At 71.4% G+C, this 55,542-nt stretch carries 49 protein-coding genes, 1 other RNA gene and 5 pseudogenes (2 of these 55 running past the window's edge); 27 read left to right on the top strand and 28 right to left on the bottom strand.

The window, feature by feature from the left end:
- Positions 1 to 1,447 carry the 5' portion of a hypothetical protein gene (locus SGFS_RS40045; RefSeq protein ID WP_286257152.1) on the bottom strand. The gene continues 41 nt to the left of window position 1, outside the view, so the window shows 1,447 of its 1,488 coding nt (coding positions 1-1,447); it begins with the start codon at positions 1,445 to 1,447; its stop codon lies beyond the left edge, outside the window.
- 222 nt (positions 1,448 to 1,669) lie between these two features.
- Between SGFS_RS40045 and SGFS_RS40040 the strand changes: the two genes are divergently transcribed.
- Entirely contained in the window at positions 1,670 to 2,461 is a 792-nt protein-coding gene (locus SGFS_RS40040; RefSeq protein ID WP_067252569.1) for a COG4705 family protein, read from the top strand.
- Between the two features lie 115 nt (positions 2,462 to 2,576).
- On the opposite strand, the gene SGFS_RS40035 is transcribed toward SGFS_RS40040, so the two are convergent.
- The 4 genes from SGFS_RS40035 to SGFS_RS40020 all read right to left on the bottom strand — a co-directional run bounded on the left by SGFS_RS40035 (position 2,577) and on the right by SGFS_RS40020 (position 6,479).
- On the bottom strand, positions 2,577 to 3,848 hold the full coding sequence (locus tag SGFS_RS40035; protein WP_286257150.1) for a hypothetical protein: 1,272 nt from the start codon (positions 3,846 to 3,848) through the stop codon (positions 2,577 to 2,579).
- Between the two features lie 39 nt (positions 3,849 to 3,887).
- On the bottom strand, positions 3,888 to 5,156 hold the full coding sequence (locus SGFS_RS40030; RefSeq protein WP_286257149.1) for a sensor histidine kinase: 1,269 nt from the start codon (positions 5,154 to 5,156) through the stop codon (positions 3,888 to 3,890).
- A complete protein-coding gene (locus tag SGFS_RS40025; RefSeq protein ID WP_286257148.1) occupies positions 5,147 to 5,800 on the bottom strand; it encodes a response regulator transcription factor in 654 nt (217 codons plus the stop codon). The genes SGFS_RS40030 and SGFS_RS40025 overlap by 10 nt, the downstream gene beginning before the upstream one ends.
- 388 nt (positions 5,801 to 6,188) lie before the next feature.
- Positions 6,189 to 6,479 carry an ATP-binding cassette domain-containing protein gene (locus SGFS_RS40020; protein ID WP_286260474.1) on the bottom strand — a complete coding sequence of 97 codons (291 nt, stop codon included), beginning with the start codon at positions 6,477 to 6,479 and terminating at the stop codon, positions 6,189 to 6,191.
- Here SGFS_RS40020 and SGFS_RS40015 point away from each other — a divergent pair.
- From SGFS_RS40015 to SGFS_RS39990, 6 genes and pseudogenes are all read left to right on the top strand, one after another.
- On the top strand, positions 6,469 to 7,413 hold the full coding sequence (locus tag SGFS_RS40015) for an ornithine cyclodeaminase family protein (RefSeq protein WP_434028134.1): 945 nt from the start codon (positions 6,469 to 6,471) through the stop codon (positions 7,411 to 7,413). The genes SGFS_RS40020 and SGFS_RS40015 overlap by 11 nt on opposite strands.
- Positions 7,410 to 8,750, top strand: a pseudogene (locus SGFS_RS40010) (type III PLP-dependent enzyme domain-containing protein). The gene SGFS_RS40015 and the pseudogene SGFS_RS40010 overlap by 4 nt, the downstream one beginning before the upstream one ends.
- 76 nt (positions 8,751 to 8,826) lie before the next feature.
- A complete protein-coding gene (locus SGFS_RS40005; RefSeq protein WP_286260299.1) occupies positions 8,827 to 9,873 on the top strand; it encodes a cysteine synthase family protein in 1,047 nt (348 codons plus the stop codon).
- Positions 9,873 to 11,282, top strand: a complete 1,410-nt coding sequence (locus SGFS_RS40000; RefSeq protein WP_286257146.1) for an MATE family efflux transporter — start codon at positions 9,873 to 9,875, stop codon at positions 11,280 to 11,282. The genes SGFS_RS40005 and SGFS_RS40000 overlap by 1 nt, the downstream gene beginning before the upstream one ends.
- A gap of 98 nt (positions 11,283 to 11,380) precedes the next feature.
- Positions 11,381 to 11,590, top strand: a pseudogene (locus SGFS_RS39995) (ABC transporter ATP-binding protein); the annotation flags it as partial.
- 2 nt (positions 11,591 to 11,592) lie between these two features.
- Entirely contained in the window at positions 11,593 to 12,042 is a 450-nt protein-coding gene (locus SGFS_RS39990; protein ID WP_286257145.1) for a GNAT family N-acetyltransferase, read from the top strand.
- Positions 12,043 to 12,191: 149 nt separating this feature from the next.
- Here SGFS_RS39990 and SGFS_RS39985 read toward each other — a convergent pair whose 3' ends face one another.
- The gene (locus SGFS_RS39985) at positions 12,192 to 12,839 is read right to left on the bottom strand and encodes a superoxide dismutase (protein ID WP_286257144.1); all 648 of its coding nucleotides are present in this window, start codon (positions 12,837 to 12,839) and stop codon (positions 12,192 to 12,194) included.
- Between the two features lie 692 nt (positions 12,840 to 13,531).
- Positions 13,532 to 13,747: pseudogene (locus SGFS_RS39980) on the bottom strand (HoxN/HupN/NixA family nickel/cobalt transporter); the annotation flags it as partial.
- 189 nt (positions 13,748 to 13,936) lie between these two features.
- Here SGFS_RS39980 and tsaD point away from each other — a divergent pair.
- Positions 13,937 to 14,962 (top strand): tRNA (adenosine(37)-N6)-threonylcarbamoyltransferase complex transferase subunit TsaD, encoded by a 1,026-nt coding sequence (tsaD, locus tag SGFS_RS39975; protein WP_286257143.1) that lies wholly within the window; start codon positions 13,937 to 13,939, stop codon positions 14,960 to 14,962.
- On the top strand, positions 14,962 to 15,528 hold the full coding sequence (locus SGFS_RS39970) for a GNAT family N-acetyltransferase (RefSeq protein ID WP_286257142.1): 567 nt from the start codon (positions 14,962 to 14,964) through the stop codon (positions 15,526 to 15,528). Before tsaD ends, SGFS_RS39970 begins: the two co-directional genes overlap by 1 nt.
- Positions 15,529 to 16,002: 474 nt before the next feature.
- On the opposite strand, the gene rnpB is transcribed toward SGFS_RS39970, so the two are convergent.
- The 4 genes and pseudogenes from rnpB to SGFS_RS39950 form a co-directional block, all read right to left on the bottom strand.
- An RNA gene (rnpB, locus tag SGFS_RS39965) (RNase P RNA component class A) lies at positions 16,003 to 16,405 on the bottom strand.
- Positions 16,406 to 16,535: 130 nt separating this feature from the next.
- Positions 16,536 to 17,252: pseudogene (locus tag SGFS_RS51535) on the bottom strand (DMT family transporter); the annotation flags it as partial.
- 115 nt (positions 17,253 to 17,367) lie between these two features.
- On the bottom strand, positions 17,368 to 18,192 hold the full coding sequence (locus SGFS_RS39955) for a helix-turn-helix domain-containing protein (RefSeq protein ID WP_286257140.1): 825 nt from the start codon (positions 18,190 to 18,192) through the stop codon (positions 17,368 to 17,370).
- Between the two features lie 68 nt (positions 18,193 to 18,260).
- Positions 18,261 to 18,839 (bottom strand): Uma2 family endonuclease, encoded by a 579-nt coding sequence (locus SGFS_RS39950; RefSeq protein WP_286257139.1) that lies wholly within the window; start codon positions 18,837 to 18,839, stop codon positions 18,261 to 18,263.
- 163 nt (positions 18,840 to 19,002) lie between these two features.
- Between SGFS_RS39950 and SGFS_RS39945 the strand changes: the two genes are divergently transcribed.
- A complete protein-coding gene (locus tag SGFS_RS39945) occupies positions 19,003 to 19,806 on the top strand; it encodes a MerR family transcriptional regulator (protein ID WP_286257138.1) in 804 nt (267 codons plus the stop codon).
- Entirely contained in the window at positions 19,803 to 20,426 is a 624-nt protein-coding gene (locus SGFS_RS39940) for a hypothetical protein (protein WP_286257137.1), read from the top strand. Before SGFS_RS39945 ends, SGFS_RS39940 begins: the two co-directional genes overlap by 4 nt.
- On the opposite strand, the gene SGFS_RS39935 is transcribed toward SGFS_RS39940, so the two are convergent.
- Positions 20,377 to 21,885: an RNB domain-containing ribonuclease gene (locus SGFS_RS39935; protein WP_286257136.1), complete on the bottom strand. Its 1,509-nt coding sequence runs from the start codon at positions 21,883 to 21,885 to the stop codon at positions 20,377 to 20,379. The genes SGFS_RS39940 and SGFS_RS39935 overlap by 50 nt on opposite strands.
- A 160-nt stretch (positions 21,886 to 22,045) precedes the next feature.
- Between SGFS_RS39935 and yaaA the strand changes: the two genes are divergently transcribed.
- Together yaaA and eda are read left to right on the top strand one after the other, a co-directional pair.
- Complete coding sequence (yaaA, locus tag SGFS_RS39930) at positions 22,046 to 22,828, top strand: peroxide stress protein YaaA (RefSeq protein ID WP_286257135.1); 783 nt, start codon at positions 22,046 to 22,048, stop codon at positions 22,826 to 22,828.
- Between the two features lie 74 nt (positions 22,829 to 22,902).
- Positions 22,903 to 23,535, top strand: a complete 633-nt coding sequence (eda, locus tag SGFS_RS39925; RefSeq protein WP_286257134.1) for a bifunctional 4-hydroxy-2-oxoglutarate aldolase/2-dehydro-3-deoxy-phosphogluconate aldolase — start codon at positions 22,903 to 22,905, stop codon at positions 23,533 to 23,535.
- Positions 23,536 to 23,541: 6 nt separating this feature from the next.
- On the opposite strand, the gene SGFS_RS39920 is transcribed toward eda, so the two are convergent.
- From SGFS_RS39920 to SGFS_RS39910, 3 genes are read right to left on the bottom strand one after another with little or no spacing between them, the layout of a single operon-like run.
- Entirely contained in the window at positions 23,542 to 25,011 is a 1,470-nt protein-coding gene (locus SGFS_RS39920) for a bifunctional RNase H/acid phosphatase (protein ID WP_286257133.1), read from the bottom strand.
- Positions 25,012 to 25,057: 46 nt separating this feature from the next.
- Positions 25,058 to 25,801 carry a zinc ribbon domain-containing protein gene (locus tag SGFS_RS39915; protein ID WP_350284099.1) on the bottom strand — a complete coding sequence of 248 codons (744 nt, stop codon included), beginning with the start codon at positions 25,799 to 25,801 and terminating at the stop codon, positions 25,058 to 25,060.
- Positions 25,798 to 26,655: a Nif3-like dinuclear metal center hexameric protein gene (locus SGFS_RS39910; protein ID WP_286257131.1), complete on the bottom strand. Its 858-nt coding sequence runs from the start codon at positions 26,653 to 26,655 to the stop codon at positions 25,798 to 25,800. Before SGFS_RS39910 ends, SGFS_RS39915 begins: the two co-directional genes overlap by 4 nt.
- Positions 26,656 to 26,887: 232 nt before the next feature.
- On the opposite strand from SGFS_RS39910, the gene SGFS_RS39905 reads away from it, so the two are divergent.
- Both SGFS_RS39905 and SGFS_RS39900 read left to right on the top strand, forming a co-directional pair.
- Complete coding sequence (locus SGFS_RS39905; RefSeq protein WP_286257130.1) at positions 26,888 to 28,213, top strand: hypothetical protein; 1,326 nt, start codon at positions 26,888 to 26,890, stop codon at positions 28,211 to 28,213.
- 137 nt (positions 28,214 to 28,350) lie between these two features.
- A complete protein-coding gene (locus SGFS_RS39900) occupies positions 28,351 to 28,512 on the top strand; it encodes a hypothetical protein (RefSeq protein ID WP_286257129.1) in 162 nt (53 codons plus the stop codon).
- Positions 28,513 to 28,575: 63 nt separating this feature from the next.
- On the opposite strand, the gene SGFS_RS39895 is transcribed toward SGFS_RS39900, so the two are convergent.
- From SGFS_RS39895 to SGFS_RS39885, 3 genes are read right to left on the bottom strand one after another with little or no spacing between them, the layout of a single operon-like run.
- A complete protein-coding gene (locus SGFS_RS39895) occupies positions 28,576 to 29,508 on the bottom strand; it encodes a 3-oxoacyl-ACP reductase (protein ID WP_286257128.1) in 933 nt (310 codons plus the stop codon).
- A gap of 26 nt (positions 29,509 to 29,534) precedes the next feature.
- Positions 29,535 to 30,611, bottom strand: coding sequence for a Zn-dependent alcohol dehydrogenase (locus SGFS_RS39890; RefSeq protein WP_286257127.1), 1,077 nt, complete (start codon positions 30,609 to 30,611; stop codon positions 29,535 to 29,537).
- Positions 30,612 to 30,663: 52 nt separating this feature from the next.
- Positions 30,664 to 31,521 carry a MaoC/PaaZ C-terminal domain-containing protein gene (locus SGFS_RS39885; RefSeq protein WP_286257126.1) on the bottom strand — a complete coding sequence of 286 codons (858 nt, stop codon included), beginning with the start codon at positions 31,519 to 31,521 and terminating at the stop codon, positions 30,664 to 30,666.
- Between the two features lie 328 nt (positions 31,522 to 31,849).
- Between SGFS_RS39885 and SGFS_RS39880 the strand changes: the two genes are divergently transcribed.
- The 4 genes from SGFS_RS39880 to SGFS_RS39865 all read left to right on the top strand — a co-directional run bounded on the left by SGFS_RS39880 (position 31,850) and on the right by SGFS_RS39865 (position 36,312).
- On the top strand, positions 31,850 to 33,190 hold the full coding sequence (locus SGFS_RS39880) for a sensor histidine kinase (RefSeq protein ID WP_434028133.1): 1,341 nt from the start codon (positions 31,850 to 31,852) through the stop codon (positions 33,188 to 33,190).
- Positions 33,191 to 33,230: 40 nt separating this feature from the next.
- Positions 33,231 to 33,863 (top strand): response regulator transcription factor, encoded by a 633-nt coding sequence (locus SGFS_RS39875; RefSeq protein WP_286260295.1) that lies wholly within the window; start codon positions 33,231 to 33,233, stop codon positions 33,861 to 33,863.
- 174 nt (positions 33,864 to 34,037) lie between these two features.
- Positions 34,038 to 35,591: an MFS transporter gene (locus tag SGFS_RS39870; protein WP_286257124.1), complete on the top strand. Its 1,554-nt coding sequence runs from the start codon at positions 34,038 to 34,040 to the stop codon at positions 35,589 to 35,591.
- A 70-nt stretch (positions 35,592 to 35,661) separates the two neighbouring features.
- Positions 35,662 to 36,312 carry a class I SAM-dependent methyltransferase gene (locus SGFS_RS39865; RefSeq protein WP_286257123.1) on the top strand — a complete coding sequence of 217 codons (651 nt, stop codon included), beginning with the start codon at positions 35,662 to 35,664 and terminating at the stop codon, positions 36,310 to 36,312.
- A gap of 99 nt (positions 36,313 to 36,411) precedes the next feature.
- Here the strand turns inward: SGFS_RS39865 and SGFS_RS39860 are convergent.
- The 4 genes and pseudogenes from SGFS_RS39860 to SGFS_RS39845 form a co-directional block, all read right to left on the bottom strand.
- Positions 36,412 to 37,688: pseudogene (locus tag SGFS_RS39860) on the bottom strand (IS701 family transposase).
- 232 nt (positions 37,689 to 37,920) lie between these two features.
- Complete coding sequence (locus SGFS_RS39855) at positions 37,921 to 38,895, bottom strand: NAD-dependent epimerase/dehydratase family protein (RefSeq protein WP_286257122.1); 975 nt, start codon at positions 38,893 to 38,895, stop codon at positions 37,921 to 37,923.
- Positions 38,892 to 40,622 (bottom strand): fatty acid CoA ligase family protein, encoded by a 1,731-nt coding sequence (locus tag SGFS_RS39850; RefSeq protein ID WP_286257119.1) that lies wholly within the window; start codon positions 40,620 to 40,622, stop codon positions 38,892 to 38,894. The genes SGFS_RS39855 and SGFS_RS39850 overlap by 4 nt, the downstream gene beginning before the upstream one ends.
- Before the next feature lie 3 nt (positions 40,623 to 40,625).
- Positions 40,626 to 41,561 (bottom strand): alpha/beta fold hydrolase, encoded by a 936-nt coding sequence (locus tag SGFS_RS39845; protein WP_286257117.1) that lies wholly within the window; start codon positions 41,559 to 41,561, stop codon positions 40,626 to 40,628.
- Positions 41,562 to 41,851: 290 nt separating this feature from the next.
- On the opposite strand from SGFS_RS39845, the gene SGFS_RS39840 reads away from it, so the two are divergent.
- Genes SGFS_RS39840 through SGFS_RS39830 form a run of 3 tightly spaced genes read left to right on the top strand, consistent with a single transcriptional unit; the run spans position 41,852 to position 44,481 of the window.
- Positions 41,852 to 42,880, top strand: a complete 1,029-nt coding sequence (locus SGFS_RS39840) for a 3-oxoacyl-ACP synthase III family protein (RefSeq protein ID WP_286257116.1) — start codon at positions 41,852 to 41,854, stop codon at positions 42,878 to 42,880.
- 48 nt (positions 42,881 to 42,928) lie between these two features.
- Positions 42,929 to 43,246 carry an acyl carrier protein gene (locus tag SGFS_RS39835; protein ID WP_286257114.1) on the top strand — a complete coding sequence of 106 codons (318 nt, stop codon included), beginning with the start codon at positions 42,929 to 42,931 and terminating at the stop codon, positions 43,244 to 43,246.
- Positions 43,243 to 44,481: a beta-ketoacyl-[acyl-carrier-protein] synthase family protein gene (locus SGFS_RS39830; protein ID WP_286257112.1), complete on the top strand. Its 1,239-nt coding sequence runs from the start codon at positions 43,243 to 43,245 to the stop codon at positions 44,479 to 44,481. The genes SGFS_RS39835 and SGFS_RS39830 overlap by 4 nt, the downstream gene beginning before the upstream one ends.
- A gap of 305 nt (positions 44,482 to 44,786) precedes the next feature.
- On the opposite strand, the gene SGFS_RS39825 is transcribed toward SGFS_RS39830, so the two are convergent.
- Positions 44,787 to 46,886 carry a restriction endonuclease gene (locus tag SGFS_RS39825; RefSeq protein ID WP_286257110.1) on the bottom strand — a complete coding sequence of 700 codons (2,100 nt, stop codon included), beginning with the start codon at positions 46,884 to 46,886 and terminating at the stop codon, positions 44,787 to 44,789.
- 242 nt (positions 46,887 to 47,128) lie between these two features.
- Between SGFS_RS39825 and SGFS_RS39820 the strand changes: the two genes are divergently transcribed.
- From SGFS_RS39820 to SGFS_RS39805, 4 genes are all read left to right on the top strand, one after another.
- Positions 47,129 to 48,109, top strand: a complete 981-nt coding sequence (locus tag SGFS_RS39820) for an N-acetylmuramoyl-L-alanine amidase (RefSeq protein ID WP_286257109.1) — start codon at positions 47,129 to 47,131, stop codon at positions 48,107 to 48,109.
- Positions 48,110 to 48,279: 170 nt separating this feature from the next.
- The gene (locus SGFS_RS39815) at positions 48,280 to 49,110 is read left to right on the top strand and encodes a hypothetical protein (RefSeq protein ID WP_286257107.1); all 831 of its coding nucleotides are present in this window, start codon (positions 48,280 to 48,282) and stop codon (positions 49,108 to 49,110) included.
- 109 nt (positions 49,111 to 49,219) lie between these two features.
- Positions 49,220 to 50,230, top strand: coding sequence for an LLM class F420-dependent oxidoreductase (locus tag SGFS_RS39810; RefSeq protein ID WP_286257106.1), 1,011 nt, complete (start codon positions 49,220 to 49,222; stop codon positions 50,228 to 50,230).
- Positions 50,231 to 50,273: 43 nt separating this feature from the next.
- A complete protein-coding gene (locus SGFS_RS39805) occupies positions 50,274 to 50,567 on the top strand; it encodes a hypothetical protein (RefSeq protein WP_286257105.1) in 294 nt (97 codons plus the stop codon).
- 193 nt (positions 50,568 to 50,760) lie between these two features.
- On the opposite strand, the gene SGFS_RS39800 is transcribed toward SGFS_RS39805, so the two are convergent.
- From SGFS_RS39800 to SGFS_RS39790, 3 genes are read right to left on the bottom strand one after another with little or no spacing between them, the layout of a single operon-like run.
- Complete coding sequence (locus SGFS_RS39800) at positions 50,761 to 51,843, bottom strand: prenyltransferase/squalene oxidase repeat-containing protein (RefSeq protein WP_286257104.1); 1,083 nt, start codon at positions 51,841 to 51,843, stop codon at positions 50,761 to 50,763.
- The gene (locus SGFS_RS39795) at positions 51,840 to 52,601 is read right to left on the bottom strand and encodes a class I SAM-dependent methyltransferase (RefSeq protein ID WP_286257103.1); all 762 of its coding nucleotides are present in this window, start codon (positions 52,599 to 52,601) and stop codon (positions 51,840 to 51,842) included. Before SGFS_RS39795 ends, SGFS_RS39800 begins: the two co-directional genes overlap by 4 nt.
- Entirely contained in the window at positions 52,595 to 54,046 is a 1,452-nt protein-coding gene (locus tag SGFS_RS39790; RefSeq protein ID WP_286257102.1) for a glycosyltransferase family 4 protein, read from the bottom strand. Before SGFS_RS39790 ends, SGFS_RS39795 begins: the two co-directional genes overlap by 7 nt.
- A gap of 208 nt (positions 54,047 to 54,254) precedes the next feature.
- Here SGFS_RS39790 and SGFS_RS39785 point away from each other — a divergent pair, with 208 nt between their 5' ends.
- Positions 54,255 to 54,923, top strand: a complete 669-nt coding sequence (locus SGFS_RS39785) for a TetR family transcriptional regulator (protein ID WP_286257101.1) — start codon at positions 54,255 to 54,257, stop codon at positions 54,921 to 54,923.
- A 254-nt stretch (positions 54,924 to 55,177) separates the two neighbouring features.
- Here SGFS_RS39785 and SGFS_RS39780 read toward each other — a convergent pair whose 3' ends face one another.
- Entirely contained in the window at positions 55,178 to 55,417 is a 240-nt protein-coding gene (locus SGFS_RS39780; RefSeq protein ID WP_286257100.1) for a ferredoxin, read from the bottom strand.
- A 2-nt stretch (positions 55,418 to 55,419) separates the two neighbouring features.
- Positions 55,420 to 55,542, bottom strand: partial view of an aldehyde dehydrogenase gene (locus tag SGFS_RS39775; RefSeq protein ID WP_286257099.1) — the 3' end only. The gene runs 1,356 nt beyond the window's last position; 123 of the gene's 1,479 nt are visible here — the last part of the coding sequence; its start codon lies off the right edge, out of view; the stop codon is at positions 55,420 to 55,422.

The raw sequence follows: 55,542 nt of genomic DNA, 5'->3' as shown, positions 1-55,542 counted from the left end.
GAGCGCCGGCCCGCTCCATGGACCAGGTGCGTGCGTAGGCGGGCGGATGGTCGCCGGGCTGGGCGAGGACGGCGACTTTGGTCCGGTGAGCGGCCTGGGCCAGTGCGGCCCCGGTGGTGCTGGTGTCGTGACCGTCGGTCTGTGCCGAGCCGCAACCGGTGTAGAAGGCGATGGGCACGGCCTCATAGCCACTGAGCAGGCACGGCGGCCGTACGCCGAGCGTGTGGAGGGCCGAGGCGGTACGGGACCAGTTGTCGTGGTTGGCGGCGGAACTGCGCACGGTGTGTTCCAGGACGACGTACTGCACGGCCAGATGAGCCGCAAGGCAGGCCGCCACGAGGCTCACGGCGACGGTGCGCGCAGTCCTCCGACTCGGGGCGCTGACCAGGTGAGCGAGGCCATGGGCGACGGGGAGGGCGAGCAGGGCGTAGGCGGGCAGCAGGAAGCGGGGGGCCGCGTAGCCGATGAGGAACAGGTAGGGGACGGCGGCCGTGACCGCGCAGGTCAGCGGCAGCAGGACGGGCAGGGCGCGGCGGACACGGACGGCGGTGACCGCTCCGAGCGCGGCGAGGACGGGCAGCGCGAACCACCACAGGCTCACCACCGGGTTGGGGGCCGATCCGGTGCAGGGACGGCAGAGGGTACGCCCGCCGAGACTGCGCAGCTGGTCGACCACCGCCAGATGCCAGCCGAGGCCGCCCTGGACACGGGAGGCGTCGGACAGACGTTGCCCCAAACCGCCGTAACTCACGTACGCCTCGATCACCCACTCACCGGCGCCGGCCAGCAGTCCGGCAACCAGTACGGCGAGGAGGCGGGGGCGGCGCACAGCCAGGGCGAGCAGCGGCAGCACCACGTAGACGGCGTCCATCGGGCGCATCCACGCCATCAGCGCCGTGCCCGCGAACACGCCCCACCAGGCCGCCCTGTCACGTGCGTTCTCCCGGACCCGCACGAAGCAGCCGACGGCGACCAGGGCTCCGACGGCGACCCAGTAGTTGGGCATGGCCTGCGGGCCGTAGAACAAGGTCACCCAGAGGGAGGCGAACAGGGCACCCGCCAGCGCCAGGACGCGCGGCATGACGTGGGCTCGCCAGATGCGCAGGGCGAAGTAGAGGCCCAGACCGGAGAGGACTGCCAGGTAGACCCTGAGAAGGGCGGTGGAGTCGGACCATGACGCGATCGGCGCGACGAGCAGAGAGATGCCACGGGCGCGGGGCGCGCTGAAGAAGGCGGCCGGAACCTGGCCGCTGACCTGACTGACGTAGACCGTCTCGTCCCAGCCGAGACCAAGATCCGGTCGTACGAGGACGAGCTGGGCGAGTGTGAAAGCTCCCGCGACCGCCGCGAGCCAAGGTTCGCGGCACCGGCGCCGAGGCCGGGCCGACCGAGGCGGGAAGCCGGTGCGGGAGGCACCGGTCGTCGTGACGTTCGGGCCGTCGGCCATCCTGCACCTTTCGTCGTCACGCGCCCCGGAACCAGGATCTCCTACACGTCGTAGGAGATCCCTTCACCGTACGGCTTGTCGGTTAGAGACGGGTGAGAGGAGTCGTCTCCCTCACCCCGGTCCACGGTGAGGGGAGGGCGGGCAGCAGCCCACGCGGGAGGCCCGAACGGCGTAGTGGACCGTTCAGGTTGCGTTCATGCTCGAACTGCCATCGTGCGGATCATGACCGCTGAGCCTGTCCTCGACGAACGCCCCCTCACCCCCGCACGCCAACTTGCGAACAAGGTGCCGGAGGTGACCGTCTATTTCTGGATCATCAAGGTGCTGACCACCGGTATGGGCGAGACGGCGTCGGACCTCCTGGCCCGCACGCTCGGCCCGATCCCTGCGGTGGCGCTCGGCGGCCTCGCACTCGTGGCGTCCCTGGCCGTGCAGTTCACGCTCCGCCGGTATGTCGCCTGGGTCTACTGGACCGCCGTCGTCATGGTCAGCGTTTTCGGCACGATGGCCGCCGATGTCCTGCACGTCGGCCTCGGCGTGCCGTACGCCGTCTCGACACCTGCGTTTCTCGTCGTACTGGCCGCGGTGTTCGCCCTCTGGTACGCGAGCGAGCGGACCCTCTCCATCCACACGATCCGGTCGCGTCGCCGCGAGGCGTTCTACTGGGCGGCCGTCCTGGCCACCTTCGCCCTCGGCACCGCGGCGGGCGATCTCACGGCCACCGTCGGCTTCGGCTACCTGGGCTCGGTCGCCCTTTTCGCGGCCGCCATCTGCGTACCCGCCCTGGCCCACCGCTTCGGGGCCCTCGGCGCGGTGACCGCATTCTGGACCGCCTACGTCATCACCCGCCCCCTCGGAGCGTCCCTCGCCGACTGGATGGCCCTCCCCCACACCCGTGGCGGCCTCGCCCTCGGCCTGGCTCCGGTCACCCTCGCCTGGACGGTGGCGATCATCGGATTCGTCGGCTACCTGGCCGTGTCACAGCGCGACAGGGGCGCGCACGCGGCGGTATGAGGTGAGGCCGCGCAATGTGTCGCCCCGGTGGGCTCTGCTGCGGGACACGGGGCGGTCGGGCCATCGGCACCGGCTTCGACCGCCCCGACGGGGTTAGTGGAGAGGGGGTGACCGGTCAGCCCATGTCCGTCAGGAGGGCGTTCAGTTCCTTCTCCTGCTGCGCGGGCGGCATCGGCGGGTTCGAGTGGTCGATGCCGAAGGTCCCCAGCACCTTGTCCATCTGGGCGTCGATGGAGGTCCACCCGGTCTGGTCCAGCGGCTGCAGCGAGGCCTGGTCGGCATCCCACAGGTCACGCAGCGACTGTGCGGCCGCGTGCGCGCCCTTCGCGTCCCCGGATTGGGCGTCCTTGAGCGAGGTGGAGGCGAGGGTCTTCAGGGCGGCGACCTTGGCGGGCGGGAACTTCTTCACCGCCTCGCCAGGGGCCATCTGGACCGCGGAGGTGTTGTCCTCCTCCGGCGCCGGGCCGGTGTGCGGCTGGCTGTGGGCCCAGATCAGCAGGCCCGTGGTGGCGACCGCGAGCAGTGCGAAGCCGGCCAAGCCGACCCGCTCCTTGCGCAGGTCGCCGGTGGTGTGGACGGCGTGGGCGGCCTCGTAGGTCTCGGTCACGTCCGAGCGCGTCACCGTCAGGTAGACCACGGTGGCCAGGATCAGGCCGAGGAAGATCAGGCTGGTGGTGAAGGTGCCCAGCGCGAGGCCGGTCGGCTCGCCCGGCTGAGCGACCTTCGGGGAGGCCAGCCAGTCGCCGATGTTCGCGCCCAGCGGGCGGGTCAGGATGTAGGCGAGCCAGAAGGACAGCACCGGGTTCGCGCCGAACTTCCACAGCAGCGTGATCGCGGCGATGAGGCCGAGCGGCAGCAGCACCGAGACGCCCGGGCTCCAGCCGGTGAGCTCGAGGGTCCAGTCGCCGGTCGCCGTGCCGAGCGCGAAGGTGACGAGAACGGCGAGCCAGTAGAACGACTCGCGCGGAAGCGTGGTGACCGAGTGGATCGACAGCGTGCGCTCGCGCAGCCACCACACTCCGAAGACGACCGCGAGCAGCACCGAGAAGACCGCGGTGCTGATCCACAGCGGCACGTTGAGCTGGTCGGTGAGGATGTCGGTGTACAGGGTCCCCGTGACGCTGACAACGACCACGGTCAGCCAGTAGGGGAACGGGACGTACCGCTTCAGCCTTAGCTGCACGGCCAGGACCACCACGAACACCCCGGTGAAGATCCAGGCCGTGTTCACCAGGCCGACGCCCAGCTTCATGTTGATCCAGTCGGCGAAGCTCTCACCCACGGTGGTGCACAGGATCTTGATCACCCAGAACCAGATGGTGACCTCGGGGACCTTGTTGAGCATGAGGCGCCCGTTGCGCGTGCGCGCTTCCGTTGTCGTTGTCATGCGGGCCAGGTTCGCGCGGGGAACCTGCAAGCAACCTGACTACGTGACCGCACCCGCGGCCGGGAGCGTCACCTCGACGTGACCGCGGCCGTCCGCGATCGCGCGGACCTCCGCACCGGCCGAGGCGGCGATGCGCCGGACCACCGGCAGCCCCAGCCCAAATCCGTCGCCGCCGGTCACACCCGCCTCGAAGACCCGCTCGACGTCCGAGGGATCGAACCCGGGGCCGTCGTCCAGGACATCGACCACGACAGCCGCACCCTGACTGCGTGCGGTGATCCACACCCGCGTCCTCGCATGCCGCAGGCCGTTCTCCACAAGGGGTGACAGCAGCGACACGGCGACGTCGGGCGCCACGGCCACCTCGATCTTCGCCGGAACGTCGACCTCGACCGCGCGACCGCCGATCGCCTGCCGCGTGGCGGTGCGCAGATCGCACCGGGTCCCCTCGTCCGTGCGGGCGCGCGCGGCGCGCAGGATCGTCGTGATCGCCGCGTCGAGACGGTCGACCTCGCTCAGTACCGCCTCCGGCGGCACCGGATCACCGGACAGCTGAGCCAGCTGCGCTTCACCCCGCAGGACCGTGAGCGGTGTCCGCAGCTCGTGGGCGATCTCGTCGGTGAGCCGGCGTTCGTCCGCCAGCGCGTTGTCGACGCGCTCCAGAAGGCGGTCCAGGGTCTGTCCCAGTTCCCCGAACTCGTCCCGGGGGACGCCGAGATTGAAGCGGCGGCCGGGTTCGTGATGGCCCCAGTCGTCGGCGAGGGCGGCCATTTCGTGCACGACCCGCAGCGCGCGGCGCACCACGAGATGTGCGACACCGCCGGCGAGGACGATCGTGAGGCCGCCGAGGATCAGCGACAAGGTCAGACTGCGCTGCTCGGACGTCTCATAGGGCGTGAGGTCCACCCGGACGACCACCATCACGTGATGGCCGTCGACCGGGACCGTCCGCGCGTACAGAAGGGAGTCGCCGACGGTCGCGGTCTGCGAACGCCCCGAGTCCACCAGCTCATGGACACGCCTGACCACGCTCGCCGGTACGTTCCCGTCGATCAGGCGGCGGTCGGCATACACCCAGGCGACCTCGTCCAGCGCCTCACTGCCGTTCTCCGTGAGCACGACACGGCCACCCTTGACGGTCACGTTCGCCGCGACCGCCTCGGTGCGCGTACGGGCCAGATCGTGCGCGTCGGCGTCCGTCACCCTGCTCAGCAGCACGTGCGAGACGACGACCAGGATGGCGACCACGGCGGTGGCGATCAGAACGGTGAGCGCGACGACGCTTCTGCGGAATCCCGTCACTGCCATCGGTAGCCCACACCGCGGACCGTCGCGAGCCGTTCGGCCACACCCAGCGGACCGAGCTTGGTCCGCAGCCGGCGCACATAGGAGTCGAGGGTGTTGTCGCTGACCTGGGCCCCGTGCGGCCAGCCGGCGGCGACGAGGGCGTGACGGCGCACCGCGTCGCCCCGCGAGGCGATCAGGCGGCCCAGCAGGCGGAACTCGGTCGGGGTCAGGCTCATGCTCGCCGCATCGTAGGTCACCATGTGCTTCGCCGGATCGAGGACGACCTCGTGCGATGCGGGCGCCACAGTGGAACGGCGCAGCAGGGCCCGGACGCGGACCAGCAGTTCCGGGATGTCGAAGGGTTTGGTCATGTAGTCGTCGGCGCCCGCCTCGAACCCGCCCACCTTGTGATGCAGACCGTCCAGGGCGGTGAGCATCAACACCGGCACATCGACGCCGCGAGCCCTCAGGGCCAGGCAGACATCGCGGCCGTCGGCGTCCGGCAGCCCGAGATCCAGGACGACCAGCTGGGGCACCGGTGCGAGCTGCCGTAGCAGGCTGTCCGCCGTGGCAGCGACGGAAACGGTGTGACCGTCGTGCTCCAGGGCACGCCTGAGAATGCCGCGAACCGCCGCGTCGTCTTCACACACCAGGATGAAAGCCACGTGCCGACCCTAGATTCTCGCATCGCAATACTCCATCTGCCCCGGCCAGACACTCGACTCCGGCCCACCCCCTGCCGGGACAGCAGGGTGGCTGGCACGTCCGAGCGTATGCAAGACCTCCCAGGGGGTGAGCTTGATCGAAGAGGGAGCCTCGGCTGTCGGTGTCCCCCTTCAACTCCGGATTTCGCCGCAGCGGCTCACGCCCGTCCTCACGACGCTCCTACTTGGGCACACACAAGATTGCAGAGACTCAGGCAGGTCGAAAAAGCAGCGTGCAGCACCCTCCGCCTCCTGGATCGATCTCGTACGGACACCGCACGAGAACCCATACGGGCCGAGTCCGCGTCACCGGCTTCAAGTCGCTTCGGCGGTGCACGGCGGCCCGCGGTCAGGGCCTCGCGGCAGGCGCGGACGTGCCCAGCAGTGCCTGTGTCGCCTCGTGCTGTGGGTCGGTGAAGACGTCGGCCGTGTGGCCCGACTCGACGACGCGGCCCGCCTCCAGGACAGTGACGGTGTCCGTGCGGTCGGCGATGAGGGGCAGGTCGTGGCTGATGAGGACGAGGGTCGTGCCGCGACGCTCGCGCAGGTCGGTGAGGAAGTCCATGATCGCGTGGCCTGTGTCGGGGTCCAGCGCGGAGGTGATCTCACGGATCCTCAGCACCAGTGACGTGGCCGGCATCGACATCACCCTGTCCGACGTCGTCTCCGTCGTCGAGCAGGCGTACCGCACGCTGGCCGACGGCAGGTCCGACAACCCGCGCAAGCTCACCGTCAAGCCGGAGGACGGCCACTCGGTGGCGTACGCGATGCTCGGCCGCGACGGCGAGCGGGGCGTGGTCGCGGTGAAGACGTCGTACAAGTACGGCCTGCACGAGGACCGCGACAAGCAGCACTACTACACGACGCTGACCCTGTACGACGACGAGACCGGGCTGCCGGTCGCGATGCTGGACTGCGGCCGGGTCGGCGCGCTGCGCACCCCGGCGGTCTCGGCGCTGCTGGCCCGCGAACTGGCCGTGCCCGGCGCCCGCAACGCCCTGGTCATCGGCACCGCCACACAGGGACGGCTCGCGCTGCCGTTCCTGCTGACCACGCTGCCGGACCTGGAGCGGCTGATGCTCTTCGGCACGCATCCGGACGGCATCCGTGCGGTGCGCGAGCAGTTGCACGCGTATTTCCCCGACCGGGAGCTGGAGATCGTGACCGATCTGCGCGCGGCGGCCGGCGACGCGGACATCGTGCTCGCCACGGCGGGCCCCAACACCCCGGCGTCCGTGGACGCGGAGTGGCTCAGGCCCGCCGCCCTGTCCGTCCTCATCGGCTACGGCATCGGGCCGTCGACGCTGCACCGGGCCGACCGGGTGATCGCCACCAGCGCGGCGCAGATGCGCGTCACGGGCGTGGACATGGCCGATGCGGACGGGCAACTCCGTGACGTGGACACCGAGTTCCCCGAGGTCCTCGCGGGCCGCGCCGAGGGCCGTACGGACCCGGATCAGCGGATCTTTGCGTACAACAGCGGGCTGGTCGTCACCGACATCGCCCTGGGCCACCGGTTCGCCCAACTGGCCCTCGCCCAGGGGCTGGGAACGGCGGTGCCGCTGTGGAGGTGACCACGGCGCTCCCCTCGCACACGACACCCGAGGTACGGGCCCTGCTGGCCGGCCCCTTGCTGGACGAGCTGAGCCACGGTCTCGACGGCCCGTACCACGTACTGCTCCCCGAACGCTTCGACGCGAACGCCGCGGCGTTCCGGAACGTGTTCGCCGAGGCGGGGGTGGACGGCCGCGTGTACTACGCGAAGAAGGCCAACAAGGCGGCCGTCTACGCCGAACGAGCGGCCGTGGCCGGCCTGGGCGTGGACGTGGCGAGCCATGGGGAGCTGCGCGAGGCCCTGGCGGCCGGGGTGCGCGGCGAGGACCTGGTGGTGACCGGTCCGGCCAAGGCGGACGGGCTGCTGCGGGTCGCCGTGCTCCAGGGCGCGCTGATCGCGGTGGACGCGCTGGACGAACTGGACCGGCTGATCGCCCTGGCCGATGAACTCGGCCGTATGGCACGGGTGTTGCTGCGCCGCCTGCCTCCGGAGCAGCCGCACAGCCGCTTCGGTCTGAACGACGGCGAACTGGAGACAGCCCTGCGGCGATGCGTCGACGGGCCCGTCGGCATGGAGGGGTTCAGCTTCCATCTCTCCGGCTACGACGTCCGCCAACGCACGGACCTCGCGGCGGAGTTGGTCACACTCTGCACCCGCGCCCGGGCTCTCGGACTGCGCGCCGACCGGATCAGCGTCGGCGGCGGCCTCGCCGTGGACTACGTGGCGGCGGAGGACTGGCGGCGGTTCGAGGAGAGCCGGCGCCCCGAACACTTCCACGCGGAGAAGTCCTTCGGGGGTTTCTATCCGTACCACTCCCCCGTCGCCGGCGCCGACGCTCTGCGTACGATCCTGACGGCCACCCCGACGGGCCAAGTCACCACACTGGCCGAGCTGTTGCGTGCGGCCGGGGTCGCCCTCCTCGTCGAACCGGGCCGGGCGCTGCTGGACCAGGCCGGGTTCACGGTGTTCCGGGTGCAGGGCGTGAAAGAACGCGACGGGTACGCGATCCTGACCGTGGACGGCAGCAGCCTCAGCCTGTCGGAGTAGTGGTTCGACAGCGAGTTCCTGCCGGACCCGGTGCTCGTGCCCGCCGCTGCCCGTCCGGTCGCCGACGCGGGGCCGTACCCGGCGTGCGTGGGGGCGGCGACCTGCCTGGAGTCGGACATGCTGACCTGGCGCAAGATCCCCTTCCCGGTGCGGCCGGCCGTCGGTGACCTGCTCGTGTACCTGAACACGGCGGGCTACCAGATGGACTCCAACGAGTCGCCGTTCCACGACCTTCCGCTGCCCCCGAAGGTCGTCGTCGAGCTCTCGGGATCCCGTTTCCGCTGGCGCCTCGACCGCCATCCCCGCTGAAGACCGATCGACGACCGACCAAAGACCGCCTGAAGACCACAGGAGCCTCCATGGACGACCCCTGTACCGGCCGCCCATCGTGCGGCAGGTCTCCGAACTCATCGGCGCCACCCCGCTGTTCGAGCTGGCCCGTACGGAGAGCGACGCCCGGCTGCTGCTGAAGCTGGAGCAGTTCAACCCGACCGGCACCGCCAAGATACGGATGGCCCGGCAGATGGTCGTCGACGCCGAGGAACGCGGCCTGCTGCGCCCCGGCGGCCGGATCATCGAGTCGACCTCCGGCAACACCGGGCTCGGCCTCGCCGTCGTGGCCGCCGAGCGCGGCTACACCTTCACCGCCGTCGTCGACCACCACGCCGCCGTCGACAAGCTGCGCGCGATGAAGGCACTCGGCGCGGAGCTGGTGTACGTCGCCGACGACGGGGACGAGGAACTGGCCACCGCCGCCCGCGAGGAGTTCGCGGAGAAGATGGCCGCCGAGTTGGACAACGCCTACTTCACCGAGCAGCACAACAACATGGCGAACGGAGTGGGTTATCACCCGGTGGCCCGCGAACTCCACGCCGCGCTGGATGGCCGTATCGACATCCTCATCGGCGCGGTGGGCACAGGCGGCGGACTGTTCGGGACCGGGGGTCCGCTGCGGGAGACGGTACCCGGGGTGCGGATCGTCGGCGTGCAGCCGAAGGGCTCGATCGCGTTCGGGCCGCCCGCGCACGACTACCACCAGTCGGGAACCGGCACGCCCGAGGGCGCGACGATCGGGGCGATGGTCGACTACTCGCTGCTGGACGAGGGCGTGAAGGTCGGCGACGTCGAGGCGTTCGCCACCGCGCGGGCCGTCGCCCGGCGCACCGGACTGCTCCTCGGCGGCTCGGCGGGCGGCGTCGTGTACGAGGCCCTGGCCCGGCTGTCCGCGCTGCCGCCCGGCACGACTATGGTCGCGTTGATCAACGACGGCGGGGAGAAGTACATGGACACCGTCTTCGACGACGACTGGATGGCCGCCCGTGCTCTCCTCTCCCTCCAGGTGGAGCGCGAGGTCGACGAGTTGCTGACCAAGCTCCGCCAACTCCCCACGTCGCCGCACTCCTCGCAGGACCCCTCGCAGGAACAGGACTGATGCAGCCCGCCCTCGCCCGCCTCCTCACCGACGGCCGTGCCCTCGCCACGCTCGCCGTGCCGCTCGCGCTCACCCAGCTCGCCCAGGTCGCGCTCACCACCACCGACACGATCATGATGGGCCTGCTCGGCACCGAGGCCCTGGCGGCCGGCGGCCTCGCCATGGTGATCTTCAACCAGTTGCGCACCATGGGCGTCGGCCTCGTCACGGCCGTCGGCAACCAGGTCGCCGCGGCGGACGCGCGCGCCGAGACGCGGGGCACGGAGGCCGAGGGCGCCGAGGCGGAGGCCGCTCGCGAGGAGGTCCGGGACCTCGTCCGGGCGAGCCTGCTGCTGTCCACCCTCGCGGGTCTCGCGGGCGCGCTGCTGATGGTGCTGATCGGGCATGCCGTGGTGTTCCTCGGCCAGGACGCGGACGTGGTCGCCGCGGCGAAGCCGGTGCTGTACACGATGGCGCCCGGCCTGGTGCCCTGCCTGTGGTTCCAGGCGATACGCCAGTTCACGGCCGGCATGCGCCGCCCCCAGGCCCTACTGCGCATCACGATCGCCTCGATCGCCGTCAACGCGGGGCTCAACTGGGTCTTCATCCATGGAACTTGGGGCCTGCCGAAGCTGGGCCTGCCGGGTATCGGGCTCGCGACGAGCTCGGTGTATGCACTGTCCTTCCTCGCCCTGTACCTCTCCGCCCGCCGCGATCCACGGCTGGCGCCGGTGCTGTCGCTGAGCATCTGGAAGACCCGCCCGGCCACCCTGCGCCGACTGACGGCACTCGGAACGCCGATCGCCGCCACCTACGGTTCCGAGGCGGGCTTCTTCTCCGTCGTCGCCCTGCTGGTGGGCAGCTTCGGCACGGCCGCGCTGGCCGCGCACACGGCCGTCAACCAACTCGTCTACATCGTCTTCCAGATCGCCGTCGGCCTCTCCCACGCCGCATCCCTCGGCGTCAGCCGTGAACTCGCCCTCGGCAACACCGGGGCCGCCCAGCGACTGAAGGCGACGGCCCTGGCCTGCGCCGCCGCGGTCATGGCGGTCGTGGCGGTCGTCTACGTCGCTCTCCCGGGCCTGGTGCTGGCGCCGTTCTTCGAGGGCGAGAGCCGGACGGCCACCGACCTCGCCACGAACCTCCTGCTGATCGCCGCGGTGATGCAGTTCTTCGACTGCGCCCAGAACATCGGCGTCGGCCTCCTGCGCGGCCTCGACGACACCAAGGGCGGCTTCCGCGTCACCCTCGTCGGCTACTGGCTCGTCGGCCTGCCCGCCGCCGCACTTCTCGGCTTCGCCACCGGCTGGGACACCGTCGGCATCTGGCTGGGCCTGCTCGCCGGCCTCGCCACGACCGCGCTGCTCCTGCTGCGTCGCTTCAACCAGGGTGTAGAGCGCCTGCACGGGGTCGCGACGGCCCGGCCCTGAGCCCCTGCTGCAACCGGGGGCCCGCAACAGATCACTTTGGCCGTCTTGCCCAACGGCGTCGCGGCGATCTTCTGGCAGGGACGGCGACGGTGAGGTAGATGAGGGGTTCCGGACTGATCTGCGACGAGATGACCGCGATGCTCGACGCCTCCACCACCACCGCCCTGGTGGCAGCGGTCGAGGACTATCGCACCGCCACCGGTGCTGGACTGCTCGCCGTCGGCCACGACCAGGTGCTCCTGGACCGCTGGTGCGACCGCACCGTCCACTGGGAGAAACTGACCGCCGCAAAAGCCAGGGAGCAATAGGGATGCAGTCCACGACGATCAAGCGCGCCGTCGCGCGGGACGCAGACCGCCTCACCAGCCTGATCCAGAACTGCGGTGCCTACCAGGGACCGTACGCCTCGATCATCCCCGGCTACCGGGTCACCGCCGACTACATCACCCGGCACCAGGTCTTCGTGGCCGTCGATGAGACCGGACGGCTCCAGGGCTTCTACGCCCTGCTGCTGAAGCCACCGGAGGTGGACCTGGCCTTCGTGGCGGACGATGTTCAGGGAGGGGGGGTCGGACGGCTCCTCATCGAGCCCATGATCACTCAGGCCGGGGCGGCCGGCCTGACCGAGGTGCGGGTGGTCTCCCATCCCCCGGCCGAGGAGTTCTACCGACGCCTGGGCGCCGTGCGGGTGGGGACCGTCGCCCCCTCACCACTGAAGGTGAACTGGGAGCGGCCCGAGTTGCGGTTCACCACCATCTGAGACCGACAAACAGCCTCTCAAGCCGGCCTCAGCAACAGGAAGGCTCCCGTAGGCATCGGGCCTGCGGGAGCCTTCCGTTGTACCGCCTGCTCCGTGAAGGGTGAGAAGACGATCACGAGCAGGACGTCGGTGCCGACGCGATTACAGCGTCACGGGCGGAGCAGCAGGCTGTCGCCGCGCTCCTTGGCTGCGGCGTAACGCCGGGCCACGTCCTGCCAGTTGACGACGGCCCACATCGCGTCGATGAAGTCGACCTTCTGGTTCTTGTACTGCAGGTAGAAGGCGTGCTCCCAGGCGTCGAAGACCAGGATCGGGGTGGAACCCTGGCCGACGTTGCCCTGATGGTCGTAAACCTGCTCGACGATCAGGCGCCCGCTGACGGGCTCGTAGGCCAGGACGCCCCAGCCGGAGCCCTGGGTGGTGGCGGCGGCCTTGGTGAGCTGGGCCTTGAAGCCGGTGAAGGAGCCGAAGGACTCGGTGATCGCGTCGGCGAGGTCGCCCACGCCGTCGGCGGCTAGAGGCTCGCCGCCGCCGTCCTTCGGGCCGGTCATGTTCTGCCAGTAGATCGAGTGCAGGATGTGCCCGGAGAGGTGGAAGGCCAAGTTCTTCTCCAGGCCGTTGATGCCGCCCCAGGTCTCCTTGTCCCGCGCCTCCGCGAGCTGCTCCAGCGTGTCGTTGGCGCCCTTGACGTAGGCGGCGTGGTGCTTGTCATGGTGCAGCTCGATGATCTCGGGGCTGATGACCGGAGCGAGCGCCGAGTAGTCGTACGGAAGTTCCGGGAGCGTGTACACCGGCATGTCCAACGTCCTCCGACATAATTGCGAATGATGTGCAGCTGCACGCTAGCAGCAAGAAGTGTCCCTGCCGATCAGGCATTGGACCTAGGACCCGGGGGCCGTGTCGGGAGAGTTGCAACCAAGCCCTTGCCTGGACAGCGGGCGAGGGAAGGAGCGGAAGCACGAGTGTGGCCCAGCAGTCGGCGCATGACGCAGCGAGAGCGACAGCACGGTGGACGCCCGCGCACGACTGAAGCGGCACGGGCTGCGCCTCACTCCGGGACGGCTCCGTTTGCTGGCGTTGCCGTCCGCGTCGGAGCGCCATATCTCCCCTGCGGAAGCCTCCGAGGAACTGGCACGGTTTCCCGGCATGCCGTGAACCCCACCACCGCCTACCGCACACTGGACGCACCCTGACGACCGTGGGCCTCACCCCACCGTCCATGGTCCCGGGCCTGCGCGCTACGGCATCACGGGAGAACCCCACCACCACACCAAGTGCCGCGCGTACGGCAGCGTCTCGGGGCCCGCGAGCCGACACTCGTCCGAGGCGGAGAGCAGGATCGAGGAGCTGACAGACCTGCGACCCGCCCCCGACGGGGCGCTTCTCATCTACAGGCGGCGCACTCGCTGCAGCCCATGACCAACAGCGGGCACGGCTTACAGCCCCAGGTGGGGCGCCCTCTTCGGCAGCCTGTTCCGCCGTAGTCGACTGCCAGGCCCGCGGTCCGCCTCTCCTCGATCCGGCCGAGCTTGCACACCAGCAAGGCGATGGCCCAGGTCGCGAAGAAGAGGCCGGCGATGACGTACCCGATGATGTTCAGGTCCAGGCCGGAGACCCAGTCCCTGAACGGGCCGTGCAGGTCCGCCTTCTCGGCGATCAGGCCCAGCAGTTCGACCGTGCCGATGATGACGGCAACGGCGATGGAGGTGGATGCGGGACACTGCCCATGGGACGGACGCTGTCAGGCAGAACAGCGCCCCGCATCCGGTTCGGGGTGGCGGCGCAGGCCGCGCCCACACCTCCGGCTCCTCCTTCAGCACCGTCGACGAGGTCTCACCCGCCGGGGTACACATCCGAGGTGCTCTTATTGCACACTACCTGCAATAACAAAGCAATGGCGGAAGGGGTGGGTACCGGGGTGGGACTGGTCCGGCACGGGCGACTGCTGGGGCACGCCCTGGCGTCGAGCATGGACGAGCACGCTCGCTACGGCGGTGTCGTACCGGAGATCGCCGCCCGGGCGCACGTCCATGCGGTCCGGCCGGTGATCCAGCGCGCCCTGGACAAGGCCGGTCTGCGGTTGACGGACGTCGGCGCGGTGGCGGTGACCACCGGACCAGGCCTGTCCGGTGCGCTCCAGGTCGGCCTGGCCGCGGCGAAGGGACTCGCCTACGCGCTGGGCGTCCCGCTCCACGGCGTCCACCACCTCGCCGGTCACGTCGCCGCCGACACTCTCGAACACGGCCCGCTGCCCGACCCCTGCATGGTGCTGATCGTCTCCGGCGGCCACACCTCCCTACTCCTCGTCCGTGATCTCGCCCGCGACCCGGTCCTCCACCTCATAGACACTCTCGACGACGCCGCCGGAGAGTGCTTCGACAAGGTCGCGCGGGTCTTCGGGCTGCCGTGTCCCGGCGGCCCGGCCATCGACCGGACCGCGCGCGAGGGGGATCCTCACGCCGTCCCGTTTCCGCGCCCGCTGCCGGGTTCGTACGACTTCTCCTTCTCGGGCCTGAAGACGGCAGCGGCACGCTGGGCCGAGGGGCATGCAGGCCGCGAGCTGCCGGTGGCGGACGGTGCGGCCTCACTTCAGGAGGCTGTTGCGGACGTACTGACCCGCAAGGCGGTGGACGCCTGCCGTAAGCACAGGGTGGGCACGTTGGTAGTGGTCGGCGGGGTGGCCGCGAACTCGCGGGTGCGGTCACTGGCGGAGGAACGGTGCCGGGCGGCCGGGATCCACCTACGCGTCCCGCCGATGAAGCTCTGCACGGACAACGGCGCGATGATCGCCAACGTGGGCGACCTCCTCGTCCGGGCCGGAGCCGAACCGGCGCCGCTGGACGTGTCGATCGACCCGTCAGCGCCCCTGGAGTACGCGACGCTGCACCCGCGCGTGGCGGCAGGGTTCGTGGCGGCCTGATGGACATCCGAGTCTTCAAGAACGGCGGCCTTCTGGCCCACGCCTCCGCCCTGCACTCTTTGTACGTCGAAGCTTTCTGCGCCCCACCCTGGAACGAGGACGAAGAGAAGGCGATCGAGTTCCTCGGCCGGCTGGTCGGCAACGTCCGGCGCCCCGGCTTCACCGCCGCGCTCGCCTTCGCCGAAACGCAGGCCGTCGGCTTCGCCACGGCATGGACGACGGCGGCGCCTTTCCCCACCGACCGCTGCTACCCCCAGGCCGCCGCCGGCCTGGGAGCACAGCGCGCCGTGGAATGGCTGTGCGGCGCCCGCGAGATCGACGAACTCGCCGTACACCCGGACGCCCATGGCACCGGCCTGGCCGCCGCACTGCTGCACGCGGTCACCGCGGACGCCCCCGAAGGCCGCTCCTGGCTACTCACCTCCGCCCGCTCCCCACGCGCCGTCTCCTTCTACCGCCGCCAGGGTTGGGTCCAGGCCACACACCCTGCCACCGAGGGCGAGGGCATCGTCGTATTCCTCGGGCCCCACCACCCAGCCAGAGCCCTTGCCCCTCTCCCCTTGTAGACACCCAGAACCTCCACCGAGATCCCACATGCAGAAATGCGTGGGCGCCCCGGACAACGAGCTGGCCGGTCGCGGCGGAGCAGCACGGAGTGGACAGACGGACAGGTCTCGGCGGGGGTTCAGTCCGGTGTGTCCAACGACTCCCGCGCGGGCGCCATTGACGGCCGCCTCGACACTCCGCACGAGCAGTGCCACCCATCTCGATCTGACCACAGCTCACCGGAGGACGCGCCATCGATGCCAAAGCAGGCTCCCGAGGAGACACCTCGTACATGTACTTCCGACTGCATCAGCATCCGAGATGTCTGCTGGAGAGCGACACTGGACCGCATTCACCACCCTGAATGCCCGAATATGTCACATGAGCGGGAGACAGAAACGACGATACTCACAGCTCGGATTCGACCCGGATTCGACCCCAATGGTTTGTTCAGTCAGTAAACATAGCCTCTGACCTGCGGAAATACAGGGCGGCAGACGAGCAGGGCTGTACGCCGGGTTCTGTCACCCGGCCGCCTCGCGGCGGCCGGGGAGACGGCCATCCATCTAGGGCCGGCGTTGCCGTCGGCCTCGTGCGGTCTACCCGCGGACTCGGGCGGGCAGCCCTCGAACGTCCGCGCAGAAACACCGGGGTGTTTCCTTTTGACCTTGCTCCGGGTGGGGTTTACCTAGCTGCCCAGGTCACCCTGGGCACTGGTGGTCTCTTACACCGCCGTTTCACCCTTACCGAGCGCCAAAGCGCCCGGCGGTTTGTTTTCTGTGGCACTGTCCCGCGGGTCACCCCGGGTGGCCGTTAGCCACCACCCTGCCCTGTGGAGCCCGGACGTTCCTCGGGAAGCCCCCTAGGGGGACTCCACGCGGCCGTCCGCCCGGCTCGTCTGCCGTGTCGACCATGCTACCCGCCGTGCGTCGCGCTTCGGTCCCTCCTTCTTCGGTCCGGCGGCCGTCGCCAGTACCGAGCCCGCCAGGATCAGGGTGAAGGCGGCGAGGACGGACGCCGTCAGCGGTTCGTCCAGGAACAGCGCGCCCGCCGCCACCGCGACCGCCGGGTTGACGTACGTGATCACCGTCGAGCGGGTGGGGCCGACCTCCTTGATCAGTTCCAGGAAGGCCACGAACGCCACCGCCGTGCAGATGACGCCCAGGCCCGCGAGGGAGAGCAGGACCGACGTCGAAGGGATCTCGGTCGGCCGGGTCGCCGCCGCAGGGGCCGCGTAGACCAGGGCCGCCAGGGCCAGGCAGGAAGCCGTGAGGTGCAGGGACGGGACGTCCTTCAGGTGTCTCGCGGCTATCAGGGGCGCCGTCGCGTAGCCGAGGACCGTCAGCAGGACCTCGGCCAGGGACCGGGCGTCGCCGCCTGTCAGGTGCGGGATCGTGAGGACCGCGACCCCGCCCAGGCCCAGGGCCAGGCCCATGATCCGTCGTACGCCCAGGACCTCCGTGTCGCCGAAGAAGCGGGCCGCGAGGACGCCGACGATCGGGACGCCCGCGATCAGCAGACCCGCCGTGGAGCTCGACAGGTGCCGCTCGGCATCCGTCAGGGTGAACCAGGGGCCGATGATCTCGATGCACGCGAAGGCCAGCATGGGAGCCCAGTGCGTCCGGACGGTTCGTGTCAGGCCGCCCTGGCGGAGGGCGAAGGGGAGCAGGAGCAGGGCGCCCAGCGCGCAGCGCGTGAACACCACCACGGACGGGGAGAGGTCCTCCACCGCCACTTTGATCATCAGATAGGGGATGCCCCAGACCACTCCCATCAGGGAGAACAGAAACCAGCCGCGTGCAGTCATGCGGGTAGTTTCGGCGCCCGGGCCACCGCGCGTCTTGAACGCTGTTGCGCGGCTACAGGGGCTTGCCCACGCTCGCGCGGTACGCCGCCGGTGTCACCCCCATCACCCGGCGGAACCAGCGGGTGAGGTGCGCCTGGTCCGCGAAGCCCACCAGGGCCGCCACCTCCGCCGGGCGCAGTCCGGACTCCAGGAGGGTGCGGGCCCGGGTGACCCGGTACTGGGCGAGCCAGGCGTACGGGGGTATCCCCATCGTCGTACGGAAGGCTCTCAGGAGTTGGTAGCGGGACAGGTTCAGGTCGGCCGCGAGGTCGGCGAGGGCCGGGGGTTGCAGTAGTTCGTCGGCCAGACGGTCGCGTACCGCTCGGGCTATGCCGTCCGCGCCGGGGACCGTGTCGGGGCATGGGCGGGCCGTGGAGTGGCGGTGGGCCAGGGCCGTGAGCAGCCACGGGAGGCGGGACTCGGCCTCCAGGGGGTCCGGGCAGATGCTCAGCTCCGTGTGGGCGCGGCGGAAGGCCGTGGCGAGTTCCGGGTCGTCCACCACGGGGTTCAGGAAGTGCGGGCTGCCGCCGAGTGTGCCGTCGCTGAGGAGGGGGGTCTCGGCGTAGACGGCTCGGTAGGCGTAGCCGTCGGCGGCGGCGGGGGCGCCGTCGTGCATCTCACCGGGTTCGAGTACGACGATGGCGCCGGGGCCCGCGTGGATGAGGCCGCCCCGGTAGGCGATCACCTCGGAGCCGCCGACGCAGACGCCGATGGTGAACTCCTCGTGGGCGTGCGGGGCGTAGCGGTGTGTGTCGAAGCGGGCGGTGAGCAGGTCGAGGGGTGGGCCGCAACGGCCCAGCCGCGTTCTGGTCCACCGGGTCTGCTCACGCCCGCCCACCTCGCCCCACCCCTTCCGACGGCTTTACGGGGGCAACACGTGGGTGGCTCGCTTCCATCCCGCCGGGCTCAGAGGAAGTCCGCCGTGTCCAGGTCGAAGGCGAAGGGCTCGGGGAGGGCGAGGGGCTTGCCGAAGGGGACGGTGCAGTGCTGGCGGTATTCGTCCTCTCGCGGATCGCTGAGGAGTGTCACCTCTGGGGTGTCACGGTCGACGAGCAGGTAGAGCGGGACACCGCCGCGGGCGTAGCAGCGGCGCTTGACCTCACGGTCGGCCTTGGGCCTGGTGGAAGTCACCTCCAGAACCATGGAGACGCCCTGACAGGGCATCCAGGGGTCCGCACCCCGGTAGAGCCGCAGACTCCGGAGAGCGAACGTGCCGTCCGGGATCACGTGGTCCTTGGGGCAGCCCTCCGCCTTCCCCAGCTTCAGCCCCTTGTTCCCGGAGAACTGCATGTCGGTCCGGGACCGCCTGTACACCTGCTGCACGATCAGCTCGATGTAGTCCTCGTGATCCCCGTCCGGCGGCGGTGCCACCACGATCTCCCCCTCGACGAGCTCAGCCCGGAATCCCTCCGGGGTGTCCAGGGCGAGGAAGCCCTCCAGCAGGACCTCTTCCTGCGTGAGCGGCTCGTGGGCCATGGCAGTCATGTCACGCCCCTCCTTCGGTCGCTCGCCAGACTGGGACATCGGCTGATCACCTGTCCGTGAGATCGGGAACCGTTCCCTCGATCGTGGCACATGATCGCCGTCACCGTCGGTCGCCGGGCCGCTCGCTTGACCCTGCCGCAGCGTCAACGTTTCTACTGGTCCCATGCGGATCGGAGAGCTGGCCGCGACCGTCGGTGTCACCACGCGGGCGGTGCGGCACTACCACCATCTGGGCCTGCTGCCGGAGCCCGGGCGCCGGCCCAACGGGTACCGGGACTACACCCTGCGCCACGCCGTCGTGCTCGCGCGCATCCGGCGGCTGACGGAGCTGGGGCTCGGGCTCGCCGAGGTGCGGGACGTGCTCGCGGACGACGCGGGGCGGGAGCCGGCCGCGGTGCTGGCCGAGCTGGACGAGGACCTCGCCCGGCAGGAGGGCGCGCTCCGGGAGCGGCGGGCCCGGCTGCGGGTGCTGATGGAGGACGCGCGGGAGGGGCGGCTGCCCGCCGAGGGGCCCGTCTCGCCCGAGCTGGCGGCGCTGTTCGGCAGGTTCGGGCCCGGCCCGGACTCCCCGATGGCCGTCAAGGACCGTGAGGTGTTCGCCCTCCTGGAGACGTCCGCGCCGCCGGAGGCCCGGGCGGCGATGCTCGCCGGGCTGGAGAGCATGCTGTCGGCGCCCGGCGCGGTGGAGCGGGCGCACGAGGCGTACGCCCTGCTCGACGCCCTCGCCGACGCGGACCCCGAGGACCCGCGCGTGGACGAGGCGGCTCGGGTCCTCGCCGAGCTGATCCCACCGGAGCTGGTCCCCCACACCGACCCCGGCACGGGCATCGCCCCCGGCACGGGCACGGGCACCGGCGGCGGCATCGACAGCGGCAGCTTTCTGCGTGCCTTCTACGCCGACTTCGCCCCGGCCCAGGCGGAGGCGATCCGCCGCACGCTACGGATACTCACGGAGGCCCGCCCATGAGGAGCACCGTCCGGACCGCCCGCACCCTCGCAGCTCACGAACTCCGGCTGCTGACAAGCCTGTTGCGCTGGCTGGTCCGGCGTCCGCACGGCGTCGGGGAGGGGCGGGCGTTCGGGTACGCGCGCGGGCAGGGGGCGATGACGATCGGCCTCGGCTTCGTCTGCGTGGTCGAGACGGTGACGATGTCCCTGCTGCTGCGCGGCTTCCCGACCGCCCACGCGGTCTTCCTCCTCCTCGACGTCTACACCCTCTTCGTCGTCGTCGGACTGCACGCCGCCTCGGTGACCCGCCCCCACGTCCTCACCGACACCGCGCTCCGGCTGCGCCGCTTCGCGAGCGTCGACCTGCGCGTCCCGCTCACGGCCGTCGCGGAGGTCCGCCGCGAGCTGCGTACGACCCACGGGAAGCGGGACGGCGAACTCGCCCTGGAGGTCGGCTCGCAGACCAGCGTCACCCTCGAACTGACCGAGCCCGTCGATCACTTGACCTTCTTCGGGCGGCGCAGGTCCGTACGCGTGGTGCGCTTTCATGTGGACGACGCCGATCAACTCGTAGGGCTCGTAAGGGAGTTCACGCGGGTGCGAACCTCACCTTCGCCGTTCCCGGCTCCGCCTGGGTGAGGCGTACGGGCAGCCGCTCCCCCAGTGGCAAGGGGCGGCCTTCGGGGCCGTCGACGCGGCCGATGACGGCCGGGGACTCCAACTGGACCGTTCCGACGGCGGGTTGGTCGTCTCGTACGTCCACCACCCATCCGTCGAAGACCTCGCCCACCCGGTTGCTGAGGAGGGCCGCCTCGACGACGTCCACGCACTCGCGCTCCACGCGGGCCGCGCGCCGGGTGCCACCGGCCATCTCCTCGGGGAGGGCGTCGAGGGCGGCCAGGACCCAGTCGGGGGGTGGCTCGCCCGCCGACGCCGCCAGGCAGATCTCCGTGGCGTAGCGGTCGGCGAGGCGGCGCAGGGGGGCCGTGCAGTGGGTGTAGGGGGCGGCCACGGCGGGGTGGGTGGTGATCTCGGGCAGGTCGCCGTCCCGGAAGACCGTGTGGTTCGCGCCGCGCAGGAGGGTCGTGCAGGCGAGGAGGAACGCCGCGTGGCGGGGCTCGTGCGGGTCGAGGGCGCGGATGAGCTGGGCGTACGAGACGTGGTGCGGCCAGTCGATGTGCAGGGCGATGGCGGTACGGCGCAGGCGGCCGACCTCGCCGCCCGGTGCGGCGGGGAGGGCGCGGAGGATGCCCGTGCCGTGGCTGAGCATCAGGTCGGCGGCGGCCATGCCCGTGAGCAGGGAGATCTGGGCGTTCCAGGACTCGGCGGGGAGCGGGGCGCTGTACGTCAGTTCGTAGGTGCCGTCGTGCTCGACGATCTCCTGGTCGGGGATGCTGAGGGAGATGCCGCCGCGTTCGACCTCCAGTGCCTCGCGCAGTCGCCCGACGCGTTCGAGCAGGGCGAGCGGCTCCTCGGCCGTACCCGTCTCGATCTCCTTCTGTACGCCCTCGTAGTCCAGCTTGGCGCGGCTGCGGACGAGGGCGCGGCGGACGTCGACGTTCTCGGTACGGCCGTCCGTGTCGAGGTCCAGCGTCCACAGGACCGCCGGGCGGGTGTGGTCGGGGAGCAGGCCGGCGGCGCCCTCGGCGAGGCACGCGGGGTGCAGGGGCACCTTGCCGTCCGGGAAGTACAGGGTCGTCACCCGGCGGTGGGCCTCCGCGTCGAGCGCGCCGCCGGGGGTGACGAAGGCGGCCACGTCGGCGATGGCGTACCGGACGCGGTAGCCGCCCTTCCTCCTCGTCTCCAGGTGCACCGCCTGGTCGAGGTCGGTCGCGATGGGCGGGTCGATGGTGAAGAGGGGGATGTCCGTGGCGTCGAGCGCGTCGTACGAGCCGTGCGCGGCGTACGAGCCGTGCCCGTCGTACGAGCCGTGCGCGGCGTTCGGGGGGAGGTGAGGGGCCTTCGCTGCGTGTTCCGCCTCGACGAGGACCTCCAGCGGGAAGGCCTCGGGGACGGCGAGTTCCCCGCGCAGCGCGCGCAGGGCCGCCCGGAGCGGGGCCTCGGGGGCGCCCGTGGCACGGATGTGGCGGCGGGGCATGGGTCGAGCGTAGAACGGGGGCGGTGGACGGGCATCCCGTGGACGGGCGACCTGAGCGGCACACCGTAATCTGGCGCGAGCCCCCCGACGTACCACGCCGGAAGACTCCGGAAGACGCCGGAAGACGCCGGAAGACTCCGGAAGAGAAGACTGGAGAACCATGCTCGTCCTGCTGCCGCCCTCCGAAGGCAAGGCCCCCTCCGGCCGCGGCACCCCGCTGAAGCCCGAGTCCCTGTCCCTGCCGGCCCTCGCCGAGGCGCGCCAAGCCGTGCTGGACGAGCTGGTCGAGCTGTGCGTGAGCGACGAGGACAAGGCCCGCGAGGTGCTCGGGCTGAGCGAGGGGCTGCGCGGCGAGATCGCCAAGAACACGGAGCTGCGGACGGCCGGGGCGCGCCCGGCGGGCGAGATCTACACGGGGGTGCTGTACGACGCCCTGGACCTGGCCTCGCTGGACCCGGACGCGAAGAGGCGCGCGGCCCGTTCGCTGCTCGTCTTCTCGGGGCTGTGGGGCGCCGTCCGGGTGACGGACCGGATTCCTTCCTACCGCTGCTCGATGGGCGTGAAGCTGCCCGGCCTCGGTGCGCTGGGCGCGCACTGGCGTACGCCGATGGCGTCGGCGCTGCCCGAGGCGGCCGGGGCCGGTCTGGTGCTGGACCTGCGGTCCTCGGCGTACGCCGCCGCCTGGAAGCCGAAGGGTGAGGTGGCCGGGCGGACGGCGAGCGTCCGGGTGCTGCACGCGCCGACCCGCAAGGTGGTCAGCCACTTCAACAAGGCGACGAAGGGGCGGATCGTACGGAGTCTGCTGTCGGCGGGCGCGGCGCCTTCGGGCCCGGCGGAGCTGGTGGAGGCGTTGCGGGATCTGGGGTACGTGGTGGAGGCCGAGGCGCCGGTGAAGGCCGGGCAGGCGTGGTCGCTGGACGTGTTGGTGGACGAGGTTCACTGACACCGTCACGCAGGGGCATTGCGCAGGTCGCAACGCCCTTTGCGCGCAGTGCACCGCTTGGGCACGATGACCCCATGGTCTCTGCCTCTTCGCTGCTCGATCTCGCGCCCGTCGTGCCCGTCGTCGTCATCGACGACGCCGCCGACGCCGTGCCGCTCGCGCGGGCACTGGTCGCCGGTGGGCTGCCCGCGATCGAGGTGACCCTGCGGACGCCCGCCGCGCTCGACGCGATCCGGGCGGTCGCCGACGCGGTGCCGGACGCGATGGTCGGCGCGGGCACGGTCGTGACGCCGGAGCAGGTGGCGGAGTCGCTGGCGGCTGGGGCGCGGTTCCTGGTCAGCCCGGGCTGGACGGACGTTCTACTGGAGGCCATGCGGGCGTCCGGGGTGCCGTTCCTGCCCGGGGTGTCGACCGCCTCGGAGGTGGTGGCGTTGTTGGAGCGCGGGGTGCGGGAGATGAAGTTCTTCCCGGCGCAGGCGGCGGGCGGTACGGCGTATCTGCGGTCGCTCGCCGGGCCGCTCCCCAAGGCCCGCTTCTGCCCCACCGGGGGGATCGGGCCCGGCAACGCGCCGGAGTACCTGTCCCTCCCCAACGTCGGCTGTGTGGGCGGGACCTGGATGCTCCCGGCGGACGCGGTGGCGGCCCGGGACTGGGGGCGGGTGGAAGCGCTGGCCCGGGAGGCGGCCGCGCTCGGCCACCACCGCTGACGGGGCTCAGCGCAGGTGTGACGTGTCGTTGAGGAGCCGTACCGTCGCGTTGCCGTCCGCGTAGTAGGCCACCGCCGAGAGCGCCGCCGCCGAGAGCTCCATACGGAACAGGGACTCGGCGGGTGCGCCGAGGGCCAGTCGGACGAGGGTCTTGATCGGGGTGACGTGGGAGACGAGCAGGACCGTGCGGCCCGCGTACGCCGCGACGAGCCTGTCCCGGGTCGCGGCGACCCGGTCGGCCACGGCCGCGAAGCTCTCTCCGCCGCCGGTGGGTTCGGCGTCCGGCGAGGCCAGCCAGGCGTTCATGTCGTCGGGGTGGCGCTCACGGACCTCCGCGAAGCTCAGCCCCTCCCAGGCGCCGAAGTCGGTCTCCCGCAGCCCGTCCTCGATCTCGACCGGCAGTCCCAGCCGGGCGGCGACGACACCCGCCGTCTCACGGCAGCGGGCCAGCGGCGACGACACGATCGCCTGGACGGTACCGCGTACGGCGAGGGCGGCGGCGACACGTTCCGCCTGGTGGCGGCCGATGCCGGAGAGGGAGGGGTCGGATCCGCCGCTTCCCGAGAACCGCTTCTGGGGGGTCAGCGGGGTCTCGCCGTGCCGGAGCAGGACGAAGGTGGCGGGGGTGCCGAGGTCGGGGGCGGCGGAGGCGACGTTCTTGGCGGCGCGGAGGTCGGCCTGTGCCTTCACGGCTTCGGCCTTCGCAGCGTCTCCCTTCGCGGCCTCGGCCTTCGCAGCGTCTCCCTTCGCGGCTTCGGTCTTCGCGGCCTCGGCCTTCACAGCCTCGGCCTTCGCGGCCTCAGTCTTCGCGGCCTCAGTCTTCGCGGCCTCAGTCTTCGCAGCCTCGGCCTTCGCAGCCTCGGCCTTCGCGGCTTCCGTTCCGGACGTGGCCGGCGTGGTCGTGCCGGCCCTACCACCCCGCGCTCCCGTCAACGCCGCCCGCGCCCTCGCCGCGCCCGCCGCCGCGTCCCCTGGCGGGCCCGACGGCTCGGGGGCCGCTGACGCCGCCGCCCTCGCCGCCCGCGCGTCCAGCTCCGCGGTGGACGCGGACGCGCTCCACCGCTCCCCCCGCTTCCCCGCGTCCATCGCCTCGTTGGCGAGCCGGTCGGCGTGCTTGTTCCGCTCGCGCGGGATCCACTCGTAGGTGACGCTGCCGGGCGGGAACGCGCGCGCGGCCTCGGCGGCCAGCGGCTTCATGTCCGGGTGCTTGATCTTCCAGCGGCCCGACATCTGTTCGACGACGAGCTTGGAGTCCATCCGGACCCGGACGGCCGCCGTCGGGTCCAGCTCGTACGCGGCCTTCAGACCGGCGATGAGCCCCCGGTACTCGGCGACGTTGTTCGTGGCGACGCCGATGTACTCGGCCGCCTCCACCAGCGTCTCGCCCGTCGTCGCGTCGAGGACGACCGAGCCGTAGCCCGCGGGCCCCGGGTTGCCCCGGGAACCGCCGTCGGCCTCGACGATGAACTCCCGCACGTCACAAGCCCCTTGACGTTCGCTGCCGCCGCTCGGCGACCGTTGCCTACAGCCCGGACTCGCCCGTGCGCACCAGGATGCGGCCGCAGTTCTCGCAGCGCACGACGGTGTCGGGGGTGGCCTTTCGGATGTCGTTGACGTCGGTGATCGACAGCTCCTGGCGGCAGCCCTGGCAGGTGCGCTGGTACAGCTTGGCCGCGCCGATGCCGCCCTGCTGGGTGCGCAGCTTGTCGTAGAGCTTGAGCAGGTCGGCCGGGACGGAGGCGGCGATGACCTCGCGCTCCTTGGTCACCGAGGCGACCTCGCCGTCGATCTCATCGAAGGCTGCGTCCCGGCGGGCGGTCGCGTCGTCGACCTTCCCCTGGACGGCGCCGACGCGCTCGGTCAGCTCGGCGACCCGCTCCTGCGCGGACTCCCGGCGCTCCATGACCTCGAGGACGATGTCCTCCAGGTCGCCCTGCCGCTTGGCGAGGGAGGCGATCTCGCGCTGGAGGTTCTCCAGGTCCTTCGGCGAGGAGACGGCACCCGAGTCCAGGCGCTGCTGGTCGCGGGCGGCGCGCTGGCGCACCTGGTCCACGTCCTGCTCGGCCTTGGTCTGCTCGCGGGCGGTGTCGCTCTCCTCGGTCTGCGCGGCCACGAGCAGGTCGCGCAGCTGGATGTGGTCCTTCGTCAGCGACTCGATCTCGGCGTGCTCGGGCAGCGACCTCCGCTTGTGCGCGAGCTGCTGCAGGCGTACGTCCAGTCCCTGGACGTCGAGGAGGCGAATCTGGTCGGCGGGCGCGGCGTTCAGTTGGGGGCTCCCATTGAGCTAGAGGTCGGGTTGGACGCCGCGTGGGCCGTCCAGGGGTCGGTGACCGTCTTCGAGACGTGGACGCGAAGTCCCCATCCCTTCCGGTCGGAGATCTCGTCGAGCTGGGCGGCGGCCAGCTCGCACCAGGGCCATTCGGTGGCCCAGTGCGCCGCGTCGAGCAGCGCGAGGGGACTGTGGGCCACCGCCTCGGACACCGGGTGGTGGCGCAGGTCCGCCGTGAGGAAGGCGTCGACACCGGCCGCGCGTACGTGGTCGAAGAGGCTGTCGCCGGAGCCGCCGCTGACGGCGATCGTGCGGACGACGGCCTCGGGGTCGCCGGCCACCCGGATGCCCTGCGCGGTGGCGGGCAGCCGCTCGGCGACCCGCGCGGCCAGCTCCCGTACGGTCAGCGGGTGGTCCAGCTCGCAGACGCGGCCGAGACCGCGCCGGCCGTCGGGGTCGGTGGCATCCGGCACGAGGGGGCGTACGACCCTCAGGTCCAGCGCGCCCGCCAGGGCGTCGCTCACGCCCGGGTCGGCGGTGTCGGCGTTGGTGTGGGCCACGTGCAGCGCGATGTCGTTCTTGATGAGGGTGTGCACGACGCGGCCCTTGAAGGTGGAGGCCGCGACCGTCGTCGTACCGCGCAGATAGAGCGGGTGGTGGGTGACCAGCAGGTCGGCGCCCAGCTTCACCGCCTCTTCGACGATCTCCCGGACGGGATCGACGGCGAACAGGACCCGTGTGACCTCCTGGTCCGGGTCGCCGCAGACCGTGCCGACCGCGTCCCACCCCTCGGCACTCTCGGGAGGCCAGAGGACGTCGAGCGCGGCGATGACTTCAGACAGACGGGGCACGCACAGAAGGCTACCTGCCTCACCCGTGTGCCAGACCGGCCGCGGGTCACTTGACCTGCCGCCCCTTGCGCCCCGCCGCTGTTCCACCCGCCCAGGTCCGGCCCTCCAGCACATCCGCCTCCCTTCCCTCAGGCGAATCGCGGGACGAGCACCCTTATGTGTGAAGGGGGCGCCCGGCGTGCCCCCTTCTGTGCGAGCGAAAACTACCTTCGTCGCCGGAGGTGATCGAACGATGACAGTCTGTGCACCATCGCCCCCGACGACGGGAACCGGGAACGACGGGAGCGGCGACAGCGAGCGGACGGAACGATCCGTCTCGGCGCCCGGCTGTGTGCTCACCGCCGACGGAGCGTACGCGGCGCGGCTCGCCCTCGCCGGTGAGTCCTGGTTCCCGGAGCGCTGGACGCTGGACGGCCCCGAGCCGTACGCGGTGCCGCTGCCCGGCAACCAGCCCGAGGAGCCCGGCACCGAAGTGCTCCCCCTGGCCGACGGGCGCGTGCTGATCCACCGTCTGGCGGCCGACCGGCACCTGTTCTCGCTGCTCTACCCCACCGGTCCCGGCACGGGTGAGCTGCCGCTCGGCGCGGTCGGCTGCCTGGGCGGGGACGCCGAACTGCGGCTGCTGCCGCCCTCGCCGCGCGGGGACCAGGCGTACGCCCTCGCCGTGGGCCGTAGCTCCACGGTGGTGTGGCTCGTGGCAGGCGGAACGTTCGGCCCGGAGCGGCTGGCGGAGGTGCCGGGCCGGTGCTCGGGCGGTGTCTGGCTGGACTCGGCGGGCCGACTGCTCGCCCTGGACCGGGAGTCGGACGGCCGCACCAAGACCGTGGTGGTGGATCTGGGGCGGGACGGCGAGGTCTCGCCCCTGCTGCAGATCGCCGAGGGGAGCGACGACCGGCTGCTGCTCGCCGACCCCGACAGCGGACTGCTGCTGATCCGTTCGGACGCGCCCTCCCCCGGCGAGGACCGGCTCGGCTGGGGCATCCTGGGCAGCACACTGCCGGTCCGCTTCCCCGAGTGCCTCCGCCTCCCCGACCACCGGCTCACCCCCTTCGCCATCCAGCCCGGCCAGATCCTGACCCCCGAGAGCTGCGGGGTGGCCCTGTCCGTCGAGGGCGAGGCCGGCACCTGGGTCGGCCTCTGGCGCCCCGCCGACCGCCGCCTCCACCATCTGCCCGCCCCCGAGGGCTGGTTGACGGGGTCGGGACTGTGGAGCAGGGAGGGGGTGCTGCGACTGCCGTACGCGACGAGGGCGGTGGCGTGCGGGGTGGCCTGGGTGGGGGCGCCTTGGGAGGGGGAAGCTGAAGCCGGAACGGCCGGGGCTTCGGGTTCCCCGGCGGAGGCGTCGGCCTCGGCCATGGCTTCGGGTTCGGCTTCAGCTATGGCTATGGCTTCGGGTTCGGCCATGGCTTCGGGTTCGGTCGAGTCCCCGGGAGTCCAGGCCTCGGAGGTCGCGCCGACGGCGGCCGACGCCCCCGCGGCCGTGGCCGCGCCACGCCCCGTTCCGCTGCAACAGGCGCCGCTGGAGGGGCGCGTGGCGGCTCAGGCCGGGTGCGGGTGACAGAAGGGGAGGGGAGCTGTGGAGAGTCGATAACAGTGGGGTGACACCCCTGTCACCGCCCTCAGCCATTTGATCGACGCCCGATAAACTCACCCGTCTGTACGAAAGATCATGTTCGACGGGGTGAACACTTCAAGATGAGCGACACGCACACCACCCAGCCGACCACCGCCGACGCCCGCGAGGCGGTAGGACACGGCCGGCACCGGGGCCAGATCTCGACCAAGGACGCCGAGACCGCCCCTCAGGGACGCCACCGCAAGCAGGCCGCCCAGGCGGAAGCGACGGCGGCCGCCTGAGCGGCGACGAAACGTCAATGCACGGCAGTACCCCGGACCGCCGGGGTACTGCCGTCGGTCGTTTCACTCCCTCTTGAGCCCCAGTACCTCCGCCGCCCCGAACGTCTCCCCCGCGGGCCGGCCCACGTAGTACGGCGTGAGCAGCGCGTCCAGTTCGTCGTACGTGAACGTGTCCTGCTTGCTGTCGAACTTCGCGCCCACCCGGGGCCGTTCGACGACCGCGACCATCCCGCCGTGCACGACGAGGAGCTGTCCGTTGACGCGTGCGGCGGCGGGTGACGCCAAGTAGCCCACGAGCGGGGCCACGTGCTCGGGGGCGAGCGGATCCAGACCGTCGGCGGTGGCCTCGCCGAACACGTCCTCGGTCATCCGCGTCCGTGCCCGTGGACAGATCACGTTCGCCGTGACGCCGTACTTGGCGAGGGCGAGCGCCGTGGACGTGGTCAGCCCGACGATCCCGCCCTTCGCCGCCGCGTAGTTGGGCTGTCCGGCGGACCCGGCGAGGAACGCCTCCGACGAGGTGTTCACGATCCGCCCGTACACCGGCCCGCCACCCGCCTTCGCCCGGTCACGCCAGTGCGCGGAGGCGAACCGCACCGTGTTGAAGTGGCCCTTGAGATGCACCCGGACGACCGCGTCCCACTCCTCCTCCGCCATCGAGAAGACCATGCGGTCGCGCAGGATGCCCGCGTTGTTGACGAGGATGTCCAGCTTCCCGAACTCGGCGACCGCCAATTCGACGAGTTCCCGCGCCTGTTGGTGGTCGGACACGTCCCCGGTGTGGACGACGGCCCGCCCGCCGGCCGCCCGGATGGTGCCCGCGACCTCATCGGCGGGCCCCGTGGACACCTCGCCGGAACCGTCCCGTCCGGGCCGGCCGTGGTCATTGACGACGACGGCCGCGCCGAGCCGGGCCAGCTCCAGTGCCTCGGCCCGGCCGAGACCGCGCCCCGCGCCGGTGACGATCGCCGACAGCCCTTCGAGCGGACGTGACATCGCGAAGCCCCTTCCCACGCGGCCGGTCAGATCTCGATGCACGTACGCAGCGCCGCGCCCGTCCGCATCTGGTCGAGCGCCTCGTTGATGTCGGCGAGCGGCACGCGGTGGGTGATCAGGCCCGCCAGGTCGATCCGGCCGGCCCGCCACAGCGCGATGGTCCGCTCGTACGACCGCAGCACGTCCCCGCCGCCGTACATGGAGGGCAGGATCCGCTTCTCGTCGAAGAACAGCTCGAACATGCTGAGCTGCAGGAAGTCGTCCATCGCGCCCGCGCCGACCACGACGAGCGTGCCGCCGCGCCGGGTGTTCTCGTACGCGGTGCGGGCGGTGGCGGAGCGGCCGACGACCTCGAAGACGTAGTCGAAGCCCTCACCGGCGGTCACGGACTGCTTGGCGTCGGCCAGTTCCTCGGGCGAGACCGCCATCGTCGCGCCGAAGCGGAGGGCCGCCTCGCGCCGCGCGGCCACCGGGTCGACGGCGACTATCTCGGCGGCGCCCTTCAGCCGGGCGCCCTGGATCGCCGAGACGCCGACGCCCCCGCACCCGATGACGGCGACCGACGAACCGGCCTCCACGTCGGCGGTGTTGAGCGCGGCGCCGAGTCCGGTGGTCACCCCGCAGCCGATGAGGGCGGCGATGTCGAACGGCACGTCGTCGGGGATGGGCACGGCGCAGCCCGCGTCGACGACGACCTCCTCGGTGAAGGTGCCGGTGCCGGCCATGCCGAAGACGTCACCGCCGGGGCGCTTGAAGTTGGGGGTGCCGGCGTTCATGAACCCGGCGAGGCACAGCTCGGTCTGGCCCCGCCTGCACGCCGGACAGACCCCGCAGGCGGGGAGCCAGCACACGACGACCCGATCGCCGACCTTCAGGTGCCCGACGCCCTCCCCGACTTCCACGATCTCGCCGGCGCCCTCGTGGCCGGGGACGAACGGCGCGGGCTGCGGCAGCACGCCCGACATCGCGGACAGGTCCGAGTGGCACAGCCCCGTGGCCCGCACCCGGATCCTCACCCTGCCCGGCCCGAACCCCACGGCCTCGACGTCGTCGAGGACCTCCAGCTTGTCCTGGCCGATCTCGTGCAGTACGGCTGCGCGCATGGTGCGGCTCCCCTCGGGGTGATTCAGGGTTCAGGCAGGGTGAATTCAGGGTTCAGGAGTGTTCGACGACGGTGTCGACGAGGACGGGTGCGTCGTCCCTCTCCACGGCGCTGACGGCGACCCTCGTGGACTCCGGTGTGTGCCACATACGGATCCGCAGGGTCTCCCCCGGGTACACGACCCCGGCGAACCGGGTGGCGTACGCCCGCACCCGGGCCACGTCCCCGCCGAGCAGCGTGTCGACGACCGCCTTGAGGGTCATGCCGTAGGTGCACAGCCCGTGCAGGATGGGCCGTTCGAACCCGGCGACCTTGGCGAACTCGGGGTCGGCGTGCAGCGGGTTCCAGTCGCCGGAGAGGCGGTAGAGCAGGGCCTGCTCCTCGCGGACGGGACGTTCGACGGTCCGGTCGGGCTCGCCCGTGGGGGGTTCGAGGCGGGCGGAGGGGCCCCGGTCGCCGCCCCAGCCGCCCTCTCCCCGTACGAAGATCTGGGCGTCGTTGGTCCACAACGGGCCCTCGGCGTCCGCGACTTCGGTCCGCATGACCAGGACGGCCGCCTTGCCCTTGTCGTAGACGGCGGCGATGCGGCCGGTGGCGGTGGCCGTGCCCTGGGCCGGGAGGGGGCGGTGGATGGTCAGCGACTGGCCGCCGTGCAGAACCCTGGCGAGATCGACGTCGACGCCGGGCATGGACAGGCCGCTGATCACTCCCGGCGAACCCGAGCCCGCGACGGTGGCGAAGCTCGGCAGGACGTGCAGCCGGGACTCCAGGGTGTAGCGCAGTTCGTCGGGGTCGGTGGCGGGGACGCCTGCTCCGATGCCGAGGTGGTAGAGCTGGACGTCCTTGGAGTTCCAGGAGATCTCACCCGTCCTGGGTTCGGCGGCGAGGGCCTTGGCTGCGTCGATGGGCATACGGCTCCTGACAGTGGCGGATCCCGACAGCGGCAGATCCTGACAGTGGCGGAGTCAAGACCTCGATACGGCCGTCCGCACCGTCGGCCGCACCGAGGTCGTCGCGGGCCGACCTAGAACGCGTTCCAGTCCGGCGACCCTCTGTATAGCCGAGCCCCGTGCACTTGTGAAGACTCCTGACAGTACGTCAGATCGGTGTACGAGGCCGCCGGGGACCATGACATTTGTCCTGCCCCACTCCGTACAACCGGATCTGCCACGGGAGGCCTCCGGCTTCGTAGGGTCGAGGAGTCGAAGAGCGGAAGCCACGACCGAGACGGGGGAGATCATGCTGCCGAAGAGCATCCGGTGCAGGTTGGACAGGGCGCGTGCCAGGAAGGCCTCGGGGGGACAAAGGCCGGAGCAGGAGGCGGAACGCGGGCCGGAGCACGAGGCGGAGCGCGGGCCGGAGCACGGACCGGCACTCAGCGGCTTCACCATGCTGCCCTGGCTGCTGATGGGCCTCGGCTCCTTCGCCAACCTCTTCCAGGGCGAGACCCCGAACCCCTGGATCGGCGGCATCGGCCTCTTCACCTTCAACTCCCTCTACATCTCGGTGGTGTTCCGCTCCTTCGTCAAGGAGAAGCGCGAGTCCCCCGCCACCTGGATCGCACTCGCCCTGATGACCCTGGACACCTGCGCCCTGGCCATCGTCTACGGCGGCAGCTGGCTCAACTTCTTCCCCCTGCTCGGCCTGGCCGTCGGCGCCGCGATGCGCGGCCGGATGCTGCGCGGGGCCGGATTCGCGCTGACCGCGCTCGCGGGCACCGTCTCCGCGGTCCGCGACGGCTGGGACGCGATCAACGTGGCCTACGGCACCTTCCTCTCCGTGATGGTCACGGCGGCGATCCTCTCCCTCGCCGAGGCGGTACGCGAACTGCGCGCCGCCCGCGAGGAACTGGCCCGCCGCGCCGTGGCCAAGGAACGCCTGCGCTTCTCCCGCGATCTGCACGACCTGCTCGGGCACACCCTGTCGGTGATCGTGGTGAAGTCGGAGGCCGCCCGCCGCCTGGCTCCGCACGACCCGGACACCGCGCTGGCCCAGATCGCGGACATCGAGTCGGTCGGCCGCCAAGCCCTGACGGAGATCCGCGAGGCCGTCACCGGCTACCGCGAGGGCAGCCTCACCACCGAACTCGACCGCGCCCACTCCGCGCTCTCGGCCGCGGGCACCACCCTCGACGTACGCCGCTCCGGCCCGCCCCTCGCGCCCCCGGCCGAGACCCTCCTGGCCTGGGTGGTCCGCGAGGCGGTCACCAACGTCGTACGCCACAGCCGGGCCACCCACTGCACCGTCGCGCTGAGCAGCACCTCCGAACGAGCCCACCTCACGATCACGGACGACGGCTCAGGCTCCCTGCCCGGCTCCGGCTCCCTCTCCGGCTCCGGCTCCGGCTCCGGCTGCCACGACACCTGCGGCACCGGTCTGAAGGGCCTCAGTGAACGCCTCGCCACAGCCGGCGGCACCCTGCGCGCGGGACCGGGACCCCGGGGCGGCTTCGTCGTGACGGCGGAGCTTCCGGTGGAGCCGAGGGAGTGGGCGGAGGGGCAGGACGTGACGGTCTCTGCAGGCCGAGCCCGGACACCTCGGCAGGCCGAGCCGGGACAAGTAGCGCCCCGGACCAGGTGAGCCCAAACCCCCTCCGCCCTACCCTTGGGCCGTGAACGAGATGCCCCGGGACCACCGGCCCGCCAAGTCCATCAGAGTTCTCCTCGCCGAGGACCAGGGGATGATGCGGGGCGCGCTCGCGCTGCTGCTGGGCATGGAGCCGGACCTCCAGGTCGTGGCGCAGGTCGGGAGGGGGGACGCCATCGTGGACGCCGCGCTGCTCCATCGGCCGGACGTGGCCCTGCTGGACATCGAGATGCCGGGCATCAGCGGTCTGGACGCCGCCGCCGAGCTGCGCGACCAGGTGCCGGACTGCCGGGTGCTGATCCTCACCACCTTCGGCCGGCCGGGGTATCTCCGCCGGGCCATGGAGGCCGGCGCGGCCGGGTTCCTGGTCAAGGACGGGCCCGTGGAGGAGCTCGCCGAGGCCATCCGCCGGGTGCTGACCGGCGAGACCGTCGTCGACCCGGCGCTCGCCGCGGCCGCGCTGAGCGCCGGGCCCAACCCGCTCACCGCCCGCGAGTGCGACGTACTGGGCGCCTCCGCGGACGGCGCCACCGTCGCCGACATCGCCGCCGGGCTGCACCTCTCCGAGTCCACCGTCCGCAACTACCTCTCCGCCGCCATCGGCAAGACAGGCACCCGCAACCGCCAGGAGGCACTGCGCGAGGCCCGACAGCAGGGGTGGCTGTAGGGCCTGCCCGAGGGGGCTGACCGACCGTCACATTCCCATGGGCCGGTCAAGGATTCGTTAGCCAACCAAAACACCGGAATAGTTGCCCGGGCGCACGAGGTTCAGGTGACACGTACCGGCGCGACCACGCGCGCCCACCCACCTACGCGCACCTCGGCCAGGAGGCCCCGCTCCATGACGCAGACGCACACCCCGAGCACGACCGACGGGCCCGCCCGGCCATCCCGGAGACCGACGGGAGCCATCGTCCCGGTGCTGGCCTCCGCCGGGATCGTGGTCGCGGTGATGCAGACCCTGCTCGTCCCGGTGATCAAGGACCTGCCGCAGCTGCTGGACACCACGCCCAGCAACGCCACCTGGGTCCTCACCTCCACCCTCCTCTCCGGCGCGGTCTCCACCCCGATCATGGGCCGGCTCGGTGACCTCTACGGCAAGCGCCGCATGCTGCTCGCCAGCCTCGCCGTCATGGTGGTCGGCGCGCTGATCAGCGGTTTCACCAGCGAACTGGTCCCGATGATCGTCGGCCGTACCCTCCAGGGCTTCTCGATGGGCGCGATACCGCTGGGCATCGGCCTGATGCGCGACGAGCTGCCCCGCGAACGCCTCGCCTCCGCCATGGCCCTGATGAGCTCCTCCATCGGCGTCGGCGGCGGACTCGCGCTGCCGCTCGCGGCCCTGGTCGCCCAGAACACCGACTGGCACGCCCTGTTCTTCGGCGCCGCCGGCCTCGGCACCCTCTCCATCGTCCTCACCCTCGTCGCCGTACCGGAGTCGAAGACGCGTGCGAGGGGCACCTTCGACCACCTCGGGGCGCTCGGCCTCTCCCTCGGTCTCGTCCTCTTCCTGCTCCCCATCACCAAGGGCAGCGACTGGGGCTGGACCTCCGCGTCGACGCTGGGCCTGTTCGCCGCGTCGGCCGTGGTGCTGCTTCTGTGGGGCGTCCTGGAGCTGCGCGTCCCCGCCCCGCTCGTGGACCTGCGCACGACCGCCCGCCGCGAGGTCCTCCTCACCAACCTCGCCTCGATCATGGTCGGCGTCTCCTTCTACGTCGTCTCCCTCGTCCTGCCGCAGCTCCTCCAGCTGCCCACCGCCACCGGCTACGGCCTCGGCCAGTCGATGGTCGTCGCGGGCCTGTGCGTGGCCCCGCTCGGCCTGACGATGATGTTCACGGCGCCGGTCTACGCCCGCCTGTCCGCCAAGTACGGCCCGAAGAGCACCCTCATCCTCGGCCTGCTGATCATCGCGGTCGGCTACGCAGCGGGCCTCGGCCTGATGAGCGCCGCCTGGCAGACCGTGGTGGTGTCGGTGGTCCTGGGCGCGGGCATCGGCCTCGCCTACTCCTCGCTCCCGGCGCTGATCGTCAGCGCGGTGGACCCGTCCGAGACGGGCGCCGCGACCGGCCTCAACACCCTCATGCGCTCCATCGGTACGTCCGTGTCGAGCGCCGTGATCGGCATGGTGCTGGCCAACACCGCGCACCACGTCGGCGGCGTCGCGATCCCGACCATGCACGGCTTCCGGGTCTCCTTCCTGATCGCCACGGCAGCGGTCGCCCTGGGCCTCCTCCTCGCCCTCTTCCTGCCGGGCCGGGGCCGCCGGGCGACCGGCCACCGTCTGCTCGCGAGCAGCGGCGACAGCGTGAAGGCGAACGAGAAGGCGGACGTGAAGGCGGACGTGAAGGCCGACGAGAAGGAGGCCCCGGCCCTGGCCACCGAGCGGGTGTCCTGAGGCGGGCTCCGGCCCACGTGGCAGCATGGGGCGCCCGCACGCGCGTACGACAGACATCACGGAGGACCCCATGCCCGCGGCCCCCAAGCCGGAGATCCTCGCCGCCTTCGAGGCGGCCAAGGGGTTCATGCCCGTAGGCGAGGGGCTCGCCCTGTACGAGGCGGCCGTCGAGGCGGGCCGCCTAGGACTCCCCCTCCTGGAGGTCGGCACATACTGCGGCCGGTCCACGATCCTGCTCGCCGCAGCGGCACGTGAGGCCGGGGTCACGGCGATCACGGTCGACCACCACCGGGGCAGCGAGGAGCAGCAGCCCGGCTGGGAGTACCACGACCCGTCCACCGTGGACCCCGAGGTGGGCCGCATGGACACCCTGCCCACCTTCCGCCGCACGCTGCACAAGGCGGGTCTGGAGGACCACGTCGTCGCCGTCGTGGGCCGCTCCCCCCAGGTCGCCGCGTTCTGGGGGACCCCGCTTGCCTTCGTCTTCGTCGACGGCGGCCACACCGACGAACACGCCACCGCCGACTACGAGGGCTGGGCCCCGCACATCGCCGAGGGCGGCCTCCTCGTCATCCACGACGTCTTCCCCGACCCGGCCGACGAGTTCACCGGCCAGGCCCCGTACCGCGTCTATCTGCGGGCGCTGGAGTCCGGCGAGTTCACGGAGATCTCGGCGACGGACTCGCTGCGGGTGCTGCGGCGCACCGGGACGGGTCGCTAGTAGGACTCCGTTAAGTTGCTCTGACTCTTGGGTTCTGGCTGGTGGTGGATGTTCTGGGCAGGGGGCGGTGGCAGGTGGTGCAAGTGCCGGTCCAGCAGTTCAGCAGGTCCTGGATGGTGTCGAGGATCTGGTAGAGGGTGAGTCCGCTGTATCGGCTTTTGGGGCCAGGCGCTGTTCGGTGAGGAACGCGCGGGCGGCGGTGACCAGGGTGACGTGGTGGTGCCACCCCGCCCAGGAACGTCCCTCGAAGTGGTCCAGGCCGAGGCCGTGCTTGAGTTCCCGGTAGTCGTGTTCGATGCGCCAGCGGATCTTGGCCGGACGGACCAGTTCAGCATGCGGGGTGTCGGCCGGCAGGTTCGACAGCCAGTAATCGGTGGGTGCTTCGGCGCCTTCGGGCCATTCGACCAGCAGCGTGACGTCGGGCAGGACACCGTCCCACAAACCCTCCTGCGCGGTGGCGGCGGCCTGGGCAAGGCGGCGGGACCGGACACCGGCCGGCCGCACCGCAGCGCCAGAAAGCGCGAGCGCATCGGCCCGCGTGAGCCTGCACGCCAGGTCACCTCGGTGAAGGCCCGCCGCCCCTGGTCCGCCGCGAGCGCGGCCACCGGGGACGGCTTGTCGCGGTAGCGGGGCTGGGGCTTGCGGCCGTTGCCGGACCAGGGCGGGGCAGCGGGCACCGCATCGTGCGGGTGGACGGTCACGTCCGAGCGGATCGCCACCACGTAGCCGATGTTCCGACGCACCAGCCCGTTGCGGAAGTCGGCGTTCTGCCCGTATCCGGCGTCGGCCACCACCGCCGGCGGCACCAGCCCCCACCCGGCCAGCTCGTCGAAGACGTCCAGGGCCAGGCGCCAATTCTCCCGGTGCCCGACCTCCTCAGGAACCCCCGTCCTGCGTCGGCGGACCGGATCATCCGCCCACTCCCGGGGCACGAACAGGCGCCACGGCAGCGGACAGGAGGCGGTGTCGGAGACCGCGTGCACGCTGACCGCGACCTGGCAGTTGGCCTGCTTGCCCAAGGCCCCGCAGTACTGGTGAGCGACAGCGACCGACATCTTCCCGTCCTTGGGAAACGACACATCATCGACCGCCCAGGCATCCGGGCCGATTCTCGGCACCATCCGTTCTGCGATCCGCCGCCGCACCGGCACGGGATCCCAGGTCGACTGGTTCACGAACTGCTGCCGGTTCTGCTCGTTGCCGTCCGGCAGCCGCGAGGCCATGGCCTGGATGGACTTGCGGCGACCGTCCACCATCAGTCCCCGCAGATAGCAGTCACTCTTGGCCCGCTGATCCTTGCGCGGCACCGAGGAGAACACATCGGCCACGAACAACGCCAACTTCGCCCGGGCACGGTTCACTTCATGTGCGTCCACACACCCAACATGCCCCCAAACAGCACCGCCGAGACGACCTAACGGAGTCCTACTAGCCGGTGACAAGGGCCCAGGGTGCGAGCTGATCTTCCCGGCGATCTTGTCCGCGAGGGACCATCCCCGCGGGTGCGGGGAGCACCTAAGAGCGAACGGTGCCCGGTGGCTCCAAAAACCTACAGTTCCCCGCGGCCTTGAAAGGCGTGTCTTGAAAGGCGTGTGGTGTCCGGCGGCCCTAATCGACTGGCGTTGGTGTTTCCCAGGGGTGCCATGAGTGGGCGGTCGGGGTGTAGGTGAGGTCGCGGCGGGCTGCGGTGATGTCGAACCAGTGGGACCGGGTGAGTTCGGCGGCCAGGAAGCGGGTCAGGAGGGGGCGGCGGCTTCGTGTCGCCTTGGCCGTGGCTTCGAGGAGTGCGGCGGCGGTGCGTGCGGCCACGGCGGGGATGCTGCGGATCTCCGCGGTGATGTCGTGGTGGGCGAGCAGACCGCGGACGGTGGCCGCGAGCGTGCAGGGGCGGCCCTGGGTGATGAAGTAACTCGTTCCCGCCAAGGGGGAGTCCGCCGTCAGTTTTTCCACGGCCAGTACGTGTGCCTCGGCGGCGTCGGAGACATGGACGGTGTCCACGCGGTTCGCGCCCGTTCCGGGCAGCGGCAGCCGCCCCCGTCGGACGGCGGCGCGCAGGCCCGGCAGGAGATGCGGATCGCCGTCGCCCCAGATCAGGTGGGGGCGGAGGGACACGGTGGCCAGCCGGGGGCTGTTGGCGGCCAGGACCAGTTGCTCCGCCCGTGCCTTGGACCATGGATAGGGGGCGAGGAACCGCCGGGGATACGGGGCGGACTCGTCGACACCCTCCAGGTCCTTCCCGGCGAAGACCACGCTGGCGCTGGAGCAGTGCACCAACCGGGTCACGCCATGCCGCCGGCATGCGTCGAGCACGGCCGCGGTCCCCGCGATGTTGACGGCCGCGAAGTCGCGTCGCGGCCCCCACACGTCCGCCAGCGCGGCCGTGTGCACGACGGCGTCACACCCGCGTACGGCGTCCGCGACCGCCGCGGTATCTCGGAGGTCGCCCAACACGGCCTCGGCCCCGTGCGGCGGCAGCGCCCGGTGGCCGCGTTGCAGGGAACGCACCTCGTGCCCCCGGGCCACGAGGTGTCGACAGACCTCCGCGCCGAGGAACCCGCTGCCGCCGGTGACGAGAATCTTCACTCGGGGCCTTCCGGGCTCTCGGGGTTCTCCGTGGTCATGGGGCCCTCCGCCGTCCCCGCCGCCATGGCTTCCCCCGCCAGACGACGCCGTGCCCACCGGCCGAGCGTGCCCCTCTCGATCTTCGAGTTGTGGCGGATGTCGACGGGGAACCCGGTGGGATGGAAGACGATCGCCCGGACCTGGGCACCGCGTTCCAGCGTGGCGAGGGTCCGGCGCAGGTCCGTGACGATCCGGCTTCGCTCGGCGCCGCGGCGCGGGCCGTCGGTTTCCACGCACAGCGTGGGCAGGGTGTGCCGGTCGTCGCCGGCGTCGACCAGTGCGGTGCGGCGGACGCCGGCGACCGTGTTGCAGGCCGGTTCGACGCATTCGGTGTAGAGGGGGCCGTCGGTGGTGGGGACGGCGTGGATCTTGCGTCCGCAGTACCAGAGGTTGCCTTGGTCGTCCGTGTGGCCGAGGTCGCCCGTGCGGTGCCAGACGTGGCGGCCTTCGGGGATCTTCGCCTGGGTGTCGGCGTGCGGGCGGCCGTAGTAGGTCCGGCTGACCGATGGGCCGCGTACGGTGATCTCGCCGACGACGTGTGCGGACAGCGGCTCGACCTCGGACCAGTGGGCGATCGGTCCGGCGTCGGCCGGGATGATCTCCACCCGCATGGACGGCACCGGCCGGCCCACGCACCGACCGCCGCCCCTTTCGGACGCGGCGCGCGCGGCGCGCAGGTCCGCGCCGTCGACCGCGCTCACGGGAAGGCTCTCGGTGGCGCCGTACACACTGCGGATCACGGCCTCGTCGGACAGCGTGGCGGTGAGGCGGTCCAGGAGGCCGTACTCCAGCGGGGCGCCGAACGTGGCGACCGACCGTACGCCGGCGAGGGCCGCTTCCTCGCGGCCGTCTCCGGCGACCACGGTCATGAGTGCCGGGGAGCCGAGCAGACAGGTCGCGTTCGTCGCCGTCACCGCCCGGAGCAGGTTGTCACGGCGAGCCCGGCCCGGTCTGCGGAAGTCCATCCGGGGGATGACCACGGTGACCCCGAGCGCCGGGCCGCCCAGGGCGAAGGGCAGGAAACCGACGAGCATCGCGGTTCCGGGCCGCGCGCCGAGCACGTCGCCCGTGGCGGCGCACTGACGCACCAGCTGTTCGTTGGTGTAGACGACGCCCTTCGGTGTGCCCGTGGAGCCCGAGGTATAGGCGATCAGGGCCGTGCAGTCGTCGGTGGCGGTCGACGACGTACGCGGTGCCGTACGGGCCAGGGTGGCGATCGTCGGCCAGGGCCCTGGGCCGGTTCCGGTGGAGACCAGTGTGCGTACACCGGGTGCCCAGCGGCGCAGCACGCGTGCCGCATGGGCGAGCGGTTCTCCCACGAATGCCTGCGGGGCGACCTCCTCCAGACACCGGCGCAGCGCCTCACGGGGCAGCCCGGGGTCGATCAGCACGGCGCAGGCCCCGAGGGCGGACAGCGCGTACACCGTGGTGAGCAGGTCCATCGGGCGGCGGGTCATCACCACCGCACGCGTCCCCGGCCCGATGCCCGCGGCGGCCAACGCGTCCGCCGTGCGCAGGCAGCGGGCGTACAGACCTGCGTACGTGATCCGTTCCCGGTGCCGGCCTCCGAACGTGTCGAGTACGACATCGGTGGGCGTGGACCGCCGCCAGTGCGCGAGTCGGCCCAGCAGCCCGACTCCCGTGTCGGCCACGGAGGTTGTGTTGGGGGACTCGGTGGGGGACGACATGGCTCAGCTCCGCCCTTCCGTGGAACGGCCGAGGAACTCCCGCACCTGGGCGATGACTTCCTCGCGGGCGTCCTCCTGGACGAAGTGCCCGGCGTGGGGGAACAGTTGCACCTCGGCGGCGGGGAAGCGGCGCAGCCACTCGGCGAGGAAGCGGTGGTCGAAGACCGGGTCCCGGCCGCCCCAGCACACCAGCATGGGCAGTGCTGACATCTCCGGTGCCTCGACGGGGCCCACGTCGATCAGCGGCCACGCCGGGTCGGCGGAGGTCAGCGGGATGTCCTGGATGAACCGCAGCACCGCCAGCCGCTGACGCCTGTCGCGATACGGGGCCACATAGGCACGGCGTACCGGCGCGGGCAGCGCGGTCGTCACCCCCAGGCGGGACGCGGCCAGGGCGAAGGCGTTGGTGCGGTGCGTGAACCAGGCCGGCGGGCGGCCTCCGCCGCGGATCAGCCGCAGGTACCACGGCAGGCGGTGGCCGGGCGGCAGCGGGAAGGCCGCGGAGTTGAGCATGACGATGCGGGACAGCCATGCGGGCCGGCGGCGCGCCGCGGCCATGCCGATGATTCCGCCCCAGTCGTGGCCGACCAGGGTCCAGCCCCGGGACGGCAGGCCCCGTTCGGTCACCAGGTGCCGCACCAGACGCTCCAGGTCCGCCAGGCGGGTGGCAGCGGTGTAGGCGTAGACGGACTCGTCGGGGCGGTCGGACCGGCCCATGCCGATGTGGTCGGGGACGATGCACCGGTGGTCGGCGCGCAGGTCCCGCACCAGATGCCGCCACATGTAGCTCCAGCTGGGGTTGCCGTGCAGCATGAGCAGCGGGGCGCCCTCCCCCTCGTCGAGGTAGTGCTGACGCGCACCACCGTGTTCGACGTGCTCGAACCAGTGGGGGGCGAAGTCATAGTCGGGATAAGGGAGTTCGGCCTCGGTCAGCGACACCGGAGCATTGTGGGCCCCGGTGGGTCAGTGCCCTGCCGCGCTTAACCCCCAGGGATGAAGCCGGTGTCCATGATCACTCCAACGAGTGGGTCCGGGCCCGAGCCCGTTTGCGGTGCGCCGCTTCCGCTCACTTCACTGACCCGGGCCGCCGCCGCTGGCACTCGACACCGACCGGGCTGTCGTCGGCGGCACTTGACGACGACTGCGGCCGGCGCCGCGGAGGCGACACGATCTCGATGACTCCGAATACTCCGATGACTCCTATGGTTTCGATTGCTTCGATGACTCCGTTGGCTTCGCTGACAGAGCCCCGCCACAGCACGATCCGCCGGGTCGCCGTCCATGTGCCCGAAGGCCGTCAGTCCGGCACGGAGATCGAGGACGAGATTCGGTCCCGGAACCCCGGTCTCCACCTGCGGCCCGGGCTGCTGCGGCAGATGTACGGCTTCGAGGAGCGCCGCGTGGCGCCCGCCGACGCCTGGCCCTCCGACCTGGCGGCGGCTGCCGCCCGGCGTCTCCTCGACGAGTGCGGCCTCGGCCCCGAAGCCGTGGACCTGCTCGTCTTCGCCTCCGCGAGCGAGGACCTGGAGGAGCCCGCCACCGCCCATGTCGTGGCCGACCAACTTGGCGTCACCGCACCGGTGTTCGATGTCAAAAACGCCTGCAACGGCGTCCTCAACGCTGTGGAGATCGCCGACGCGCTGATCAGGGCGGGCCGTTACCGCCGTGTGCTCATCGTCACCGGCGAGCGGGGCAGCGCGCTCTCCCGCCTCCCGGTACGCGACCGCGACGAACTCGCCCTGCGGCTACCCGCCTTCACCCTCGGCGACCTGGGGGCCGCGCTGCTGCTGGAGGCGAGCGACCGCGCCGGGCTGCTCGGCATCCGCTCCTTCGCCAACTCGGCCGGCTGGCGGGCGGCCACGGTCACCAACCCGTACTTCTCACCGGGTGCTTCGGTGACCGCCCTCCGCTTCGACTCCCAGGCCCTGGCCGCCTCGTTCACGGGGATGGAGAAGGAGGCCATGGACGCGCTGCGCGAGTGGGGCCGCGAACCCGGCGAACTCGATCTCGTCTGCGTGCACCAGCCGTCGGTCCCCTTCACCCACGCCATCCTGGACTCCACCGGCATCGCCCGCGACAGGGCCATGGTCACTTTCCCCCGCTACGGCAATGTCGCCACCGGAAGTCTGCCCCTGCAACTCGTCGAGGCCGCCGAGAAGGACAGGCTGCACCCCGGTGACCTGGTGGCCTTCATCGGTCTCGCCAGCGGAGCCTCCGCCGGACTGCTCCTCATGGAGTGGCACCCCGACCCCGCCTGACGGCACCCACCGCCCAGGACCGCGCCCACGCAAGGAACGAACGCACCCATGAACGACTCCGCCACTGCCGCTCTCGACATCACCGCCTCCACCGACATCACCGACTTCCCCGACAGCGACACCTACGACCTCGTCCGCGCCGCACTCACCTCCACCTTCCGCATCCCCGAGGACGAGCTGTCGCCGGACGTCACCCTGGAGCAGCTCGAACTCGACTCCCTCGCACTGGCCGAACTCATCCTGGTCCTCGAAGAGAGCCTCGGCGTGAAGGCCGACGGCGAGCTCGCGACCCGGACCACGACGCTCGCCGAGGTGTCCGCCCACCTCGACGAGCTGCGCGCGCCGACCGGGGCGGCGGGCCGATGACCCCGGCCCCGGCGAAGCCGCCGATCGCCGTCACCGGCCTGGGTCTGGTCACTCCGGGCGGCGCAGGGGCCGAGGCCACCTGGGAGGCGGTCCGCGCGGGACGCTCGCTCGCCGCCCGCCACCCGGCCCTGGACGGTCTGCCCGTGGACTTCTCCTGCCGGCTCCCGCTGCGGGAGGAGGACATCGACCACGCCGTCGGCCGCAAGTCCTGGCGCATGGGCCGGTTCGCCAGGCTCGCCGTCCTCGCCGCCCGTGAGGCGGTGCGCGACGCGGGCCTGGACCCCGCGACCTGGCCGGGGGCACGCGTGGCCACGGTGATCGGCTGCGGCATGGGCGGCACCGAGAAGTGGGAGGAGCAGAGCGCGCGGCTCGACCGGTACGGCCCCGACCGGGTCTCGCCCCTCTCCATCCCCATGATCATTCCGAATCTGGCCGCCGGCGAGGTCTCCATCGACCTGCGCGCCCGGGGCGTCGGCCTCGCACCCTCCACCGCCTGCGCCTCCGGAGCCACCGCGATCGCCCTGGCCCGCGATCTGCTCGCCGCCGACCTGTGCGACATCGCGCTGGCGGGCGGTGCCGAAGCCGCCATCAGCCGCATGAGTGTGACGGGCTTCTGGCGTATGGGCGCCCTGTCCGAGCGGACCGACGAGATCGGAGGGGCGTCCCGCCCGTTCGCCCCCGACCGCGACGGCTTCGTCATGGCCGAGGGCGCCGGCGTCCTGGTCCTGGAACGCGCCGCGGACGCCGCCGCCCGGGGCGCCCGCCCCCGCGCCCTGCTCGCCGGGTGCGGCAGCACCTCCGACGCCCACCACCCCACCGCTCCGCCGGAGGGCGCCGCCGGTGCGGAGGCGGCCCTGCGCACCGCCCTCGACGAGGCGGGCCTCGCCCCGTACGACGTGGACCACGTCAACGCGCACGGCACGTCCACCCCGCTCAACGACGCGACCGAGGCCGCGCTCATCGCCCGTGTCCTGCCGCACCGGCCCAGTGTCACCGCGGCCAAGGGGGTGCTCGGACATACCCTCGGCGCCGCCGGCGCCATCGAGGCGGCCCTCACCGTGCTGACCATCCAGCACCGGTGTGTGCCACCGATCGCGAACCTTCAGGCGCCCGCGCCCGAGTTCGACATCGACTGCGTCACGAAGCGGGCGCGTGAACAGGACGTACGCACCGCCGTCAGCCACGCTTTCGGGTTCGGCGGGCACAACGTGGTGCTGGCTTTTGTCGCGTCATGATCAGCCGGGTAGCGGTTGCTCCGCGGCTGCGGGTGCGTTGTGTGGTTGCTCGCGCACTTCCCCGCGCTCCTTATCAGCGGTCGAGTCGTCGCAGAGTCGAGCATGACCATGTCCTGGTCCTCAATGTCCAGGCCGCGGAACCCATTCGGGAAGGGCATGGCCCTGTACTCGTCCATCATCTGCGAGAGCGTGTCGAGCTTTTTCTGCATCACGCGGAGATTCTGCCGCTGCACCGGACGTCACGGCACGTCCAAGCGCGCTGACCCCAACCGGGTGAACCTATGTGGGCACAGCACTAGCGGGCCCTACGCCACGACGATGCCGTAGTCCTGGACCAGCTCCTCCAGGCCGCCCCCGTAGCCCTTGCCGCCGAGGACGAAGTCCCAGTCGCCGCCCGCGCGACGGCGGAACGAGCCGAGGACCAGGGCCGTCTCGCCCGCGCGGCCGTCGGAGACGTCGAGCCGGCCCTGTTCGGTCCGGGCGGCGTCCAGCAGGCGGATGCAGGCGTCGGTGAAGCCGGACAGGTCGGCCTCGGGGTTGACGGCCGGGTCGACCGCCGCCACCAGTACGAGCCGGTCGGCGCCCTCCGGGAGGGCGTCGAAGGCGACCCGGATCGCGGCCTTGTCCGGCGCGGCGGCGGGCAGGGCGCGGACCGTGCCGTCGGGGGTCTGCAGGTTGTTGAAGAAGACGAAGTGGTCGTCGCTGAGCACCCGGTTGCCGTGGCAGACGAGCGCGCAGACGTCCAGGGCGACCGGGCCGGACCAGGACATGCCCAGCACGCTGTGGTCGTCGGTGCCGCCCGTACGCCCCTCGTCGGGTTGCCGCTGAGCCGGAACCCCACGCGACCCGGTGGACCCACCGTCACCCAGCCGCCCCCTCAGCCCGTGCCGGTGCAGCAGGTCGACGAGTTCGGTGCCGGAGACGAGCTCCAGGGGCTTGCCGCTCGCGAAGGTGTGCGAGCCGGGGCCGAACTTGGACGTCGTCACCAGGACGCCCTTGTTGGCGCCGGCGTCCTGGACGGTGCCGTACAGGTCCCGTACGGCGGTCGGCGGGACGGTGTTGCGGTAGCGCTTGACCTGGACGACGATCTTGCCGCCCCGGATGGGGGTGGGATCGAGGGCGTCGACGTCGACCCCACCGTCGCCCGAGCGCTCGGTCGTCACCGCCTGCATGCCCATGGCCCGGAACAGTTCCGCGACCAGGGACTCGAAGGCGAGCGGGTCCATCTCCAGCAGGTCGGGCTCCTCGTCGCCGCCGTGGGTGACCACGCCGTTGCCCACCTCGTCCGGCCTGCGGCCCGGTCGTACGGCGGTCCGCTGGTCCGGGCGGGCGGAGAGCTGGCCCCGGAGGCCGTCCGTGAGGCAGTCGACGGCGTTCACCTGTTCCAGGTGCAGGTCGGAGAAGACCGGCCGCGTGGCCAGGACGGTGGCCAGGAAGATCTGGGTCCGGCGGCCGGTGGCCGGGTCGTGGTCGTCGACGAAGCCGTTCAGCACGACCGACTCCAGGGCGCCGAAGCCGTCGGCCGCGAAGAGGTCGTGCAGGACCAGCAGGACGCACTGGGCCAGCACGTCCCGGTACAGCGCGCGGCGCTGGGTGACCGGGCGGGCCGTCTCCTTCTCCTGGTCGGTGGAGGACACGTACTTCACCGCCTTCGCCTCGGGGACGACGTCGAAACGGGGCAGCTCCCAGTCGAGGACGAGCTGGCGGGCGGCCGCGTCGTAGGCCGCGGACACCTGGCGGGGGAAGCCCTCCGGCCAGGCGGCGGAGGCGTAGAGGGCGGCGGAGAAGTACTCGACGGCGGTCTCCGGGTCGGTGCCGCCCCGCAGGGCCGTCGTCATCTCGGTGATGCCCGCGTTGTGGCGGCGGATCTCCGCCAGCTGGGCGTCGGCCCATTCCCGGTACTGCCGCTGGTACTGGGCGAGTTGCCGCTGCCGCTGGGCCTCGGCGGCCTGGGCCGCGTGCCAGTCGTGCTCGAAGCGGGCGCGCGCCTCGGCCTGGGCCTGGGCCCGCCGGGCCGCGCTCCAGCCGCCGCCCTGCGGCTGGTAGTGGTTGGGGTCGGGCATGGGCACCGGCTGGGCGAGCACACCGGGGGCGAAGGGCTCCAGCCGCTCGGAGCGGGCCAGGGAGGCCGCCCGGAACGCCGGGGCCCGGCAGCCGGCGGCCAACAGCCCCTGCAGGACGGCGACCTGCGCGTCCAGCTCCTCCGTACGCCGCCGGGCGTCCGCCTCGCGCTGCTGCCGGTACGCCTGCTGCTGCTCACGCTGGTTGCGCGCCAGATCGCGCTGGTACGCGCGCTGCTGTCGCTCGTACTCCCGTTGCTGCCTGGCCCGCGCCTCCGACTGGCGCTGCTGCTGCCGCTGGGCCTCGGCCCAGATACCGACCAAACCGTTGGAGCGACGACTCATGTGTGACAGGCCCTCCCCCAGGGCCCCGCCACCGCCCGGCCGAGCCCTGCCCCCACAACCAGCAGTAAGGGAACGACTCTATCCCGCTACGACGGGTGCGCCCATCCGCTTGCCGCGGACATATCCGTCCTGTCCGGCGGCACCGCGCACGGCCGGGCCGATCCGCCTCGCGGCAGCGGGCTGTCACCCGGAGAGCGGGCGGCCTCCTGCGGCCCCGGTGCCCGCCCCGTAAGGTGGCGGACGTGTCGTACGTAGGCCCGGACTTCGATCCGCCCCAGCCCCGCCGTTCCCCCTTGCGCCGCCCGCTGACCGTGACGGTGGCCGCGCTCGTGGTGGGGGCGGTGGTCGGGCTGGGCGTCTGGCAGGCGGTGGGCGACTCCGGCGACGGATCCGGGACGAACAGCGCGGCGGGCAGGTCACCGCACCCGACCCCGACGACCGCGCCCTCGGCAACCCCGAGCCCCTCGGACGACGCCAAGGACGCGGACGAGACCAAGGCTGCGAGCCCTACCCCGTCGGGATCCTCCGCCTCCGGGCCCGCCGCCTCGGGCCCTCTCAAGGGCAAGGTCGTCGTGATCGACCCGGGCCACAACCCGGGGAACTTCCAGCACACCACCGAGATCAACCGCCAGGTGAACATCGGCACGGGCATGAAGGAGTGCGACACCACGGGGACGTCCACCAACAACGGCTACACGGAAGCCAAGTTCACGCTGGACGTGTCACGGCGCGTGCGGACGATCCTCGAACAGCAGGGCGCCACGGTGAAGTTCACCCAGGACGGCGCCCGGGCGTGGGGCCCGTGCATCGACGAGCGGGCCCGGATCGGCAACGAGGCGAAGGCGGACGCCGTCGTCTCCATCCACGCGGACGGCTCGGCGGCCGGCAACCGCGGCTTCCATGTGATCCTGCCGGGCTCGGTGCACAAGGGCGCGGCGGACACCAGGCCGATCGTCGCCTCCTCACGCGAACTCGGCGAGCGCATCGCGGGCAATTTTGTTCGCGCCACGGGCAGCGCGCCCTCCAACTATGTTGGCGAACGTACCGGTCTCGTCACACGTCAGGACCTGGGCGGTCTCAATCTGTCAACGGTTCCCAAGGTGTTCATCGAGTGCGGCAACATGCGCGATACCAATGACGCGGCACTGTTGACCAGTGGTGCCTGGAGGCAGAAGGCGGCGCAGGGAATCTCTGAGGGAATCGTGAGTTTCCTGCGGGGGTAGGGGACGGGTCGTGATCATCGCGGCAATCCCGGCGGACATCCAGGTCGGACGGGCGATAAGGTCGTCCTACGATAAGGGGCCACCCCCGCGCTTCCCACCACTGCCTGACGGCGCCACGGTGACAGCGATGCCTCCACACCGATGACGAGACGACTGACGAAGGACCTGAAGTGAATATCCGCTCCCTCACCAGAGGCGACGGCGTCGTGATCGGAGCAGCGGTATTGCTGTTCATCGCGTCGTTCCTCGAGATCTACTCCATCGACGGGGTTCCCGACAGCTTCGACATCCCGAACGGGTGGGAGAGCGGGCCGCTCCTGCTCAGCGTCTTCCTCGCGGGGATCTTCGGCGCCGTGTTCATTGTCATCGCCCGGGGTCTGCCCCAGCCTCCCAAGATCGCCGGCATCGACCTCGGCCACTTCGGCATCGCCTTCACGGTCTTCGCCGCGTGGAGCGCACTGGGCAACATCTTCGACCCGCTGGGCGGCACGGACAACGTCGGCAGCAGCGGCGGTGACGGTGGCACGGACGCCGGCACCGGCCTCATCCTCGCCCTGATCGCCACCCTGATCATGGCGGCCGCGGCCCTGGCCACCCCCCTCGTCCCCGCTCTCAAGGCCGCCCTCGTCGGCGCCCCGCGTCCGTCGGCCCCCGCGCCGTACGGTGCCCAGCCGCCCGGTGGTTACGGCTACCCGGGTGCCGCGCCCTACGGTGCGAGCCAGCCGCAGCCCGGTCAGCCGGGGGCGCCGTTCGGTGCTCCGGCTCCGTCGCAGCCGGCGCCGCCCGCGCAGCCGGGCGCGAGCGACTTCTCCCCGTTCTGGTTCGCGGTGCCGGTGGCCCGTCCGCTGTTCGCGGAGGACGGCACCCAGACGACGATCGCCGAACTGGCGCCGGGCACCTGGTACCTGGCGGTCGAGCAGCGCGGCGCCAACCTGGTGGCCCAGACGCAGGACGGCCGCCGTGGCGTCCTTCAGGACACCAGCGGTATCCAGCGCGGCTGATCCACAGCACAGCAGCGGCAACGGCCCCTCACCCTTCCGGGTGGGGGGCCGTTGCCGTACAGTCGCCTGGCTCACTGATAACTGACGGATCGTCAGGAGGTGCAGGCGTATGCGGCTCGGTCTCGCGCTCGGCTACTGGGGACGCGGTCCCTCACCCGATCACGTCCCGCTGGCGCAGGAGGCGGAGCGGCTCGGGTACGACTCCGTGTGGACGGCGGAGTCCTGGGGCTCGGACGCCTTCACTCCGCTCACCTGGATCGCGGCGCGGACGTCGAGGATCAAACTGGGCACGGCGGTGGCCCAGATGGCCGCCCGGTCACCGACCACCACGGCGATGCACGCACTCACCCTCGACCATCTCTCGGGCGGGCGCATGTTCCTCGGCCTCGGACTGTCGGGTCCGCAGGTGGTGGAGGGCTGGTACGGCCGCCCGTTCCCGAAGTCGCCGCTGACGGCGAGCAGGGAGTACGTGGATGTCGTACGCCAAGTGCTTAGGCGCGAGGCGCCGGTTGAGCTGGACGGGCGCTTTCATCCGGTGCCGTACGGCGGGCCGGACGGCACCGGCGTCGGCAAGGCGCTCAAGTCCATCACCCACCCACTCCGCCCCGATCTGCCCGTGCTGCTCGGTGCCGAGGGGCCGAAGAACATCGCGCAGACGGTCCGGATCGCGGACGGCTGGCTGCCGTTGTACTGGTCGCCGATGCGGGCGGATGTGTACGAGGCCTCGCTGGCGGACGCTCCCGAGGGCTTCCTCGTCGCACCCATGGCCCGGGCCAAGGTCTGTGACGACGTCGCCGAGGGGCTGTTGCCGGTGAAGGCGATGCTCGGCTTCTACATCGGGGGGATGGGTCACGCCAAGCGGAACTTCCATGCCGATCTCATGGCTCGCATGGGGTACGAGGAGGAGGCCCGGCGGATCCAGGCGCTCTTCCTCGACGGGCGGCGCGAGGAGGCGGTGCTCGCCGTGCCGGATGCCTTCGCGGACGAGATCTCGCTGGTCGGTCCCCGGGAACGGATCGCGGAACGGCTGGAGTTGTGGCGGAAGGGACCAGTGACGGACCTGCTGTTGCTGGCGCCCGACCGGCACACGCTGCGGGTACTGGCGGAGCTCAACTCGTAGGCGGTGGAGGTTTCGTCGGGGGCGTTCGGGCAACCCGTGGGGCATGTCCACTCAAACTGGCCATGGGGCCAATCAGGCGGGCCGGGTCATCGCGGTCGTCGCCGACGTCATGGCGTTGATCCTCGGCCTGTGGATCCTGATGTACCTGCTGGACGCGAACGGCTCGAACGACTTCGTGCAGTTCATCCATGACGCGGCCCGCTGGCTGGCGGGCTGGTCACACGACCTGTTCACCTTCGACGAGGCGTGGGCGCGGGTGGTCGCCGGGTACGGGCTGGCCGCCGTCGTGTACCTGTTCGTGGGGCACGCCATCGCCAACCGGATGCACCGGCATTGAGCGCCGCGGGGGTGTGCGGTGGAGTTTTTTCGCCCCCGCCGCCCCTACCCGTCCCATCCCCGGGCTGGGGGCTCCGCCCCCAGTGCCCCCGGGGCCGGTTTGTTGGCTGCGGGTCGGTGGGGGCTGGTCGGGCAGTTCCCCGCGCCCCTGAGAGCCGAACCCGCACCCGCCCAACGCACCCCGCCCAACCGAGCTATCCGGCGCAGCACTCCGCGTCGTCCACGTCCAGCCCCCTCGGCAACCGCTCCCCGCCGAACACCGCGCAGGTCGCCTCGTCACCGCCCAGGGCGGCTACCGCCAGCAGCAGCGAACCCGCCGTCCAGGAAGTGAGTTCCTCGGGCCAGATCGCCTGGTCCTCGTAGACGTAGCCCGTCCAGTAGAGGCCGGAGTCGGGGTCGCGGAGGTGCTGGATGGACTGGAGGATGTCGAGGGCGCGGTCGGACTCGCCCATCGCCCAGAGCGCCAGGGCCAGTTCGGCGGACTCGCCGCCCGTCACCCACGGGTTGGGGACGACGCAGCGGACGCCGAAGCCGGGGACGACGAAGCGCTCCCAGCCCTCCTCTATGCGGGACTTGGCCTCGGTGCCGGTCAGGGCGCCGCCCAGGACCGGGTAGTACCAGTCCATCGAGTAGCGGTCCTTGTCCAGGAAACGCTCCGGGTGGCGGCGTATCGCGTGGCGCAGGGCGCCCACCGCCAGTTCCCAGTCCGGCTGCGGCTCCTCGCGCTGTTCGGCGATGGCGAGAGCGCAGCGCAGGGCCTGGTGGATCGACGAGCTGCCGGTCAGGAGGGCGTCGGGCACCGGGGTGCCGTCGTTCTCCTGCTTCCAGCCGATCTGGCCGCCGGGCTGCTGGAGCCGCAGGACGAACTCCACCGCCGCGTACACCGTCGGCCACATGCGGTCCAGGAACGTGTCGTCGCCGGTGGCCAGGTAGTGGTGCCAGACGCCCACGGCTATGTACGCGACGAAGTTGGTCTCGCGGCCGCGGTCGGTGACGTCGTCGAAGGCGCCGTCGGCGTACGCGGCGTACCAGGAGCCGTCCTCGTTCTGGTGGCGGGCCAGCCAGACGTAAGCCCGCTCGGCGGCCTCGTGCTCGCCCGCCGCGTCCAGGGCCATGGCGGCCTCGGTGTGGTCCCAGGGGTCCAGGTGGTGGCCCCGGAACCACGGGATCGCGCCGTCCTCCCGCTGTACGGCGAGCAAGCCCCGCACGGTCGCGGTGGCCTGCTCGGCGGTGAGGACCCCGGGCAGGACGAGGTGTTCTGTCCGGGGAGTCGTCACTTGGCGGCCGCCTCGGCCGTCGTGGACTCCTCGGCCAGCCTCGGCAGATGCGGCTTCGTCGCGTACGCCACGAAGCTCTTGCCGATCAGCGGGTTCAGCGCCTGCTCGGCGACCCGGGTGGCCAGGGGCTTCTTCATGATGTCCCAGACCAGCAGCTTGTGGTACGCCTGCACCGGCAGCGCCTTGTCGTTGTCGACGCCGAACGCGCACTTCAGCCACCAGTAGGGGCTGTGGAGCGCGTGGGCGTGGTGCGTGCCGTACGGCTTGAGGCCGGCCTCGCGGATCTTCGCCAGCAACTCGTCCGCCTTGTAGATGCGGATGTGGCCGCCCTCGACCTCGTGGTACGCGTCCGACAGCGCCCAGCAGACCTTCTCGGGGCCGTAGCGCGGGACGGTGATGGCTATGCGGCCGCCGGGCTTGAGGACCCGGACCATCTCGGCGAGTACGCCCTTGTCGTCGGGGATGTGCTCCATGACCTCGGAGATGATCACGACGTCGAAGGACTCGTCGGGGAAGGGGAGCGCGAGGGCGTCGCCCTCCATCGCCGTGGCGGTCGCGCCCTCGGGGGCCTCACCGGCCTCCTTCATCGCCGCGAACCACTTGGCGACCTCGCGGATCTCCTCGGCGTTCTGGTCCAGGGCCACGACCTGGGCGCCGCGCCGGTAGCACTCGAAGGCGTGCCGGCCCGCGCCACAGCCGAGATCCAGGACACGGTCCCCCGGGGCGAGCGGGAACCGGGAGAAGTCGACGGTCAGCACGTGGCCCTGCTTTCGCGATTGGCTTCCATTACTTCTTCGCCGGCTGTGACAGCTTCGGGGGCTGTGACAGCTTCGGGAACTGTGACCGGTCGGTCCGTCCGCGCGGGTACGGCTGCGGCACGTCCCCCGGCGCGGGCGATCGCCTCCCGGTAGTGGGCCACCGTGCCCTCGGCCGCCTTCGCCCAGGTGAACCGCTGGAGCACCCGCTCCCGCCCGGCCCGGCCGAGCCGCACCCGCAGCCCGGGGTCGCCCAGCAGCCGGCTCAGCGCGTCGGACAGGGCGCCCGCGTCCCCGGGCGGCACCGCGAGGCAGGTCTCCCCGTCGGGCCCGGCGACCTCCGGGATGGCCCCGCCGGTGGTGGCGACCAGCGGCGTACCGGTGGCCATGGCCTCGGCGGCGGGCAGCGAGAACCCCTCGTAGAGCGAGGGCACGCAGGCGACCTCGGCGGAGCGGACCAGGTCGACGAGTTCGGCGTCGGAGATGCCCTTGACGAACTCGACGGCGCCTTCCAGGCCGTACCGCTCTATGGCCTGGGCCACGGGCCCGTCCTCGGCGCGCTTGCCGACGACGACGAGGTGGGCGGCCGGGTGCTCGGCGCGCACCTTCGCCAGCGCCTCGACGAGGAACACCAGGCCCTTGAGCGGGACGTCCGCGCTGGAGGTGGTGACGATCCGGCCGGGCACCTGGGGGACGGACGGGTCGGGGGCGAAGAGGTCGGTGTCGGCGCCGATGTGGACGACGTGGATACGGTCGTCGCGTACGCCGAGGTGGTCGACGATCTCCTGGCGGGAGGTGCCGGAGACGGTGAGCACGGACGGCAGGCGGCGCGCGACCCGCTTCTGCATCCGGGTGAAGGCGTACCAGCGGCGTACGGACAGCCGGCGCCGCCGGCTGTCGGCCGCGTCCAGCTCCAGCTGCCGGTCGACGGTGATGGGGTGGTGGATGGTGGTGACGAGGGGCGCGCCCACGTCGCCCAGCAGGCCGTAGCCGAGGGTCTGGTTGTCGTGGACGACGTCGAACTCGCCGCGCCGGGCGAGGAGGTGGCGGCGGGCGCGCAGGGAGAACGTCAGGGGCTCGGGGAAGCCGCCGGTCCACATCGTCGCCACTTCGAGCGCGTCGACCCAGTCGCGGTACTCGTCGCGCTTGGGGGTGCGGAAGGGGTCGGGCTGGCGGTAGAGGTCGAGACTGGACAGCTCGGTCAGGGAGAGGCCGCCCGCGTCCTCGGAGCTTTCGTCGACCACGTCGAGCACGGGATAGGGCTGGGAGCCGATGACCTCTACCCGGTGGCCGAGGCGGGCCAGCTCGCGGGAGAGGTGCCGTACGTAGACGCCTTGGCCCCCGCAGAACGGGTTCCCTTTATAGGTGAGGAGCGCGATCTTGAGCGGTCGGCCGCCGTCCGCGGCACAGGCCTGCTGGGGCCCGGCCTCACTGGCCTCAGCGGTCACTCCTGGCCCCCTTCTCACTGCACTTTCCCGTGAGATTACGACGAGACGGTAATCTAGAACAAGTTTCAGAGTTGATCGTTCAAGAGGCTTTGAATCTACCGGCACGTAGGACGGGTGTGAGAAGTGGATCAGGTGATTCACGCCACGGCACACGCCCTGGCATGCTGTCTCATCGCACGCCCTCACCGCCCGTCACGGAACGAGAACCATGCCTGCGGAAGCCAAGGTGGAAGCCAGTAGCGTCAGCAACGCACGACAGGACCCGCGGCCGGATTCCCCGCCCCTCACCGAGCGGCAGGAGGCCCGGCGGCGCCGGATCCTGCACGCGAGTGCGCAGCTGGCGAGCCGGGGCGGTTTCGACGCCGTACAGATGCGTGAGGTGGCCGAGTCCTCGCAGGTCGCGCTCGGCACGCTCTACCGCTACTTCCCGTCCAAGATCCATCTGCTGGTCGCGACGATGCAGGACCAGCTGGAACACATGCACGGCACGCTGCGGAAGAAGCCGCCGACCGGTGAGACGGCGGCGGAGCGGGTGGCGGAGACGCTGATGCGGGCCTTCCGGGCCCTGCAGCGCGAGCCGCATCTCGCCGACGCCATGGTCCGCGCGCTCACCTTCGCCGACCGCAGCGTCTCGCCCGAGGTGGACCAGGTCTCCCGGCAGACCACCGCGATCGTCCTCGACGCGATGGGGCTGGAGAACCCGACCCCCGAGCAGCTCTCGGCGGTCCGCGTCATCGAGCACACCTGGCACTCGGCCCTGATCACCTGGCTGTCCGGGCGGGCGTCCATCGCCCAGGTGAAGATCGACATCGAGACGGTGTGTCGCCTGATCGACCTGACGGCGCCCGATCAGCGGAAGCCCGATCAGCGGAAGTAGGACACACGAAAGAACCTACGAGACGGGTTCCCTGCGCCGATATTACCCGGATCAGGTGCTGGGGGTCGCCGTCGGGCCCTGTCCTGAAACCCTTCGGCCTCTCAGCCCGACCGTCGACGTCGGCACCGGCGGAAGTCGAGCTTCACGCCTATGTCGGCTACTCCGGTCGAACTCCCTCACTCGCCTCGTAGGCCACTTCCAGAGTAGAACAGATTGGGCAGAATGCACCTATTTGGGTGAAGATTTTTTGTCCCTCACTCCTCCGGCGGGAACACCGCCTCCCCACTGCCCACCAGCGTGATCACGATCGCCTCCACGGGGCAGCTCTCCGCCGCCGCGAGAACCTTCTCGTTGGCGTCCGTGTCGGGGTCGGCCGGATGGGACTGGCGTGCGGTGTCGAGGCCGAAGGCGGCCGGGGCGTGGTGGACGCACTGGGCCGAGCCGATACAGACGGACCGGTCGACCTCCACGTGCCAGCGGTCGCCCGCCCCCATGCCTACACCTCCCCCGCCGCCGCGGGCGGCTCGTACCCGGCGGGCAGATGGATCATCTTGTGCTCCAGGTACTCCCCGTACCCTTCAGGTCCGAATTCCCGCCCCAGTCCTGAGTTCTTGTAGCC

Source organism: Streptomyces graminofaciens, assembly GCF_030294945.1.
Classification (GTDB): Bacteria; Actinomycetota; Actinomycetes; order Streptomycetales; family Streptomycetaceae; genus Streptomyces; species Streptomyces graminofaciens.
This window is presented reverse-complemented; position numbering and strand designations above follow the sequence as displayed.

What these genes read in the sequence shown, in the direction of transcription:
- yaaA (WP_286257135.1), top strand. Translation starts at nt 22,046, where the DNA reads ATGCTCGTCCTGCTGCCGCCCTCCGAAGGCAAGGCCCCCTCCGGCCGC.
- eda (WP_286257134.1), top strand. Translation starts at nt 22,903, where the DNA reads ATGGTCTCTGCCTCTTCGCTGCTCGATCTCGCGCCCGTCGTGCCCGTC.
- SGFS_RS39870 (WP_286257124.1), top strand. Translation starts at nt 34,038, where the DNA reads ATGACGCAGACGCACACCCCGAGCACGACCGACGGGCCCGCCCGGCCA.
- SGFS_RS39785 (WP_286257101.1), top strand. Translation starts at nt 54,255, where the DNA reads ATGCCTGCGGAAGCCAAGGTGGAAGCCAGTAGCGTCAGCAACGCACGA.
- SGFS_RS39875 (WP_286260295.1), top strand. Translation starts at nt 33,231, where the DNA reads ATGCCCCGGGACCACCGGCCCGCCAAGTCCATCAGAGTTCTCCTCGCC.
- SGFS_RS39850 (WP_286257119.1), bottom strand. Translation starts at nt 40,622, where the DNA reads ATGTCGTCCCCCACCGAGTCCCCCAACACAACCTCCGTGGCCGACACG.
- SGFS_RS40000 (WP_286257146.1), top strand. Translation starts at nt 9,873, where the DNA reads ATGCAGCCCGCCCTCGCCCGCCTCCTCACCGACGGCCGTGCCCTCGCC.
- SGFS_RS39945 (WP_286257138.1), top strand. Translation starts at nt 19,003, where the DNA reads ATGCGGATCGGAGAGCTGGCCGCGACCGTCGGTGTCACCACGCGGGCG.
- SGFS_RS39935 (WP_286257136.1), bottom strand. Translation starts at nt 21,885, where the DNA reads ATGCCCCGCCGCCACATCCGTGCCACGGGCGCCCCCGAGGCCCCGCTC.
- SGFS_RS40040 (WP_067252569.1), top strand. Translation starts at nt 1,670, where the DNA reads ATGACCGCTGAGCCTGTCCTCGACGAACGCCCCCTCACCCCCGCACGC.
- SGFS_RS40030 (WP_286257149.1), bottom strand. Translation starts at nt 5,156, where the DNA reads ATGGCAGTGACGGGATTCCGCAGAAGCGTCGTCGCGCTCACCGTTCTG.
- SGFS_RS39900 (WP_286257129.1), top strand. Translation starts at nt 28,351, where the DNA reads ATGAGCGACACGCACACCACCCAGCCGACCACCGCCGACGCCCGCGAG.
- SGFS_RS39990 (WP_286257145.1), top strand. Translation starts at nt 11,593, where the DNA reads ATGCAGTCCACGACGATCAAGCGCGCCGTCGCGCGGGACGCAGACCGC.
- SGFS_RS39890 (WP_286257127.1), bottom strand. Translation starts at nt 30,611, where the DNA reads ATGCGCGCAGCCGTACTGCACGAGATCGGCCAGGACAAGCTGGAGGTC.
- SGFS_RS39835 (WP_286257114.1), top strand. Translation starts at nt 42,929, where the DNA reads ATGAACGACTCCGCCACTGCCGCTCTCGACATCACCGCCTCCACCGAC.
- SGFS_RS39985 (WP_286257144.1), bottom strand. Translation starts at nt 12,839, where the DNA reads ATGCCGGTGTACACGCTCCCGGAACTTCCGTACGACTACTCGGCGCTC.
- SGFS_RS39825 (WP_286257110.1), bottom strand. Translation starts at nt 46,886, where the DNA reads ATGAGTCGTCGCTCCAACGGTTTGGTCGGTATCTGGGCCGAGGCCCAG.
- SGFS_RS39865 (WP_286257123.1), top strand. Translation starts at nt 35,662, where the DNA reads ATGCCCGCGGCCCCCAAGCCGGAGATCCTCGCCGCCTTCGAGGCGGCC.
- SGFS_RS39780 (WP_286257100.1), bottom strand. Translation starts at nt 55,417, where the DNA reads ATGGGGGCGGGCGACCGCTGGCACGTGGAGGTCGACCGGTCCGTCTGT.
- SGFS_RS39830 (WP_286257112.1), top strand. Translation starts at nt 43,243, where the DNA reads ATGACCCCGGCCCCGGCGAAGCCGCCGATCGCCGTCACCGGCCTGGGT.
- SGFS_RS40020 (WP_286260474.1), bottom strand. Translation starts at nt 6,479, where the DNA reads ATGCCGGCCACGTCACTGGTGCTGAGGATCCGTGAGATCACCTCCGCG.
- tsaD (WP_286257143.1), top strand. Translation starts at nt 13,937, where the DNA reads ATGGCGGAAGGGGTGGGTACCGGGGTGGGACTGGTCCGGCACGGGCGA.
- SGFS_RS39805 (WP_286257105.1), top strand. Translation starts at nt 50,274, where the DNA reads ATGTCCACTCAAACTGGCCATGGGGCCAATCAGGCGGGCCGGGTCATC.
- SGFS_RS39895 (WP_286257128.1), bottom strand. Translation starts at nt 29,508, where the DNA reads ATGTCACGTCCGCTCGAAGGGCTGTCGGCGATCGTCACCGGCGCGGGG.
- SGFS_RS39950 (WP_286257139.1), bottom strand. Translation starts at nt 18,839, where the DNA reads ATGACTGCCATGGCCCACGAGCCGCTCACGCAGGAAGAGGTCCTGCTG.
- SGFS_RS39940 (WP_286257137.1), top strand. Translation starts at nt 19,803, where the DNA reads ATGAGGAGCACCGTCCGGACCGCCCGCACCCTCGCAGCTCACGAACTC.
- SGFS_RS39885 (WP_286257126.1), bottom strand. Translation starts at nt 31,521, where the DNA reads ATGCCCATCGACGCAGCCAAGGCCCTCGCCGCCGAACCCAGGACGGGT.
- SGFS_RS39905 (WP_286257130.1), top strand. Translation starts at nt 26,888, where the DNA reads ATGACAGTCTGTGCACCATCGCCCCCGACGACGGGAACCGGGAACGAC.
- SGFS_RS40035 (WP_286257150.1), bottom strand. Translation starts at nt 3,848, where the DNA reads ATGACAACGACAACGGAAGCGCGCACGCGCAACGGGCGCCTCATGCTC.
- SGFS_RS39970 (WP_286257142.1), top strand. Translation starts at nt 14,962, where the DNA reads ATGGACATCCGAGTCTTCAAGAACGGCGGCCTTCTGGCCCACGCCTCC.
- SGFS_RS39810 (WP_286257106.1), top strand. Translation starts at nt 49,220, where the DNA reads ATGCGGCTCGGTCTCGCGCTCGGCTACTGGGGACGCGGTCCCTCACCC.
- SGFS_RS39880 (WP_434028133.1), top strand. Translation starts at nt 31,850, where the DNA reads ATGCTGCCGAAGAGCATCCGGTGCAGGTTGGACAGGGCGCGTGCCAGG.